Below are 55,457 nucleotides of genomic sequence, written 5' to 3'. Positions count from 1 at the left end.
ACCTGCCGAAGGTGGACCTCGCGAGCCTCGAGGTGCCCGAGTACGCCGCCAAGCCGATCTACGCCTACGTCGGCGCCGCCGACCTGCTCGTCGAGAAGGTCGTCGCCTACGTGATGGGCGTGCAGGGCAAGGCCACCGCCAAGGTCGCCGACGTCCAGAAGTCCGCGAAGGGCTTCGAGGCGCCGACCGCGAAGGACCTCCAGGCCAAGGCCACCGCGTCGCTCGCCGACTCGCGCGCCAAGGCCGAGGCGAAGATCGCCGAGTTCCAGGCGGACGCCAAGGCCTTCCCGGCCAAGGTGCAGACCACCGCGAAGACCCGGTACGACGAGGGCGTGGCGACCGTCAAGGGCCGCTACGACGAGGGCGTCGCGACGGTCAAGACCGCCTACGACGAGAACGTCGCCACCGCCACCTCCACCTACGCCGACCTCGCCAAGCGCGGTGAGGCGATCGTGATCAAGCTCCGCGGCGGTGCCGCGGCGGCTGCGGAGGACGCGGTCGAGGCCGTCGAGGAGGCCGTCGAGACGGCCGAGAAGACCGTCGAGGACGCCGTCAAGAAGGTCGAGCCGACCCCGGCCCAGAAGGGCCAGGCCACCAAGACGCTGAAGAAGGCGCCGGCCAAGAAGGCCCCCGCCAAGAAGGCGCCCGCGAAGAAGGCCACCACCGCCAAGAAGGCGCCCGCGAAGAAGGCGCCGGCCAAGAAGGCGACCCCGCCGACCGACGAGTCCTGAGCGACTCGGACCGGCCGACGTACCGAAACTGCGGCCCCCGGACGGACGTCCGGGGGCCGCAGTGACTCTCCCCGGATAGGATCGACGCACCATGGATGGGTTCGTGCCGGCAATCGCCCCCGTAGAGGCGTGGATCAACCTCGGGATCTCCTTCGTCCTGCTGGTGGTGAAGATCTTCGCGTTCGCCAACTCGCTGATCTACTCGGCCGAGTCCTACGACGCCGCCGGCAAGCTCAACAAGACCACCTGGTGCCTGCTGCTCGGCTTCTCGGTGCTGCTGCACCTGCTGCCGATCCCGATCACCATCATCAACCTGGCCATGACCATCGTCGCGTTGGTCTACCTGGCCGACGTGCGGCCGGCGCTGGCCGGGTTGAAACGGCGCTAGGTTTCGAGGCTCGCTCCGCTCGCACCTCAACCAGCGGTCATTCGTCCGACAGGTAGGCCTTCAGCGCCTCGGTCGCGTCCGTCGGGACGAAGCCGGTCGCACGGATCCTGTCCAGCGACAGCACGCTGAAGCGCGGCCGCGGGGCGATCCCCGTCCTGCCCGCCTCGTACTCCTCGGTCGTCACCGGGGTCACGTCGGCGGCGTCCCGCCCGCTGAGCTCGAAGACCTCGGCTGCGACGTCCGCCCACGACTGGTGATCTCCGGCATTGGTCACGTTGTAGACGCCGTACGGAGCCTTCGCGGCGAGCAGGTGCCGGGTGGCCCGGGCCAGCTCCGTGGTGAACGTGAGGCGGCCGACCTGGTCGCACACCACGCTCGGCGAGACGCCATCGGCGGCGAGGCGCCGCATCGTGCGGACGAAGTTGTTGCCCTCGCCGATCACCCACGAGGTGCGCAGCACGTAGTGGCGGTCCGCGCCGGTCACGGCGAGGTCGCCGGCGGCCTTGGCCTGCCCGTAGACGCCGAGCGGCGCCATCGGGTCGTCCTCGGTGTGGCCGCCGGGCGTCTCGGTGCCGTCGAAGACGTAGTCGGTCGAGTAGTGCACGAGGGTGATGCCGTGCCGGTCGGCGATCCGCGCGAGCGCCGCCGGTACGCCGGCGTTGGCGGCCCAGCAGTCGCGGCGACCCTCCGGGGTCTCCGCGCGGTCGACCGCGGTGTAGGCCGCGGCGTTGAGGATGACGTCGTACCCGTGCCAGGGCCATTTCGCCAGCGCGTCCGGATCCGTCAGGTCCAGGTGCGCGTGGTCGATCACCTCGGCGTCGGGGAAGACGCGGGAGAGCTCGCGGCCGAGCTGGCCGTGGCCGCCGAGCACGAGCGTGCGTCGCGGCGGCACCGGCTCGACCTCGGCGAGGCGTGGGTTGGTGCGGTCCTTCTCCGACACCTCCACCCCGGCGGAGTCCAGCGGGATCGGCCAGGCGATCGCGGCCGTCTCGTCGGCGAGGTGGACCGCCGTGTAGGGCAGGCCGGGGCGCCAGTGGTCGTTGACGAGGTAGGAGTAGAGCGTCCCGTCCTCGAGGGCCTGGTAGGCGTTGCCGACCCCGCGCGGCACGAACACCGCGGTCTCCGGGCCGAGCTCGACGCTGAACGTCGCGCCGAAGGTCGCCCCCTCGCGCAGGTCGACCCACGCCGCGAACACGCGCCCCGTGGCCACCGAGACGAACTTGTCCCACGGCTCGGCGTGGATGCCGCGCGTCGCGCCGCGGCGCGCGTTGAACGACATGTTGTTCTGCACCGGGCCGAAGTCCGGCAGCCCAAGGGCGACCATCTTCTCCCGCTGCCAGTTCTCCTTGAACCAGCCCCGGTCGTCACGGTGGACCGGGAGCGTGACGACGAGCAGGCCCGGGATCGGCGTCGGCTCCACGGACAGGCCCGTCATCGTCACTGTCCCTTGGCGGCGTAGGCGGACTCGACGGCCTCCTTGGCGGGACGCCACCAGGTCTCGTGGTCCCGGTACCACTCCACGGTCCGCGCCATCCCCGCCTCGAAGTCGTCGAACATCGGCTCCCAGCCGAGCTCCTTGCGCAGCTTGGTGGAGTCGATGGCGTAGCGCAGGTCGTGGCCCGGGCGGTCGGTGACGTGCTCGAAGTCGTCCTCGGCGCGCCCCAGCACCCGCAGGATCAGCCGGACGACCTCGAGGTTTGACCTCTCGCCGTCGGCGCCGATGAGGTAGGTCTCGCCGATGCGTCCCGCCTCGAGGATGCGCAGCACGGCGGAGCTGTGGTCCTCGGTGTGGATCCAGTCCCGGACGTTCGCGCCGGCGCCGTACAGCTTCGGCCGGCCGCCGGCCAGCACGTTGGTGATCTGGCGCGGGATGAACTTCTCGATGTGCTGCCAGGGGCCGTAGTTGTTCGAGCAGTTGGAGATGGTGGCGCGGACGCCGAAGCTGCGGACCCAGGCGCGGACCAGGTGGTCCGAGCCCGCCTTGGACGCCGAGTACGGGCTGCTCGGCCGGTAGGCGGTCTCCTCGGTGAAGCGCTCGGGGTCGTCGAGCTCGAGGTCGCCGTACACCTCGTCGGTGGAGACGTGGTGTAGCCGGCAGCCCGTGCGGCGCACGGCCTCCAGGAGGGTGAAGGTGCCGACCAGGTTGGTGCGGATGAACGGCGACGGGTCCGACAGCGAGTTGTCGTTGTGGGACTCGGCCGCATAGTGGACGACGGTGTCGTGCGCGGCGACCAGCGGATCGACCGTCGCGGCGTCGGCGACGTCGCCGACGACCACCGTGACCCGGTCCTCGGGCAGGCCCGCGAGCGCGTCCCGGCTGGCCGCGTAGGTCATCTTGTCCAGCACCGTGAGCCGCGCGTCGGTGTGGCTGACCGCGTGGTGGACGAAGTTCGAGCCGATGAAGCCGGCTCCGCCGGTGACCAGGATGCGCTGCACGTCGTTCACGGTATCCGCGCGAAGTCGCCGCTGCGGATGCAACAGTGGTCGCCCTCTTGCGTTTTCCCCGGAAGTGAGGAAACCCGATGCGCGGGATCATTCTCGCCGGCGGCACCGGAAGCCGACTGCACCCGATCACCCACGCGATCAGCAAGCAGCTGATGCCGATCTACGACAAGCCGATGATCTACTACCCGCTGTCGACGCTGATGCTGGCGGGCATCCGGGACGTCCTGGTGATCACCACCCCGCACGAGGCCGACCAGTTCCGCCGGCTGCTCGGGGACGGCTCGCAGTTCGGGATCTCGATCACCTACGCGGTGCAGCCCTCGCCCGACGGGCTCGCCCAGGCGTTCCTGATCGGCGAGGCGCACCTCGCCGGGGGGCCGGCCGGGCTCGTGCTCGGCGACAACATCTTCTACGGCGCGGGCCTGGGCACCCAGCTGGCCCGGTTCCACCACCTCGACGGCGCCGCCGTGTTCGGCTACCGGGTCGCCGACCCGACGGCGTACGGCGTCGTCGAGTTCGACGACGACGGCCGGGCGCTCTCGCTGGAGGAGAAGCCCGAGAAGCCGCGCAGCCCCTACGCCGTCCCGGGCCTCTACTTCTACGGCGGCGACGTCACCGAGCGCGCGAAGGCGCTCGAGCCCTCGGCCCGTGGCGAGCTCGAGATCACCGACCTCAACCGGACGTACCTGGAGGAGGGTCGCCTGCAGGTGGAGATCCTGCCCCGCGGCACGGCCTGGCTCGACACGGGGACGTTCGACGACCTCAACGACGCCGGCAACTTCGTCCGCGCGCTGGAGAAGCGGCAGGGGATGAAGGTGGGCGCGCCGGAGGAGGTCGCCTGGCGGATGGGCTTCATCGACGATGAGCGACTAGCGGAGATCGCCCAGGGGCTCGCCAAGAGCGGGTACGGGCGGTACCTGCTCGACCTGCTGGACGAGTGACGACCGGGCGTCGCCGTCAGTAGGCGCCGGAGGAGCCGAAGACAGCGCCGACGGTGCGGAAGAGGATCCCGAGGTCCTTCATCATCGACCAGTTGTCGACGTAGAAGATGTCGAGGCGCTGGGCCTCGGCGATGCTGAGGTCGTTGCGGCCCGAGACCTGCCACAGGCCGGTCATGCCAGGGCGGACCAGGAGGCGGCGCTCCATGCCGTCCTCGTACAGGTCGACCTCGGCCTGCACCTGGGGGCGGGGGCCGACCAGGCTCATGTCGCCCTTGAGCACGTTGAACAGCTGGGGCAGCTCGTCGACGGAGTAGCGGCGCAGCCACTTGCCGGGTCGGGTGATCCGGGGGTCGTCCTTCATCTTGAAGAACATCGCGCTCTGGCCGGTCTGCTCCTGCAGGTCGGCGATCATCGCGTCGGCGTCGACCACCATCGTGCGGAACTTGTAGCAGCCGAACGACTCGCCGTCCCGGCCGATGCGGTTGTGGCTGAACAGGATCGGGCCCCGGTCCGCGAGCCAGATCCGGGCCGCCACGAAGAGGAACATCGGCGCGAGCGCCAGGATCAGCGCCAGCGAGCCGACGATGTCGAAGCTGCGCTTGCCCCACCTCGACGCGTCGGCCCAGGTGGGGTGGCTGACGTGGATCAGCGGCAGCCCGTCGATCGGGTGCACCGAGACCCGCTCCTGGGCGATGTCGGTGAGGCTGGGGGCGACGACGACGCCGACGCCCTCGCCCTCGAGCTCCCAGATCAGCTCGCGCAGTTCGCGGCCCGTGGTGCAGCCGCCCGTCACGAAGATCAGGTCCGCCTCGGCCGCGAGGGCTAGGTCGGCGACGTCGCCGGCGTCGCCGAGGACCGGTACGCCGCCCGGTGTCTCCGGGCTGCGGTCGGCCGCGTCCTCGGGGACCGCGGCGCCGACCACGGAGTAGCCCAGCCAGGGGCGGTCGCGGAGCACGGCGCCGATCTCGTCGACCTGCTGCGGGCTGCCGCACATCACCACCCGCACCTGCAGGTGGTGGCGCCGGCGGGCCGAGTGCAGGCCCTGGCGCAGCGCCGCCCGGCCCAGCAGCAGCGCCGGGATGCCGATCGCGAACGCCAGCAGGAAGTAGCCGCGCGACAGCGGGAACTTGAGCAGGTAACAGGTGATCCCCGCTGCCGCGGCGGTGATGAACGAGGCGCGGAGGACCCGCTTGTACTCGTCGGAACCGCTTCCGAACACGATCCGGTCGTAGCCGTCCGCCAGGCCGATCATCGCGATCCAGCCGACCGCGATGAACACCGCGGCGACGCCCAGCTCGGACTGGCTCGTGTAGGGGTTCGGAAAGATCTCCAACCGTTCCCGGAAGAGATCCGCGAGCCCCGCGGCCGACGCGATCACCAGCACGTCGGTGACCAGCGCCGCGGCCGGCATGAAGCGCACCGGACGCAGGTGGTGGTGGGCGCGCGTCCCCATGCGCGCGCGCTCGGACAACACAGTCACGGCAGATTCCCCCAGAATCCTGTCGGACGACACTGATCCCGCATGGAACGACGGCACTGGCGTGCGGCGGGATACGGACGGGAGTGTGTTGACCGGGGTCGTCCGCGCGCGCTTTATACGATTCAGGGTTCATCACTATTGGTCACGGCAACTAACAAGTGGTCCAGGCCGGTGGGGCGGGGTGGTGGCGGGTTAGGGTCCGGGGTCATGAAGGTTCTCGTGACCGGCGGCGCCGGCTACCTCGGCTCGATCACCTGCAAGGCGCTGGAGGAGGCCGGGCACACCCCGGTCGTGCTCGACTCCCTGCTCGTCGGCCCCCGCCAGTACGTCGGCGACCGGATCTTCTACGAGGGCGACATCGCCGACCGGAACCTGGTCCGCAAGGTCGCGGCCGAGCACCCCGACATCGAGGCCACCATCCACATGGCGGCGCGGATCGTCGTACCGGAGTCGGTGGAGCTGCCGTACGAGTACTACCGCGACAACGTCGCCAAGTCGCTCGAGCTCTTCGACGAGCTGGTCGCGCTCGGCAAGCCGCGGATCCTCTTCTCCTCCACCGCGTCGCTCTACGCGCTCAAGGACGACTTCGAGGTCCGCGAGGACGACGGGCTCTCCACCAGCTCCCCGTACGCGCGCACCAAGCGGATGATGGAGCAGGTGCTGGAGGACATGGCACTGGCCACCGACCTGCGCGCCGTGATCCTGCGCTACTTCAACCCGATCGGGGCCGACCCGGACCTGGAGACCGGCTACCACCTCAAGGACGCCACCCACGTGGTCCCGCTGATGGCGCAGACCGCGCTCGGCCAGCGCGACGTCTTCACCATCACCGGCACCGACCTGCCGACCCGCGACGGCACCGGCATCCGCGACTACATCCACGCCTGGGACCTGGCCAAGGCCCACGTGCGGGCGATCGAGAAGTTCGACTCGGTGCTGGAGGCGGTCGGCACGCCGTCGACGGTGATCAACATCGGCGGCGGCGACGGCGTCACCGTCCGCGAGCTGCTCGCCGCGGTCGAGCGGGTCGTCGGCCGCCCGGTGCCGGTCCGCGAGGCGCCCTCGCGTCCCGGCGACGCCGTCGGCGCCTTCGCCAACGCCGACAAGGCCTACGAGCTGCTCGGCTGGAAGACCGAGCTCTCCCTCGACGACGCGATCGCCTCGGCCCTGGCCTGGGGCGAGAAGCGGAAGTCGATCCTCGGCTACGACTGATCCCGGCTGATCCGTGTTCGGCCGCGTCGAGGGGGTCGTGCTGGCCGCGATGCTGCTGGTCGCGGCGGTGGTCGGCGGCGCCATGTGGTGGGTCTCCGGGCCGGGGGCGCCGACGCCCGAGGTGGCCGAGTCGGCACTAACTGACGCGCCCGACGGCTTGGCCGGACTGTCAGTTTCTGCCGACTCGGCGTCGGGTGACCGGGCCCGCGCCCGCACGCCCTCGCCGGAGCGGCGGGCGGCGCTGGAGCCCGCGCCGTCGCCGACGGTGTCCCCGTCGGAGCCGGCGCTGCCGCTGGCGGGCCGCGTCGTCGTACTGGATCCCGGCCACCAGCTCGGGAACTCCCGCTTCCCCGCCGAGGTCAACGCGACCGTGGACGCCGGGGGGTTCACCAAGGCGTGCAACACGACCGGTACGGCGACGGCGGGCGGCTACCCGGAGGCGACCTTCACCTGGGAGGTCGCCGTCGAGCTGCGGGCGCTGCTGGAGTCGGCCGGCGCGCAGGTCGTGATGACGCGCTCGTCGAACAGCGCCGACCGGTGGGGCCCGTGCATCGACGAGCGGGGGCGGATCGGGAACCCCGGGGGGCCGGGGCCGGCCGCAGACCTGGAGCTCAGCCTCCACGGCGACGGCAACCTGGCCGCCGGGGCGCACGGCTTCCACGTGATCGCCCCCGAGTCGCGTGCGGGGTGGACCGACGACATCGCGGCGCCGTCGCTGGCCTTGGCGCAGTCCTTGCGCGACGGGCTGGTGGGGGTCGGGGTGGCCGTGTCGACCTACCTGGGCGTGGACGGGATCGACGTGCGGGGCGACCTGGGCACGCTCAACCTCGCCGACAAGCCGACCGTGATGGTCGAGCTCGGCAACATGCGCGACCCGGGCGACGCGGCGCTGATGACGTCCGCGTCGGGCCGGCGGACGTATGCGGAGGGGCTGCTGGCGGGGGTCACCGCCTGGCTGGGGTAGCCGGCTCGCCGAAGAAGAGGCTCCACGCCAGCGCGACGAGCAGGCAGCCGCCGATCAGCGACGCGGCGCCGGTCGGCTGGGAGAGGTAGACGAGCACGTAGCCGCCGCGGGGGACCGACGCGATCACCTCGCCGACGACCTCGCCGGGGGCGACGGTGCCGGCGTCCGGCCGGCGGTTGGCGTCGCCCTTCATGGTGAGCGCGCCGCTGCGGTCGACGTCGACGACGCGGTGGGTGACGACGGCGTCGGGCCCCTGGGCGCGCGCGACGGTGACGACGTCGCCGCGCTCGAACGGCCCGGTCGGCGGCGCGTCGACGAGCAGGGTGCCGCTGGGCAGGCCCGGGCTCATGGAGCCGGTGCGGACGGCGTACAGGCGGTAGCCCTCGTGGTGGGCGCACGCGCCGACCGCGAGCGCGCCGAGCAGCGCCGCCGCCATCGCCCCCAGCAGGGCCCGCGCGATCCAGTGGGCCCCGTGGGGGCGGGAGGCCCGAGCCTCCCGCCCGTCACGCATCAGGCGTAGTCGCCCGCGGCGTCCGGGGCGACACCCGGCTGGGTGGCGACCAGCTGGTAGCCGATGCCCTGCGGGCCGCCGTAGATCGGCGCGCCCTGGTCGCCGTTCCCGGTCTTGGAGGCGGACTTGTAGGAGAAGTTGAAGTCACCCCACTGGCCGGGCGAGAGGCCGTCGGCGACCTTGATCCACTCCACCAGCGGGTTGCAGACGTGGGCGTTGCCGCTGACGTCCTGGACCAGCGAGGCCGGCGCCGTGCAGTGGCCGGGCGTGAAGTCGTCGTTGAGGTTGTCGGAGGCGAAGACGGTGGTGCCGCCGTTGCCCTTGATGACGATCTCGACGTAGCGGCCGCCGTCGTTGACCTTGCGGGTGTCGGTGCTGGCGAGGCCGTCGCCGAGGTCGTCCGGGTCGAAGTGGATCCAGACGTCCTGGGCGTTGTCCCCGGTGTTGGAGTACTGGATCGTCGCGTCCCTGGTCTCGCCGGGGAGGATGTCCTGGAAGACCGGGTTGAGGTCGCCCTGTCCCTCGATCTGGATCGACCCCATCGTGCCGGAGATGGTGGCGTCGGCGGTGCTGTCCTGGAAGTACGCACCGGTGCCCTCGACCGCGGCGCCGATGAGGGCCGCGGTGAGCCCCAGGGTCCCGATGAACCCGATGACCTTCGTGTGCTTGCGCATGCTGCTCGACTCACTTCCTTGTGGCGTGCTGACTGGGCCGCCCGGCGGGCGCCGTGCGGCCGCGCGACAGCCGTCGTGGCAGGCACGTACGCGGAGGGACAGCGCCGCGTTCGATACCGCCGGAGCACCCGCCAGGGCCCGATCCCCGCCTTGGCTTGTGACGACGGTCACACACCATGCATGCAAGTGAAGGTCGGGACGAAAGTCCCGGGTTTCGGGTTTCTTTACCTTTCCCCAGCGGTCGTCGCCGCGACAACTACCCAGATCTCGGTAGGTGGGGCGCGCCGGTAGGGTCGCGGCATGTCCGTCGTCCGCACAGCCCACTGGGACGACTGGACCATCGAGGAGCTGCGCGCGGCCAAGGGCGAGCGGCGGGTCAGCCTCGTCGTACCCGCCCGCAACGAGGCCGCCACCGTCGGGTCCGTGGTCGGGCGCGTCCGCGAGGCGCTGATGGAGACCGTCGACCTGCTCGACGAGATCGTGGTCATCGACAGCGACTCCACCGACGCCACGTACTCGGTCGCCGAGGCGGCCGGCGCGCGCGTGCACCGCGCCGCCGAGATCCGCCCCGACCTCGGCGCCCGCCCCGGCAAGGGCGAGGCGATGTGGAAGTCGCTCTTCGTCACCACCGGCGAGCTGATCGTCTTCATGGACGCCGACCTCGTCGACTGGGACACCCACTTCGTGCCCGGCCTGCTCGGCCCGCTGCTCGAGCCCGACTCGCCCGTCGCCCTGGTCAAGGGCTTCTACGAGCGCCCCGGGCTGGACGGGCCGCTGGAGGGCGGCCGGGTCACCGAGCTCGTCGCCCGCCCCCTCATCGCGCTGCTCTTCCCCGAGCTCGCCGGGCTCGTCCAGCCGCTGGCCGGGGAGTGGGCCGTGCGGCGGTCGGTCCTCGCCCGGCTGGCGGTCCCGACCGGGTACGCCGTGGAGCTGGCCGCGCTCGTCGACACCGTCGCGCTGCTCGGCCCCGAGGCGCTGGCGCAGGTGGACCTCGGCGTACGCGCCCACCAGCACCAGGCGCTGCGCGACCTCGGCGGCATGGCCACCCAGATCCTGGCGGCGGCGCTGCGGCGCGCGGGGGTCGGGGCGGGTGTCGGCGCAGGGGCCGGTGCGGGGGCGGCGGACGTGCTGCTGCGACAGTTCGTGGCCGACGGCGGCCCGCACCCGGTCGACCGGGCCGTCGCGATCGACGAGCGACCACCCGCGGAGGAGTACCTGTGAGCGAGATGCGGTTCGGCCGCCACCGGTTCGGGGACGACGCCAGCCTGATGATGGCGATCGTCAACCGGACCCCCGACTCCTTCTTCGACCAGGGCGCCACCTGGGCCGAGGACGCGGCCTTCGCCCGCGTGGCCGAGGTGGTCGCCCAGGGCGCCGAGATCGTCGACATCGGCGGCATCAAGGCCGCGCCCGGCGTCGAGATCGGCCCGGCCGAGGAGAAGGCCCGGGTCGTCGACTTCGTCGCCCGCGTCCGCGAGCACTTCCCGGAGGTCGTCATCTCCGTCGACACCTGGCGGGCCGAGGTCGGCGCCGCGGTCTGCGAGGCCGGGGCCGACCTGCTCAACGACGCCTGGGGCGGCGCCGACCCCGAGCTCGTCGACGTCGCGGCGTCGTACGACGTCGGGATCGTGTGCACCCACACCGGCGGCGCCACGCCCCGGACCCGGCCCTACCGGGTCGAGTACGACGACGTGATGGCCTCGGTGCTGCGCGACACCGTCGGCTACGCCGAGCGGGCGCTGGCCGCCGGGGTGGCGCGCGAGTCGATCCTGATCGACCCCGCCCACGACTTCGGCAAGAACACCTTCCACTCCCTGGAGGTCACCCGCCGGCTGGGGGAGATGGTGGAGACCGGGTGGCCGGTGCTGGTCTCGCTCTCCAACAAGGACTTCGTCGGGGAGTCGCTGGGCCTGCCGGTCGGGCAGCGGCTGACCGGCACGCTCGCCGCGACGTCGGTCTGCGCGCTCGCCGGAGCGCGGGTCTACCGGGTGCACCAGGTGGTGGAGACCCGGGAGACCGTCGACATGGTCGCCTCCATCGCCGGGCGGCGGGCGCCGCTGCGGGCGATCCGGGGGATCCAGTGAGCGCGGGTTCTGCCGTGGGGTTGCCGGTGGGTGTGCCGGTGGCGCTGGTGCCGGGGGTGCTGGCGCTGCTGCCGGAGTACGCCTCGATCGAGGACCCGGTGGCCGAGCTGCGCGCCGCCGCGCTGTCGGCGGTCGGCGGGCTGGGGCCGCGGGTGCTGGTGGTGGCCTCCGAGGCGACCGGCGGCTCCGGCCGGCGGGTCGGCGAGGCGCTGGTGGCGGCGGTCGGGGCGGCTGTCGTGGCAGGGGCCGGGGCGGGGTCGTGTGCCCCAGACCCCGCTATGCCGGGGTCTCAGGCACACGACCCGGCCCAGGGCGCGACGGGCGTGCTGGTGATCGGCAACGGCTCGGCCACGCGCACCGAGAAGGCGCCCGGCCACCTCGACGAGCGCGCCGAGTCGTTCGACGACGCCGTCCGGGCCGCGCTGGCGTCGCTCGACTTCACGGGCGTCGACGCCTCGCTCGCGGCCGAGCTGTGGGCCGACGTGGAGGCGATGCGGGTGCTGCCCGAGGTTGTGTCGGGCCCCGGTGAGATCTGTTATCGGGACGCCCCGTTCGGCGTGGCCTACTGTGTGGCCCGCTGGGCAGCGGGCGACGGCGCCGACCGGTCGCTGACCGAGCGCCCGGCCGACGGGTAGCGCCGGCCCGACAGGGACGGGCGGGCGCGGGGAGAGGAGGGCCGGATGGGCCTGATGGCACTCGGCGCGTTCCTCACCGTCGTCGGCGCCTGCGACCTGCTGCGCGCCGACCGCGACGCCGTCTCCCGGCGGCGGCTGGCCGCGATCCTGGCCGCCGGCGCCGCGCTGCTGGTCGTCTTCGTGGCCTGGGCCGCGGAGTCCGTGCTGGCCGCGGTCGTGCTCTTTGCCGGCCTGTACGCCGGCTTCGCGCTGTGGGTCGTCGCCTCCTCGGCCGCGCTGACCGTCGGCCGGGCGCACACGCGCCGGTGGCGGACCGCGGCGTTCTCCGGGCTCGCGCTGGGCGTGGTCGCCTCGCTGCTGCTCGCCGACGCCGTGCAGGACTGGGTGGACTGGCCGGAGGGGATGCGCGCGACGGTCTTCTACCACTGGCCGACGTCCGACGTCACCGCCTCCGCCGGGGCCGTGCTGCTCCAGCTGGCCACCGGCAACCTGATCGTGCGGCTGGTGCTCGACGCGGTCGGCGTGCCGGCGGTGACGAACGAGAAGAAGCTCCGCGGCGGGCGGCTGCTCGGCCCGATGGAGCGGATCTTCATCGTCGGCCTCGGCCACATCGGCGAGGTCACCGCCGCCGCGATCGTGGTCGCCGCCAAGGGCCTGCTCCGCTTCCCCGAGCTCCAGGCCGGGGCGAAGGAGGGGCCGAGCGACGTGACCGAGTACTTCCTGATCGGCAGCTTCGCCAGCTGGCTGATCGGCATGGCCGGCGTGGCGCTGATCTACCTCGCCTGACCGGCCCCCTTCCCCGTGGGTGGGGTCAGGCCGTGTTGACGATGTAGACGTCGCAGTTCGCGTGGTGCGCGACCCCCGCCGGGACGCTGCCCAGCACGCGCGCCATCCCCTGCATCCGCCGGTTGCCGACCACGATCAGCGAGGCGTCCAGCCGCTCGGCCTCCTGCAGCAGCGCGTCCGCCGGCCGGGCCTGGACCACCGCGCTGGTCACCGACGGGACCACCTCGGCCAGCCGCTCCGCCGTACGCTCGGCGATGTAGGCGCTCTCGTCGGCGACGGAGCTCTCGAGCACCCGCTCGCCGACGTCCACCTCCGATGGTTGGTCGCGCACGTAGGCGCAGACCACGTGCACCGCGGCGCCCGTCGCGACCGCCAGCCTCGCCGCCGTGTCCGCCGCTCGATCCGCGCGCGCGTTGCCGTCGACGCCGACCACGATGATGTCCGCCATGACCCGTTCCTCCTGGGACGGGCGGGCCTCGGTGCCCGCCGGGGACCACGGTATTCATCGTGAACCGGGGCGCAAGGCCCCCGGCTCGCGCCGTACCCTCTGGCGGGTGAGTGCCGACACCCCCTCCGATGCCCCTGCCGAGGACCTGCTGATCCACCGCGACCGGATCGGGCCGGGGGTGCTGGAGGTGACGTTCAACCGGCCGAAGCGCCGCAACGCCTTCACCACCGCGATGTACCAGCAGATGCGCGACCTGTGGGGCGCGGTCGCCGCCGACCGCTCGGTGCGGGTGGTGGTGCTGCGCGGCGCGGGCGGCCAGGCGTTCGCCGCCGGCAACGAGATCTCCGACTTCCTCGAGGCCGACGCGGTCGACTACGAGAACTGGATCCGCGAGATGTTCGACCGGCTCTGGTCCCTGCCGCAGGTGACCATCGCCGCGGTCGACGGCGTCTGCGTCGGCGGCGGGCTCGCGGTCGCGACCCACTGCGACCTGCGGGTGGCGACGGTGGGGTCGCGGTTCGGGTATCCGATCGCGCGGACCCTCGGCAACGCCCTCTCCGGCACCGTCCTCTACCGGTGCCAGGCGATCTTCGGGGAGTCGCTGACCCGGGAGATGCTGCTCGCCTCCCGGCTGGTCTCCGCCGACCGGGCGTACGCCGCCGGCGCGCTGCTCGCGGAGGTGCCGGACGTCGAGGCGCTCGAGGCCGAGGTCGCCGCGCTCGCCCACGGGATCCTGCAGGCCTCGCCGGTGACGATCGAGACCACCAAGCGCCAGCTGCAGTCCCGGGCGCGGGAGCTGGAGGGGTCGATGCCGGGCGAGGAGGACCTGCTGCGCGAGGTCTACGGCGGCCCCGACTTCGCCGAGGGCGTGCGGGCGTTCCTGGCGAAGGAGAAGCCGGCGTTCGGCGGCTGATCCCCCCAGTTCTGGAGGGCGTACGTACGCCTTGAGGGTGTCGGACGTACGCCGTACCGTTGAGGCATGTCCGAGGCCGTCACCCCGTCGCAGCTGCGCGCCGACATCTATCGGCTGATCGACCGCGTCCTGGAGACCGGCGAGCCGCTCGAGATCGAGCGGAAGGGGCGGCGCCTGCGGCTGGTGCCGGACGTGCCGAAGGGCAAGCTGTCGAGGCTCACGCCCCAGCCGGGTCTGATCATCGGTGACCCCGACGACCTCGTGGAGATGGACTGGTCGGATGTCATCGGGTGGGACCCGGACCGAGCGCTCAATCCGTGATCCATCTCGACACCCACGTCGCACTCTGGCTCTGGGACGCCGACCTCGGTCGGCTGCCGCGTTCGCTGCAGCAGCGGCTCGACGACGAGGAGGAGCTCGCGGTATCGCCGATGGTGCGCCTCGAGCTCGCCTACCTGAACGAGATCGGGCGCATCGGGCAGGGTGCCGATCAGGTGTTGGGCGGCCTCCTCGGGCGGATCGGTGTTGCGGAGGACCCGACCCCATTCGTCGAGGTGACTGCGGTCGCTCAATCGTTCGCGTGGACCCGGGACGTGTTCGACCGCGTCATCGCCGCCCAGGCGGTCGCGGCGGGAGCGCTGCTCGCCACCCGTGATCGGCGGATCCGGGCGGCCCTGCCGGAGCACACGCTCTGGGACTGAGCGCCGGCGGCGAGGCGGACCCCACTAGGGTCGAGCCATGCTGATCCTCGCCATCATCCTGCTGGGCATGGTCGCCGGCGGCCTCGCCCAGCTGGTCCTCGGCCGTTCCTGGAGCAACATCGACTGGACCACCGCGATCGTGGCGGGCCTGATCGGGTCGTTCGTCGGCGGCCTGCTGCTCAGCCTGCTGTTCGGCCACGGGCTGGACCTCCACCCGACCGGGCTGATCGGGTCGTTCCTCGGTGCGATCGTGGTGACGTTCGTGTGGGGGCTGTTCCGCAAGGCTGACTGAGCTGCCTGCTGGCTGCCGTTCGTGCGTCGTCACAACCCGATTGGCCCCAGAATCGCGTGAAAAGGGGCCAATTTGGATGTGACGACGCCCAACCGGCCGGCCACGGGTCAGCCGCTGCCGACCCGGGCGAGTGCCGCCGACAGCGCCGCCACCTGCTCGGCCGGCGGCTCGTACCCGGGGAAGTAGCAGCAGACCCGCTCGGCCACGTCCCCGAAGCGCCGGCCGATCTCGGCCGCGCACTCCTCGGGCGTCCCGACGACCCCGATCGTGGCCACCATCTCGTCGCTGACCAGCGCGAACATCGACGCGAGGTCGCCGGCCTTGGAGAGCCGGTTGAGCTCGGGCTGCACCTCGGCCCAGCCCTCCACCTCCAGCACGGGCCGGTACGCCGGGGTGGAGGCGTAGAACGCGATCAGCCCGCGCACCCCCGCGACCGCCGCGGAGCGCTCCGCCTCGGTGCGGTACATCGCCGTGATGGCGGCCGGCAGGATCGCGCACTCCGACGCCGACCGCCCCGACAGCTCCAGCCCCGAGCGGTAGGCCGGCAGCGTCCGCTCCCGGAAGTGGCGGGCGGAGTGGAACGGCATCACGAGCAGCCCGTCGGCGACCTCGGCCGCCGTCCTGGTCATCAGCGGGCCCAGCGCGCCGAGCAGCACCGGCGGCGGGCCGTAGGGGTTGGGGCCCGGCACGAACGTCGGCGGCATCAGCGTGTGGGTGGTGTGCTCGCCGCGGAACTCCAGCCGCTCGCCGGTCTCCCACGACGACAGGATCGCCTTGGTCGCGCCGACGATCTCGCGCATCCGTGCCGCCGGCGAGGACCACCGCGCGCCGTACCGCTTCTCGATGTGGACCTTGATCTGCGAGCCCAGCCCCAGCCGGAACCTGCCCTTCGACATCAGCTGCAGGTCCCAGGCGGCGTGCGCCAGGTGCATCGGGCTGCGCGGCATCGCGATCGCCACGTTGGTCATCAGGTCCGCGTCGACCACGCCCGCCACCGCGGCGAGCGGCAGGAAGACGTCGTGCGGGCCCTCGAAGGTGAAGAGCCCGGCGGCGCCCGCCTCCGTCAGCTCCCGCGCGCGGCGCCGCGCCTCGTCGGGGCGGGCGGCGAGCTGGAGGTCGAGAAGCACCGCCTCAGTCCCCGGCCGCCAGGTCCGCGTGGGCGTCGCGCAGCTGCCGCTTGAGGATCTTGCCGCTCGGGTTCTTCGGCAGCGCCTCGGCGATGACGACGTACTTGGGTGCCTTGTAGTGCGCCAGCACCTCCCGGGCGTGCGCGAGCACGTCGGACGACGTCAGCGACGCGCCCTCCTTCGGCACCACCACGGCGGCCACCGCCTCCACCCACCGCGGGTGGCTGACCCCGAAGACCGCGACCTCCGCGACGCCGGGATGCGTGTAGATCGCCTCCTCGACCTCGCGGCTGGCCACGTTCTCGCCGCCGGTCTTGATCATGTCCTTCTTGCGGTCCACCACGTAGAGGTGGCCGGTGTCGTCGACGTAGCCGAGGTCGCCGGAGTGGAACCAGCCGTTGCGGAACGCCTCCGCGGTCTTCGCCTCGTCGCGGTAGTAGCCCAGCGTCGCGTGGGGGCTGCGGTGCACGATCTCGCCCACCGTCCCCGTCGGCACCGGCTCGTCGCGGTCGTCGACGATCCGGGTCTCCACGTTGATCGAGGCGCGGCCCGCGGAGCCGGCGTACTCGACCTGCTCGTCGGGCCCGAGGATCGTGGCCAGCGGCGCCATCTCGGTCTGCCCGTAGAAGTTCCAGAACCGCACGTCGGGCAGGCGCTCCTGCAGCTCGTGCAGCACCTCCACCGGCATCGGCGACGCGCCGTAGTAGCCCTTGCGCAGGCTCGACAGGTCGGTGGTGTCGAGGTCGGGGTGGCGCAGCAGGCCGATCCACACCGTCGGCGGCGCGAAGTACTTCGTCACGCCGTGCTCCGCGATCGCCCGCAGCACGGTCGCCGGGTCGGGGCCGGGCAGGATGATGCTGGTCGCGCCCACGTAGACGTCGACGCCGAGGAAGCAGTCCAGCTGCGCGCAGTGGTAGAGCGGCAGTGTGTGCAGCTCGACGTCGTCGGCGGCCATCTCGCCGTCGATGACGCACGAGACGTACTGCCACATCAGCGCCCGGCTGCTCAGCAGCGCGCCCTTCGGCCGCGACTCCGTGCCCGAGGTGAACATCATCCGGACGGGGTCGTCGTCCGCCATCGGTACGTCGACGGGCCCGCCGTCCCGCGTCAGGTCGTGCTCGAGCCACCCGGTGAGGTCGTCCCAGCCCTCCGAGGTCGGGTTCTCCGCGCCGGGGAACGTGATCACCCGCCGCGCGTGGACCCGCCCGTGGTGCTCGGCCGCCGCGAGCGCCGCCTCGGCGGTCGGCACCAGCCCGTCCTCGACGACGAAGCCGGACGCGCCGGAGTGGTCGAGGATGAACGCGATCTCGTGGGCGCCGAGCATGAAGTTGATCGGCACCAGCACCACGCCGGCCCGGGCCGCGGCGAAGTCCAGCACCGCGAACTGCCAGCAGTTGTGGCTCAGCAGGGCCAGCCGGTCGCCCTTGCCCAGCCCGGCCGCGGCGATCGCGGCGGCGGTGCGCTCGACGTACTCCTCCAGCTCGGCGAACGTGAGGCGCTGGTCGCCGTCGACGACGGCGAGCTTGTCCGGCACCCGCTGGGCCGTGCGGCGGGGGATGTCGCCGAGGGCGTGCTGGCGGGCGGTGCTGACGGGGCTGACGGTGCTGGCGGTGACGGCGGCGTCGGTCATGCCCGCAGGCTAGTGACCCGCGCCACGTTCCTGCAGCCTCGTGCCGACGACCGCCGCCAGCGCCGCCGCCAGGCAGAGGGCGGCGAGCGTGACCAGGGCCGCCTCGAACGCGGCCTCGGTGCCGCCGTACAGGTGCAGCAGCGCCACGCTCAGCGCCGAGCCGAACGAGAAGCCGAGGTAGCGCAGCAGCTGGTTGAAGCCCAGCGCGCTCCCGGTCTCGTCGGCCGGGACGTGGGGGACGATCAGCATCGGCAGCGAGGAGAAGGTGAAGCCGCTGCCCAGCCCGCCCAGGGCCATCGCCGCCAGCGCCTGCCACAGGTGGTCGTGCCACACCGCCAGCAGGATCATCGAGGCGGCGAACGAGGACGAGCCGACCGGGAGCAGCAGGTGCGCCCCGTACCGGTGCGCGATCGCCCGGGCCAGGCGGCTGCCGGCGACGCTGAGGAGGGAGTACGGCACGAGGACCAGGCCGGCCGCGGTGACGCCGGCGCCGAGCCCGAAGCCGCCGCCGGGGTCGCCGTCGACCAGCAGCACGACCAGGGTGAGCAGGCCGTACATCGCCGTCGCGATGCAGATGGTGACCGTGTTCGGCCCGAGCAGCGACGGGCGGGTGGCCAGGTGCAGGTCGACCAGCGGCGGGCGGTCCTCCGGGCGCGGGCGGACCGACCAGGCCACCCAGCACGGCAGCAGCACGACCCCGGCCGCGGCGAGCGCGAGGGTCGCGGGGGCGTCCCAGCCCCAGACGTCGCCGCGGCTGATCACGAGCAGCATGCTGACGGTCGCGGAGGAGAGCAGGACCAGGCCGACCAGGTCGACGCGCTGCGGGTCACCGGCGGCGCGGCGGGGGAGGACCCGCACGGCCGCCCAGAGCGTGGCCGCGACCAGCGCCGCGCCGACCCAGTACGCGCCGGCGACGCCGAGGTGCTCCGCCGTGAACGCGGTGAGCGGGTAGCCCAGCCCCGCGCCCGCGACGACCGTCACCGACAGCCAGGAGAGCCGGCGCACCAGCACCGCCCCGGACCACTCGTCCCGGGCGACGGCGAGCGTGAGCGGCACCAGCGCCAGGCCGACGCCCTGCAGCGCCCGCCCGGCGACCAGCGCGCCGATGCCGAGCCCGCCCACCTCCAGCGACAGCGCCGAGAGCACCGCGCCCGCCAGGACCACGACGAGGCCGCCGACGAGGACCGGCCGGCGCAGCCGCCCGCTCGCCCAGCGGCCGATCGCGGGGGTGGTCACCGCGGCGACGAGCAGCGTCGCCGTCAGCGCCCACTGCGCGGTCGCGACCGGTACGTCGTAGGCGGCCGCGATCGCGGGCACCAGGGGCGCGCCGAGGCTGCTGACCACGGCCGTCACCGTGGTGGTCGCGGCGAGGGTGGCGAAGAGCGCCCGCCCCGGTGCCGCGTCTCCTCTCACGGGCTCCATGGTCGTGCAGTCGTGCGGCCGGTCGTGCGGCGGGGCCCGCCGGTGGGCGCGAGTCGGCAGAAACTGACGAGCCGCGCCCGCCGAGTCGGCAGAAACTAACCTCCCCCGCTTCGCTCCTCCGGTCAGTTTCTGCCGACTCGGCACGCGGTCTCGGTCGCTTCGCTCCCTCGCCCGCCCGCAGGCATACGTCGCGCGTCGGGTATCAGGCGGAGTCGCGACGGACGACGGCCGGCGGGAAGATCACGCGGATCCCCCGCGGGGCGTGCGGGTCGTCGATCTGCTCCAGCAGCATCCGCGCGGCCTGCTCTGCCATCGCGCCGATCGGGTTGCGGACGGTGGTCAGCGGCGGGGTGGTGCGGGCGGCGACGCCCAGGTCGTCGTACCCGACCACCGCCACGTCCTCGGGCACCCGCAGCCCGGCGCCGGTGAGCACGCCCATCGCGCCGGCCGCCATCAGGTCCGAGGCGACGACGAGCCCGTCGAGGTCGGGGCACCGCTCCAGCAGCGCGGCGGCCGCGGCGGCGCCGCCGGCCTCGGTGAAGTCGCCGAGCTCGACCAGGTCGTCCTCCAGGCCCGCCTCCCGCATCGCCGCGCGCCACCCGGCGAGCCGGTCGAAGCCGGCGGCCATGTCGGTGGGGCCGGCGATGTTGGCGATCCGCCGGCAGCCGCGCTCGACCAGCAGCTCGGTCGCCGCCCGGCCGCCGCCGAGGTTGTCGGTGTCGACGTAGGCGACCTGGTCGGCGCTGGTCCACGGCCGGCCCACGAAGACGCACGGCAGGCCGAGCGCGGGCAGGTGGTCGGCGAGCTGGTCGCTGCGGTGGTGGGAGACCACGATCGCGCCGTCGATGTGGCTGCGGCCGAGGTAGCGCAGCATCCGCCGCTCCTCCTCGCCCGGCTGCGCCAGCAGCAGCACCAGCTGCAGGTCCCGGGTGGCCAGCACCCGGTTGACCGAGCGCAGCGTGTTGAGGAAGAACGGGTCGGAGAAGACGAGCTCGTCGGGCTCGGGCACGACCAGGGCGACCGAGTCGGTACGCCGGGTGACCAGGCTCCGCGCGGCCGGGTTCGGGATGTAGCCCAGCGAGGCCACGGCGGCGTCGACCTTGGCCTGCGCCGCCGGGGAGACCCGGTTGCCGCCGTTGATCGCCCGGGACGCGGTCGCCCGCGAGACGCCGGCGACCCTCGCGACCTCGTCGAGCGTCGGCGTACCGCCGCCGCGCCCGGGCGGCTCGACGGATCCGTTGACCGGTCCGTTCGCCTGGCCGCCGTCGGGGTCCTCGGGCGACGACTTGCTCATCCTGGGCACGTTAGCCGACCTCGGTCAGGCGGCCCTCACCGATCACCCCGGCGAGCCACCGCGCGCTCAGCTTCGGCGTCCGTTCGAGGGTCTCGTAGTCGACGCGGACGATGCCGAAGCGCTGCCCGTAGCCGTAGGCCCACTCGAAGTTGTCGAGCAGCGACCACGCGAAGTAGCCGCGCACGTCGACCCCGTCGGCGATCGCGTCCAGGACGGCCTTCAGGTGCTCGGCGAAGAACCACCGCCGGTCGGTGTCCTGCACGACGCCGTCGACGATCTCGGTGTCGGGGTAGGCGGCGCCGTTCTCGGTGATGTAGATCGGCGGCACCGGGTACTCGTCGCGCAGCCGCCGGAGCAGCCGGGTCAGCGCCTCGGGCTGCACCTCCCAGTCCTGGCCGGTGGTCGGCAGGCCGCGGCGCGGGAACGAGATCCGCTCCCCGCCCGGGTACGGAGACAGGGTCGGCCGCTCGGGCGCCGGCGCCGCCGAGCCGAGGATCTCCTCGGGCGGGTGCACCCGGGTCGAGGCGCCGTCGCCGTGGTAGTAGTTCACGCCCAGGAAGTCCAGCGGCGCGGCGATCACGTCGAGGTCGCCGTCCTGGACGAACTCCTGCCAGGCGCGGCCCTGCCAGGTCATCCCGGCGGTGCGCTCGGAGAGCCGGTCCTCGTACTTCCCGAGCAGGATCGGGTCGAGGAACATCCGGTTCCACATCGTGTCCACGTCGGCGGCGGCCTCGATGTCGTCGGGGTCGCCGGCCAGGAACGGCTCGGGCACGGTCAGGTTGAGCGTGATCCCGAGCTCCTGGCCGGGGGCCTGCCGCTCGCGGAGCGCGGTGACCGCCTTGCCGTGGGCGAGCATCAGGTGGTGCGCGGCGACGATGCCGGCCACGCCCTCCTGCCGGCCGGGGGCGTGCTGGCCGCCGGTGTAGCCGAGGAACGCCGAGCACCACGGCTCGTTGAGCGTGGTCCACCGGTGGACGCGGTCGCCCAGGGCGTCGTACACGCTGAGGGCGTAGTCGACGAAGCGGTCGGTGGTGTCGCGGTTCAGCCAGCCGCCGGCGTCCTCCAGGGCCTGCGGCAGGTCCCAGTGGTAGAGCGTCAGCCAGGGCTCGATGCCGGCCTCGAGCAGGCCGTCGACGAGGCGGGAGTAGAAGTCCAGGCCGCGCTGGTTGGCCGGCCCGCCGTCGGGGCGCACCCGCGGCCAGGCGACCGAGAACCGGTAGGCGCCGAACCCGAGGTCCTTGATGATCGCGACGTCCTCGGGCCAGCGGTGGTAGTGGTCGCAGGCCACGTCGCCGTTGTCGGCGTCGATCACGGCGCCCGGGACCCGGCAGAACGTGTCCCAGATGGAGGGGGTCCGGCCGTCCTCGGCCGCCGCGCCCTCGATCTGGTACGACGCGGTGGCGGCGCCCCAGACGAAGCCGGCGGGGAAGGTGGTGCTGGTGGTCGGGGAGGTGGGGGAGGTGGGGGTCATCCCTTGACCGCTCCTTGCATGATGCCGGAGACCAGCTGGCGTCCGGCGAAGATGAACAGCAGCAGCAGCGGGATGGTCGACATCCCGGCTCCGCAGAGGACGAGCGCGTAGTCGGTGGTCTGCCCCTGGCCGGTCAGCGCCAGCCGGTCCAGGGCGATCTGCAGGGTCTCGGTCTTCTGCAGCGCCACGAGCGGCCACATGTAGTCGGTCCACACCATCATGAAGGTGAAGAGGAACAGGATCGCTGCCGCGGGGCGGGCGGCCGGCATGGCGACCGTCCAGAACGTGCGGATCATGGTGCAGCCGTCCATCCGGGCGGCCTCGATCAGCTCGTCGGGGACGGCGTCGACCAGGAACTGGCGCATGAAGAAGACGCCGAACGCGGTGACCATCGTCGGCAGCGCGACGGCGACCAGCGTGTCCAGCAGCCCGTAGTCGCGCATCAGGATGAACAGGGGCACCATCGCGAGCTGGGTCGGCACCGCCATCGTCATCACGACGAACGCCATCAGTACGTTGCTGCCGCGGAACTTCAGCTTGGCGAACGCGTAGCCGGCGAGGGTGGAGAAGAAGACCACGGAGACCGCGCAGGCGGTGGAGACGATGACCGAGTTGAGCATCGCCTGCCAGAAGTCGACCGTGTTGAGCACCCGGCGCGCGTTCTCGAGGAAGTGCCCGCCCGGCAGGAACGGCGGCGGGAAGTCGTTGGCCTGGCCCTTGGTGTGGGAGCCGATCACGAACGACCAGTACAGGGGCAGCGCGGAGCCGATCACGAACGCCGCGAGCAGCCCGTAGACCAGGAAGCCGGGGCGGTCGCCGGAGCGTTTCGTGGACACGCGGCCCTTGGCGGCGTTGCCCGCTCGCAGCTGCATGCTCATGAGGTGTGCCTCCGCGTGAGGTAGCGGGTGATCACGAAGTTCAGGACCGCGATCGAGACGATGATCAGGAACAGCACCCAGGCCGCCGCCGAGGCGCGGCCGTAGAACTGGTCCTCGATGCCCCGGGCGTAGATGTAGAGGGTCGAGGTCATGTACTGGTGGTCCGGCCCGCCCTCGCGGCTGACGGTGTCGTCGAACAGCCGGGGCTCCGTGAAGATCTGCAGGCCGCCGATCGTGCTGGTGACGATGACGAAGATCATCGTGGGCCGGATCAGCGGCAGGGTGACCGAGACGAACTGCCGGATCTTGCCCGCGCCGTCCAGCGCGGCGGACTCGTACAGCTCGCGTGGCACGGCCTGCATCGCGGCCAGCAGGATCAGCGCGTTGTAGCCGGTCCAGCGCCAGTTGACCATGCTCGCGATCGCGACGTGGCTCCACAGCCGGTCCACGTGCCAGGCGATCTTGTCGATGCCGATGCTCGCCAGGAACTGGTTGATCAGCCCGTACTGGTCGGCGAAGAGGCTGCCGAAGATCAGCACCGCCGCCGTCGGGGCGACCACGAACGGGAGCAGCACGCTCATCCGCCAGAAGGTCGCCGCGCGCAGGCTGCGGTCGAGCAGTGCGGCGATCGCGAGGGCCAGCAGGATCTGAGGCACCGAGGAGAGCAGGAAGATGGAGAACGTGTTGACCAGCGACTTGAGGAACGTCGGGTCGGTGAGCACGAACTTGTAGTTGTCCAGGCCGATGAAGTCGCCCCGGATGTAGTACGCCCGGTTCCAGTCGAAGAACGACAGGTACGCGGTGTAGAGCAGCGGGTAGAGCCCGACCAGTGCGAAGAGCAGGAAGAAGGGCGAGATGTAGAGGTACGGGCTCAGCTTGAGGTCCCAGCGGGACCGGCGCTGACGGCGTACCAGACGGCGCCGGTCGGGGTCGTCCGATCCGGAGGTACGCCGACCGGCGCCGTGGGGAGCGGGCGACCCGCCCGCCGGGTCGGTCGCGGTGGCGACGTCCCCGGCGGGCCGGTCGGATGAGGTGCTCATGGGTGGGGGTCAGTCCTCACTGGAGAGCCTGGACGTCGGACAGGAAGGTGTCCCACGACTTCTGCGGGTCGGTGCCCTGGTCGACGCGGTTGATGGCGTCCTGGAACTTCTGGAGGATGTCGGAGTACAGCGGGCCCTTGTAGGGCTGGACCTCGATCGCCGAGGCGCGGCTGGAGAAGATCTCACCGACCGGCGCGTCGTTGAAGTACTCGTCGGTCGACGACAGCAGGCCCGGGTCCTCCAGCGCCTCGATCGCCGAGGGGAAGTTGCCGTAGCCCTCGAAGATCTTCAGCTGCTGCTCCGGGGCGGTCAGCCAGGCCGCGACCTCCATGGCCTCGTCCTGGTGGGTCGAGGACTTCGGCACGGACAGGTAGGACCCGCCCCAGTTGCCGCCGCCGCCCGGGAACACGTCGGCGACGTCCCAGACCGCGCCCTTCGGGGCGGGGTCACCGGTGTTGTCCTTGATCACGCTGCGCATCCAGCCGGGGCACGGCATGGTCGCGAAGCCGTCCTTCTTGAACCCGGCGCTCCAGTCGTCGCTCCACTGGGCGGCCTTGGTGGAGAGGGTGTTCACGTTGCTGGTGACGGTCTCGTAGACGGCCTCGAGCTCGGGGTTCTCGACGTCGACGGTGTCGTCCTCGGTCTGGAACGGGTACTCGACCTGGTTCAGCATCGCCTGCGCGATCGAGCCGGAGGCGTCGTACCAGGCGGTGCCGGGCATCTTCTTCACGAACTCGTCGCCCATGGCGTAGTAGTCGTCCCAGGTGCCGAGCGCGGCGGCGACCTCCTCGCGGTCCGAGGGCAGGCCGGCCTTCTCGAGCAGGTCGGCGCGGTAGCAGATCGCCTCGGGGCCGGCGTCGGTCGCGTAGCCGAGCAGCTCGCCGTCGGAGGTGGTCGCGCCGTCGACCTTGAACTCCAGCCAGCGGCCGTCGAGGTCGTCGGAGGAGAGGTCGACCCAGCGGTCCGGTGCGGCGATCAGCGCGGGCATGAAGTCGCCCTCGATCGCGGCGATGTCGGGCATCCCGGAGTTGGCCTGGAGATTGGTGTTCATCTCGGCCTTCCAGTCGTCCCACTGGGAGATCTTGGTCTGCTCGACCTGGACGTCCGGGTTGGCGGCGTTCCACTCATCGATCAGCTCGTCGTAGCCGAACTCGCCGAAGGTGGTGATGGTGAGGACCTCGCCCTCGCCGAGCGACTCCTGCTCGGCGGACTCGGTCGGGTCGTCGCTGCCGCCGCAGGCGCTGGTCACGCCCAGGACGAGGGAGGTGACGGCGGCGGCCGCGAGGAAGCGGTTGCGCCGGCGGGTGCCGGGGCGGGTGGGTCCTGAGAGGGCCCGTTGGGTGGTGGTGCGCACGGGATGAACTCCTGACTGCGAGTACGACGATGGACTGGCGCCTCGATGGAACCATCTCGGGCGGATCCGTGAGAGCGCTTCCACTATTTGAGGTGCTGTCACCATGACATGCGTCACAACGGGCGTCAATAGGCCGCTTGGCCCGGCCTGAAAGGACTTGTGGAACACATGGGAGCGCTTCCACTAGACGGGGCGCCCAAGGCGTCGTACGGTGATGACCATCACGGCGACCGACCGGCGCCGTCCTCACCCCCGGAAGGGATTGGTCCATGGCGCAGGTGCGGTACGAGAACGCCTCGCACGTCTATCCCGGCGCCGATCGCGCGGCCGTCAGCGGGTTCGACCTGGACGTCGCCGACGGCGAGTTCGTGGTCCTGGTCGGCCCGTCGGGCTGCGGCAAGTCGACGGCGCTGCGGATGCTCGCCGGGCTGGAGGACGTCACCGACGGCGCGGTCTACATCGGCGACCAGGACGTCACCGGGGTCGCCCCGAAGGATCGCGACATCGCGATGGTCTTCCAGAACTACGCGCTCTACCCCCACCTGTCGGTGGCCGACAACATGGCCTTCGCGCTGAAGGTCGCCGGGGTGTCCAAGGCCGAGCGCCGCCTGCGCGTCGAGGAGGCGGCCAAGCTGCTCGACCTCGGAGCCGTGCTCGACCGCAAGCCCAAGGCGCTCTCGGGCGGCCAGCGGCAGCGGGTCGCGATGGGGCGCGCGATCGTGCGCCAGCCCCAGGTCTTCCTGATGGACGAGCCGCTCTCCAACCTCGACGCCAAGCTGCGCGTCTCCACCCGCACCCAGATCGCCGCTCTCCAGCGCCGGCTCGGCGTGACCACGCTCTACGTCACCCACGACCAGATCGAGGCGATGACGATGGGCGACCGGGTCGCGGTGATGAAGGACGGCGAGCTGCAGCAGGTCGACACGCCGCTGGCCCTCTACGACCGGCCGGCGAACGCCTTCGTGGCCGGCTTCATCGGCTCGCCGGCGATGAACCTGCTCAGCGCGACCACCGCCGGCGACGGCGTCGCGCTCGTCGACGGCTTCAAGTTCCCGATCCCGCGCGACGTCGCCGCGGCCTCCTCCGGCGAGCTGATCCTCGGCGTGCGCCCCGAGGCGTGGCGGATCGCCGGCGACGGTGAGGACGGCTACCCCGTCACCGTGCTGGTGCTCGAGGAGCTCGGCGCGGACGGCTACCTGTACGCCGCCCCCTCGGGCCACGCGGGCGCCCTCGTCGACGGCAGCCACCCGGCCGCGGACGGGGAGGTGCCGCACGTGGTCGTGCGCCTCGAGGGACGCCCGGACCTGCGGGCCGGACAGGAGGTCCGGCTGGTCGCCGACCCCGACGAGCTGCACATCTTCGACGCCGCCACCGGGGGTCGCCTGGGGGACTGAGCCTGGGGCCGGGGCCGAGCCCGGGCCCGGGGCGACCGGTGTTGGCGGGGCATCCGTGTGGGGGCTCCGCCGGCACCGGTTTCGCGTGTGCGCTCCGTCACACCGTGGTTGTCTGGGACACTGACCCGGGCCGGATCGGTGGTCGGATCCGGTCGGCGGGGTGACTCAGGAGGACGGGTGGCGCACGAGGTGACGCAACGGGTGGCGCAGGGCAAGCAGGTCCGCAGCGGGCGAGGCCCGCTGGTCAGCTCGGCGGTCCGCAACTTCACCGAGCGGGGCTACCACGGCACCTCGATGCGGGACATCGCCTCCGGCGCCGGCGTCACCGTGGCCAGCATCTACCACCACTTCGCCTCCAAGCAGGAGGTGCTCGTGCACATCATGGCCGGCACCCTGACCGACCTGCTGTCGGTCACCGTCGCCGCCGACGAGGCCGCCGACCGCACCGCCCGCGCCCGGCTGGAGGCCGTCGTCGACGCGTGGGTGCTGTTCCACACCGAGCGGCAGTCCGAGGCGCTGATCGGCGCCTCCGAGATCCGCAGCCTCGAGGGGCCCGGCCGGGACACCGTGGTCGGGCTGCGGGACGAGCAGGAGGCGCTGTTCCGCAGCATCGTCACCGCCGGCGTCGAGTCCGGCGAGTTCGCCACCGCCTACCCGCGCGAGGCCGCCCGAGCGATCCTGAACATGGGGTCGATGGTCTCCTCCTGGTACCGGCCCGGTGGGGAGCTGAGCCCCGAGGAGATGTCCGAGCGGTACCGGGATTTTGCGTTGGGGACGGTGCGGGCGGTTGGTGCGTGAATCACCGGTCGGCCGGTGATTCCGCCGCTTGACAGGCGTTGCAGCGCCCGTCAAGCAACTGAACTGCCTGTCCGGTGTGGCGCATGAGGCGCCCGGTACGACGCACGCCCGACGTCAGCGCAGCTGCGCCAACCCCGCCTCGAGCAGCGGCGCCACGGCGTCCCCCGCGGTGTCGAACCCCTCCCCGTGGGTGGCGCCGGCCCGGTAGCGGTGGTCGATGCCGGCCGCGATCACGGCCAGCTTGAAGTAGCCCAGCGCCAGGTGGCGGTCGAAGTCGTGGAGGCCGACCCCGCCCTCCGACTCGTACGCCGCGGCGAGCGCCTCGACCGACGGCAGCCGGTCGCTCGTCCAGGCGGCCTCGCTGCCGATCACGAGGTCGAACGCGGGGTCGCGGTAGACGCACATCATCGCCACGTCGGCGACCGGGTCGCCGATCGTCGACAGCTCCCAGTCGACGACCGCCGCGACCTCCACCTCCCCGACCTCGCCGGCCTCGTCGGCCTCGCCCCCGATCCGGAGCAGCGTGTTGTCGATGCGGTAGTCACCGTGCACGATCCCGGTCGCGCGCTGCTCGGGCAGCCGCTCGCCGAGGCCGTCGGCCAGGCGGTGGGCCAGCGCGTGCGAGGCCGCGCCCTGGTGCTCGCCGACGATCTGCCACTGGCCGCCCCAGCGGCGCAGCTGGCGGGCGGCGTACCCGTCCGGGCGGCCGAAGGTCTCCAGCCCGACCGCGACGTGGTCGACGCGGTGCAGCGCGGCGAGGGTGCGGCACAGCCCGGTGACCGCGGCGGCGACCTGGTCGTCGCCGAGCCGGGCCAGCTGCTCGCGGGACTGCACGGTGCTGCCGTCGACGTACTCGCAGATCGCGAACGCGCCGCCGATCAGGTCCTCGTCGGGGTAGGCCACCACGGCCGGGGGGACCGGGACGTCGGTCGGGCCCAGGGCCGCGACCACCCGGAACTCGCGGACCACGTCGTGCGCCGACGGGGTGCGCCCGGCGCGCGGCGGGGTGCGCATCACCCAGACCCGCTCGCCGTCGGTCAGGCGCAGGGTCAGGTTCGACTTGCCGCCCGAGATCAGGCGGCTGGTGAGGGGCCCGGCGGGCGTCGTCCGGGCGGCGGCCATGACCGAGGCGACGGCGTCGAGCTCGGCCCGGGTCAGTACGTCGGTGGCCGACCCGCTCGTACCACTCACCGGGTGATCTCCCGCACCGCGCGGCGCGCGAGCGACCAGCGGTGCACCTCCGAGGGGCCGTCGTAGATCCGGAACGGCCGGATCTCGCGGGCGATCTTGGCCACCGGCAGGTCGTGGGTGGTGCCCAGGCCGCCGCACATCTGCACCGAGCGGTCGGCGATCCGGTGCAGCGCCTCGCCCGCGAAGGTCTTCGCGATCGAGGTCTCCTTGCTGGCGCGGCCGCCCTCGTCGAGGGCCCGGCACGCCTCCATCAGCAGGGCGCGGGTGGCGGCGAGGTCGATCTCGTTGTCGGCGACCATCTGCTGGATCATCCCGAGGTCGGCGAGCTTGGTACCGAAGGCGTCCCGCCCGGCGACGTGGGCGACGGCGACCTCGTGGGCGCGGCGGGCCGCGCCCAGCCAGCGCATCACGTGCGTCATCCGGGCCGGCCCGAGCCGGATCTGGGCGCCGGCGAAGCCGCGCCCGACCTCGCCCAGCACGTCCTCGTCGGGGACGAACGCGTCGGTGAAGGAGACCTCGCAGTGGCCGCCGATCATCGAGGTGTCCAGGCTCTTCATGTGCCGCCCGACCTTGAGGCCGTCGCGGTCGGCGGGGGCCAGGAGCATGGTGGCGTCCTCGCCGGTCCGGGCCATGATGATGAAGAAGTGGGCGCCGTCGGCGCCGGTGATGAAGTGCTTCTCGCCGTTGACCAGCCAGCCGCCGTCGACCTTCGTGGCGGTCGTGGCCAGCGCGGACGGGTCCGATCCCGCGCCGGGTGCGGGCTCGGTCATCGCGAACGCGCTGCGCTGCTCGCCGCGGGCCAGTGGCGCCAGGTACCGCTCCCGCTGCGCCGGCGTGGCCAGGTGGTCCAGCAGGTGCACGTTGCCCTCGTCCGGGGCGGCGATGTTGAGCGCCAGCGGCCCGAAGAGGGAGTAGCCCGCCTCCTCGAAGACCGGCGCGCGATCCACCATCCCGAGGCCGAGCCCGCCCAGGTCGGTCGGCGCGTGCGGGGCGAAGATGCCCGCCTGCCTCGCGGCGGACTGGAGCGCGACCCGTACGGCGTCGGCGCCCGCCGCGGCGATGTTGCCGTCGTGGGCGTCGTCGAGGGGGAGCACGGACTCCCGGATGAAGGAGCGGGTGCGGGCGACGAGGTCGTCGACGTACTCGGAGGGCATCGTTGTCCTTCCAAACTAAACGCTTGTTCGGATAAGGATGGGGGATGCGGTCCGAATAGGCAACCGATCGCGAGAACCTTGTTCCGTGGGACCGGGGCCCGCCCGTCAGGAGTCGTACTCGAGCCCGTCCCAGGGGGCGTTGTAGGCGATGAAGTCGCCGGGCTCGATGGTGATGAACCACGCGCCGTCGTCGTAGCGGTCGACCTTCCAGCCGAACGTCACCCCGTCGATCTCCTCGGTGAACGGCGCGACGACGATGGGCTCGATGACGTAGGCGCCGAGGCTCGCCAACCGCTCCTCGACCGCTTGCCGGACCGCGGCGGGCCCGCGCACCTCCTCGACCAGCGCCTCGTCGAACGTGCCGTCGGCGTGCCACAGGAAGAGCCCGACGTACGACGACGCGCCGGGCACGAACAGGTCGCCCCCGAGGAAGAAGCGGCGCCCGTCGCCGGCGGTTCCCGCGTACGGCACCCCGTAGTCGTCGGGGAGGATCGTGAACCGCTCGGGGCGCCCGTCCGGCCCGGTGCTCGCCGGGACCGCCCGGTCCGGCGTCGGCTCGCCGGACGCCGGACGCCCGACCGCCGGAGCGGCTCGCCGGGCGATCGCGCCCGCCGCCGCGGCGCCGGCGGCGAGCGCGAACGCGCCCAGCACCGCCGCGCGGCGGCGGCCTGCGGAGGTCATCCGGGGCGGGGGCATGGGCGGGAACCTAGCCGGTTCCCGGCGGTCGCGCTGCCCGGCGGAAGGGGTTGCCGAGCAGGAGTAACTCAGTGTTGCGAAAGGGGTCCAAAGTGGCTGGATCCGTGGCCGGGAACGGCAGGACCCCCGGGTCGCCTGAGCGACTCCGGCGGTCCTGAACCGGGGTTCTACTTGTTGGCCTTGCGGGCTCGCGAGGCCATCTGCGGCTCCTTCGTCGCCGCGATTGCTCGCCTCGCAGAAGACAAACAAGCAACCCCGCCCAACTGGACGGGGTTGCCTGAATGTGTGCGCAGGGCGGGGTTACTTGTTTGCCTTACGCGCTCGGCTCGCCATCTTTGCGCGCTCGTTCGCGTCGAGGTTGACCTTGCGGATCCGCACCGTCTCCGGGGTGATCTCCACGCACTCGTCCTCGCGGCAGAACTCCAGGCACTGCTCGAGCGAGAGCTTCTTCGGCGGGATGAGCTTCTCGAAGTTGTCGGAGGTGGCGGACCGGATGTTGGTCTGCTGCTTCTCCTTGGTGATGTTGACGTCCATGTCGTCGGCGCGGGAGTTCTCGCCGACGACCATGCCCTCGTAGACCTCGGTGGCCGGGTCCACGAACATCACGCCACGCTCCTGCAGCGACGTCATCGCGTACGCCGTCGCCGCACCCGAGCGGTCCGCGACCAGCGAGCCGGAGGCGCGCGAGCGGATCTCGCCGGCCCACGGGAAGTAGCCCTCCGAGATGTGGTGGGCGATGCCGGTGCCGCGGGTCTCGGTGAGGAAGTCGGTGCGGAAGCCGATCAGGCCGCGGGCCGGGACCACGAACTCCATCCGGACCCAGCCGGTGCCGTGGTTGGTCATGCCCTCCATCCGGCCCTTGCGGTTGGCGAGCAGCTCGGTGATGGTGCCGAGGAACTCCTCCGGGGCGTCGATGGTCAGGCGCTCGAACGGCTCGTGGACCTTGCCGTCGACCTCCCGGGTGACCACCTGCGGCTTGCCGACGGTCAGCTCGTAGCCCTCGCGCCGCATCTGCTCGACCAGGATCGCCAGCGCCAGCTCGCCGCGGCCCTGCACCTCCCAGGCGTCGGGGCGCTCGGTCGGCAGGACGCGCAGCGACACGTTGCCGATCAGCTCGGAGTCGAGGCGGTCCTTGACCAGGCGGGCGGTGACCTTGTGGCCCTTCACCTTGCCGACCAGCGGCGAGGTGTTGGTGCCGATGGTCATCGAGATCGCCGGCTCGTCGACGTGGATCAGCGGCAGCGCGACCGGGTTCTCCGGGTCGGCCAGCGTCTCGCCGATGGTGATGTCCGGGATGCCCGCGACGGCGACGATGTCGCCGGGGCCGGCCTGCTCGCCCGGCTTGCGCTCCAGGCCCTCGGTGATCAGCAGCTCGGTGATCTTGACGTTCTTGACGGCGCCGTCGCGCTGCATCCACGCGACCTGCTGGCCCTTGCGCAGGTTGCCCTGCTTGATCCGGAGGAGCGCGAGGCGGCCGAGGAACGGCGAGGCGTCGAGGTTGGTGACGTGGGCCTGCAGCGGCGCGCCCTCGTCGTACTCCGGGGCCGGGATGGTCTCCAGGATGGTGCGGAACAGCGGCTCCAGGTCGTCGCTCGGCGGCAGGGCGCCGTTCTCCGGCTTCTCCAGGGAGGCGACGCCGGCCTTGCCGGAGGCGAAGACGACCGGGAAGTCCAGGGCGTCCTGGCTGTGGGAGTCGTCGAGCAGGTCCATGAACAGCTCGTAGGTCTCGTCCACGACCTCGTCGATCCGGGCGTCGGCGCGGTCGGTCTTGTTGACCACGAGGATCACCGGCATGTCGGCGTTGAGCGCCTTGCGCAGCACGAAGCGGGTCTGCGGCAGCGGGCCCTCGGAGGCGTCGACGAGCAGCACGATGCCGTCGACCATCGACAGGCCGCGCTCGACCTCGCCACCGAAGTCGGCGTGGCCGGGGGTGTCGATGATGTTGATGACCATGTCGCCGTCGGCCAGCTCCTGCGCCGAGGGACCGCGGTAGTGCACCGCGGTGTTCTTGGCGAGGATGGTGATGCCCTTCTCGCGCTCCAGGTCGCCGGAGTCCATGACCCGCTCGGCAACGCCCTCGGCCTGGTGGGCGGTGAACGCGCCGGCCTGGTGCAGCATGGCGTCGACCAGGGTGGTCTTGCCGTGGTCGACGTGCGCCACGATGGCGACGTTCCGCAGGTCCTTGCGTCGGGTCCTGGTCTCAGACATGGGTGTACGGCGTCCGCTCTCGTGAGGGGAATGGGTCGGTGCGGCCGCGGGGGAGCGCCGCCGGTGCGCGTCCGGGACCGGTGGGGTCGCGGGCGCCGGAGGCGATCGGCACGTGGGCCGCCGACCAGACTATCGGCGGGAGGCCCTTGCGGTCGCATCGGCGCTTCGTCGGGTAAGGGTGCCCTCATCTACAGTCGCGGCGTCCCCGGCCCGTGCCGCCCGACGGCGTACCGGCCCCTCGCCCCGATGAGGAGACCCCGATGACCGCCGCCGCGGCCGCCGACCGACCGCTGACCGCGCTGTGGCAGCGCTACCGCCGCTTCCGCGGCCGCTTCGTGCTGGCCCTCGTGATGACCACGGTCAACAAGGTCGCCGACGTGATGCCCGAGCTGCTCATCGGCGCCGCCGTCGACGTCGTGGTGCGCGGCGCGGACTCCTTCGTCGCCGACCTGCTCGGCGTCGAGTCCCGGTACTCCCAGCTGGCGTGGCTGGCGGCGATCAACGTGGTGGTCTGGGTGGTCGAGTCGGCGAGCGAGTACGTCGCCGCGCTGCTGTGGCGCGGCCTCGCCCAGGGTGTCGAGCACGCCCTGCGGGTCGAGGCCTACGACCACGCGCAGCACCTCGACCTCGGCTGGCACGAGTCGCGCCCGGCCGGCTCGACGCTGGCGACCCTCAACGACGACGTCAACCAGCTCGAGCGGTTCCTCGACGTGGGCGCCTCCGCGATCCTGCAGACCGCGCTCAACGTCGTCCTGGTCGGCGCGATCTTCGCCGTCGCCTCCTGGCAGCTGCTGCTCTTCGCGTTCCTGCCGATCCCGCTGATCATCGCGGGCTCGCTGGTCTTCCAGCGGCGGCTGGAGCCGCTCTACCAGCGGGTGCGCGCCACCGTCGCGGACCTCTCCGGGGTGCTGTCGGCGAACCTCGGCGGTATCGCGACCATCAAGGCGTTCACCGCCGAGGAGCGCGAGCGGCGGCGCGTCGAGGGGGCCTCCGCGGCCTACCGGGACGCCAACGTCGCCGCGATCCGGTCCTCCGCCGCGTTCGTGCCGCTGGTGCGGATGGCGATCCTCGCCGGCTTCACCTGCACGCTCCTGCTCGGCGGCTGGGCGACCCTCGACGGCGAGCTCGAGGTCGGCCTCTACTCGGTGCTGGTCTTCATGACCCAGCGGCTGCTGTGGCCGCTGACCGACGTCGCCACCGTGCTCGACCTCTACCAGCGCGGCCGCGCCTCGGCCGGCCGCATCCTCGCGCTCCTCGAGGAGCCGGTGGCCACGCCCGCCGGCTCGGTGTCGCTGGGACGGTCGGCCGCCGGCCGGATCGAGCTGGTCGGGGTGCGCGCCGGGTACGCCGACGGGCCGGACGTGCTGCATGGCATCGACCTCGTCGTACCGGCCGGGGAGACCCACGCGATCGTCGGCTCCACCGGCGCCGGCAAGTCCTCGCTGCTGCGGCTGGTGCTGCGGTTCGCCGACCCGCGGGAGGGCGCGGTGCTGCTCGACGGGACCGACGTGCGCGAGCTCGACTGGGACTCGCTGCGCGGCTCGATGGGCTACGTCTCCCAGGACGTGTACCTCTTCGCCGGCACGGTCGCGGAGAACATCGCCTACGGTCGCCCATCCGCCTCGGCGGAGGAGATCCGGGCGGCCGCCGAGGCGGCGGCGATCGGGTCGTTCGTGGACGGGCTGCCGGACGGCTACGAGACCTGGGTCGGAGAGCGGGGCGTCACCCTGTCCGGCGGCCAGCGGCAGCGGATCGCGCTGGCCCGCGCGCTGCTGCGCGACCCCGCGATCCTGGTGCTCGACGAGGCCACCAGCGCCGTCGACAACGAGACCGAGGCCGCCATCCAGACGTCGCTGCGCCGGGCCGGCGAGCGGTGCACCACGATCGTCGTCGCCCACCGCCTCTCCACCGTGCGGCACGCGCACCGGATCCACGTCCTCGACGCCGGCCGGGTGATCGAGGCCGGCACGCACGAGGAGCTGGTCGCGCTCGGCGGCGCCTACGCGGCGCTGTGGGGCGTGCAGACCGGCGAGGCCGCGGCGACCGTCTGAGGGTGCGCGGGCTGACGTCGTACGGCTGGTGGGCGCGTCACTTGTCCGCCGGCCGGGGGCGGGGGAGACTGCGCGCATGCAGACGATCGGCCTCATCGGCGGGATGTCCTGGGAGAGCAGCGCGGCCTACTACGAGCTGCTCAACCGCGGAGTCGAGCGGCGGTTGGGAGGGCTGCACTCGGCGCGCACGATGATGGCGTCGGTGGAGTTCGCCGAGGTCACCGCGCTGCAGGAGGCGGAGGACTGGGACGCGGTCGCCGCGATCCTGGCCGAGGCGGGCCGCTCGGTCGAGCGCGCCGGTGCCGACTTCCTGATGCTCTGCACCACGACGTTCCACCGCGTCGCCGACCAGGTCCAGGACGCCGTCGACATCCCGCTGCTGCACCTGGCCGACGTGGTCGCCGAGTCCGCCGTGGCCGAGGGGGTGGAGTCGGTGGCCCTGCTCGGCACGAGGTTCGCGATGTCCCGGTCGTTCTTCACCGACCGCATCGCCTCCCACGGGCTCGCCGTGCAGGTGCCGGGCACGCAGCACCACGACGAGCTGAACCGGATCATCTACGACGAGCTCGTGCACGGGAAGGTGCTCGACGACTCCCGCCGCGCGGTGGTCTCGATGATCTCCGAGCTGTGGGACGCCGGCGCCGGTGGCGTCATCCTCGGCTGCTCGGAGCTGGAGCTGCTGGTCAAGCAGGCCGACTCCGAGATCCCCGTCTTCGGGTGCACGACGCTGCACGTCGAGGCGGCGCTGGATCGCGCGCTGGGGTGAGTCGCGGGTGGTGCATGAATCACCGGTCGACCGGTGATTCATGCACTTGACGGGCAATGCAACGCCTGACAAGTGACCGAAGTGCCTGTCCGCGGTGACGCAAGTGAAGCCTGAGACACACGACCCGCCACCCCCCACGGGCTGCCACGTCACTCCGCAACCCCCAATGTGTGCAACCCGACAGTTTGTTTCGTGCTGACCGGGAATGATCCGGCGAGGCCCGGTCGTTTAACCCCGAGGCCCGCAGCACCGATGCCGACGCGCGGGAGGACAGGAGTGTGATGACGGTGAGGACGCTGGTCGCCGACCGACCGATCCGGCGACTGGCGATGATCTGCCTGCACACCTCGCCGCTGGACCAGCCCGGAACGGGCGACGCCGGCGGCATGAACGTGTACGTCGTCGAGGTGGCCCGCCGCCTGGCCCGCCGCGGCATCGAGGTCGACGTCTTCACCCGCGCCACCCGCTCCTCCCTGCCGCCCACCGTGCCGCTGCTCGACCCGCGCACCGGCCGCGTCGAGGACGGCGTCACCGTGCACAACGTCCACGCCGGCCCGTTCGAGGGGCTGACCAAGGACGAGCTGCCCGGCCAGCTCTGCGTCTTCGCTCGCGAGGTCCTGCGCGCCGAGGCCGCGCAGCCGCTGGGCCACTACGACCTGGTGCACTCCCACTACTGGCTCTCCGGCCAGGTCGGCGCGCTGGCCAGCGACCGCTGGGGCGTGCCGCTCGTGCACTCGATGCACACCATGGCGAAGGTCAAGAACCTCGCGCTCGCCGAGGGCGACACCCCCGAGCCGGCCGCGCGCGTGATCGGCGAGGAGCAGGTCGTCGAGGCATCCGACGTGCTGATCGCCAACACCGACCTCGAGGCCGCCCAGCTCACCGGCCTCTACGACGCTGCGCCGGACCGCGTCGAGGTGGTCCACCCGGGCGTCGACGTCACCGTCTTCCGGCCGTACGAGCAGCGCGCCGTGCGCGCCGAGCGCGGCATCCCCGAGGACGCGCTGGTGGTCCTCTTCGCCGGCCGCATCCAGCCGCTCAAGGCCCCCGACGTGCTGCTCAAGGCCGTCGCCGACCTGGTACGCCGTCGCCCCGACCTGCGCTCCCGGCTCATCGTGCCGATCGTCGGCGGCCCCTCCGGCTCCGGCCTGGAGCGGCCCACCGAGCTGGCGGACCTGGCCGCGCGGCTGGACATCACGGACGTGGTGCGGTTCGTGCCGCCGGTGGCGCAGACCGAGCTCGCGGGGTGGTTCGCCGCCGCGAGCGTGGTGGCCGTGCCGTCGTACAACGAGTCGTTCGGGCTGGTCGCCGCCGAGGCCCAGGCCTGCGGTGCGCCCGTCGTGGCCGCCGCCGTCGGCGGTCTGACCACCGTCGTCGACCACGGCCGCAGCGGCCTGCTCGTCGACGGTCACGAGACCCGCGACTGGTCGGCCGCCCTGGAGCGGGTCCTGGCCGACCCGGCGCTGCGGGACCGGCTCGCCGCCGGCGCGCTCGCGCAGGCCGAGTCGTTCACCTGGGACGCCACCGCGGACCAGACCCTGAGCATCTACGCCCGCGCCGCGGCGGCCACCCGCGCGGAGGTCGTCGCGTGAGCGAGGAGGCCGCCCGCGCCGTCCGCGAGCACCTGACCGAGGCGGGGATCGACTTCGACGAGGTCGAGCCGCACCTGTTCTCGTTCTCGCTGCCCGGTGAGCGCAAGCTGCAGACCCCGGTCCGGATCGACGTCGGCCCGCACTCGCTGGCCGTGCACGCCTTCGTCTGTCGCCGCCCCGACGAGGAGCACGAACGGGTCTACCGCTGGCTGCTCGAGCGGAACCTCAAGATGTTCGGCGTCGCGTTCGCGATCGACCACCACGGCGACATCTACCTCGACGGCCGGCTGCCGCTCTCCGCCGCCAACCCCGAGGACCTCGACCGGCTGCTCGGCTCGGTGCTGACCTCGGCCGACGAGTCCTTCAACACCATCCTCGAGCTCGGCTTCGAGTCCTCCATCCGCAAGGAGTGGGAGTGGCGCCAGCTGCGCGGGGAGTCCACGAAGAACCTCGAGGCGTTCCGCGGCTGGCTCGAGCCCGAACCCGACTGACGCCGAACAGGCACTCAGGCCACGCCGAACAGGGGCTTGGGCCGCGCCGAACAGGGGCTCGGGCCACGCCGAACAGGCACTCAGGCCACGCCGAACAGGGGCTTGGGCCGCGCCGAACAGGTACATAGGCCACGGCGCTGCCTCGACCCCCGGTTCGCCCCGCCCTGACCCCCGGTTCGGCCTGCCCCGAGCCCCGGTTCGGCCTGCCCTGACCCCCGGTTCGGGCTGCCCTGAGCCCCTGTTCGCGCTAGGAGAGGCCGACGAGGGTCAGGTACGCCGACGCGATCTGGTCGCCCGCGAAGACGGCCAGCGCGGCGCCGGCGAGCATGAAGGGGCCGTAGGGGATGCGGGTGCCGCGGCGGGCGCGGCCGGTCGCCATCAGTGCCACGCCGACCAGGGCGCCGAGGATGAAGCCCGCGGCGAGGCCGACCAGCGCGGGTCCCGCGCCGAGGGCGCCGAGGACCGCGCCGAGCAGCGGCGCCAGCGCCACGTCGCCCAGGCCCATCCCGCGGCCGCGGGTGAGGATCCGCAGGCCGCCGTACACGGCGACCCAGATCGCCGCGGAGGCGACCACCACGACGGGCTCGACGCCGTCGCCGCCCCACCAGCCCAGCGCGAGCGCGAGCACGGCCAGCACGGCGGCCACGCCGGTGATCGAGAACGGCAGCCGACCGTGCTCGAGGTCGATCAGCGCCAGCGCCACCCCGGCCGCGGCGACCACGAGGCACGCGGCCAGCGCGGAGAGCTCCCCGGTGGCCTCGAGCCGCAGCGAGACCAACACGAAGAGGAGGCCGGTGCCGGCCTCGACGAGCGGGTACCGGACCGGGATCGGGGTGCGGCAGTCGCGGCACCGTCCGCGCAGCGCCAGCCAGGAGAGCACCGGCACGTTGTCACGGCCGCGTACGGCGTGCCCGCAGCTCGGGCACGCGGAGCCGGGGCTGACCACCGACAGCCCGGCCGGCACCCGGTGCACCACCACATTGAGGAACGACCCGATCAGGGTGCCCGCGACGCCGACCAGGCCGACCCAGAGGGCCACGGGCACCGTGCCGCTCATCGGGCCACGCTCACGAGGCGGCGAGCGGGACGAAGGCGACCTCGAGCGCGTCGAGCTCGTGCGGCTCGGCGATGCCGCGCAGCGCGGCGCGGACCCGGTCCACCGCGGCGTCCAGCGTCTCCACGTCGGCCGCGGTCGCCTCGTCGCTGGTGTCGAGCACCAGCGCGGCGAGGTCCCGGCGCAGGCCGACGGTGACCAGCCCGGTGTCGCCGCAGCGCAGCGCCGACTCCAGCAGCATCGCCTCGAACGACGCCAGGTCAGCGTCCCGGGCGTGCTCGCGGGCGGCCCGCTGGTCGTCGGGCTCGGCCTCGCGGGCGGCGGACATCCGCTCCTCCGCGTGCTCCAGCAGCTCGGTCACGTCGGCCTGGTGGCGCGGCAGCCGGATCGGCTCGCGCACGGGGCCGTCGGCGAGGTGGTCGGCGGGGGCGAACGCGGCTGCGGCCTCCTCGGGGATCATCGACAGCGCGACCCGGCGGGCCTCGCCGACCGCCTCGCGGTGGCTCGACGACGTCGCCATCGTCTGGGCCACGGGCAGCAGCGGCGCCGCCCGGCCCAGCAGCGGGCCGGCGGCGTGCAGGTCGGCGGCCCACTGGGCCAGCGCGGCCTCGCGCGGGCGGCCCTGCTCGGCGTACCGCAGCGAGAGGTCGCCGTAGCCCACCGACGCCACGGCCTCGGTCGGGGCGTCCTCCGTCGCCGGCGGCTCCTCCTGGGCCACGTCCGGGTCGGCGTCGAGGTCGGCGTCGAGGGCGATCACCGGTCCGGCGTCCAGGCGCAGCGAGCTGAGGTCGTCCGGTACGGCGACGCGGTGCTCCTCCGCGCCGACCCCCGCCCAGTCCCGGTACGCGTGCTCGGGCTCGGGGTCGGGCTCGGGCTCGGGCTCCGCCACGTCCACCTCGGCCACGGGCTCCGCCACGTCGACCCCTGCCACGGGCTCCGCCGCATCGTCTGCGGCGTCGACCCCTGCGCTCGCCTCGTCCTCCGTCACCGACGCGGGCGGGGTGACCGACAGCGCCTCCAGCCAGGCCAGGGTGGCGGCGGGCGTGATCACCTCCTCCTCGGGTGCTTCGGCCGCGGCCGCGCGGGACAGGTCGCGGCCACCGGACGCGGCTCGCCGCGGCGCGGGCGTCTCGTCCAGGTGGACCTCCCGCTGCCGGGCGCGGGCGGCGAGCAGCAGCCCCACCGAGATCAGGGCGAGGACGCCGAGGACGGCGCCGACCACGACGGTGGTGGTGCTGAGGGGGAGTGCGTCGAGAGACATGGGGAGCTCCTGTCGGTGGTCTCACCCTGCTTGTCGGCACCGTGGTGCCGTCACCTGAGCAGCCGCGACCCGGCGACGGGTCCGACGGTGGGATCGACTACTGGGTCGACTGCGGGTCCGGCGCCGTCGCGGGCGGGTCGTAGCGCAGCCGGGTCGCCACGTAGGTGTTGCCGAGCAGGGTCACAGTGACCTCGCCGGCGCCGGTCTCGTCGCCGCCCTCCAGCCCCACCGAGGTGACCAGGAACGCGCGCTCCATCGTCTCGAGGTTGGCGAGGAACCGCTGGACCTGGTCGTAGCGTCCCTGCACGCTCACCGAGACCTCCTGCTCGCCCACCTCGGCGGTGGGCGCCTCGGCGTCGGTCGCGGTCGCGTCGACGGCGAGCACCCGGCCGTCGGCGGCGAGCAGCTCGGGCGCCGAGGGGTTGAGGGCGGTGACCTGGTCGGCGGGGATGCCGGCCTTGCGGGCCGCCTCGTGCACCGCGGCGAAGTAGCGCGGCTGCTCCGCCGTGGGCGGGAACAGGGCGGCCATCTGGTCGGCGACGGCGCGGTAGCGGGGCAGCTCGTCCTGCTGCGCCTTGAGCGTCGCCACCTGCGCCCGCAGGACGTCGTTGCGGTCCCGGGCCAGGTCGATCGACTCGCGGGTGTCGGAGGTCTGGCCGAGGACCGGCCCGATCGCCAGGAACCAGCTCGCCGCGAGGAAGAGCAGGAGGGCGCCGAGGCCGACCGCGAGGGTCCCGGGGACTGTGCGAAGGTTCACTGCTCCGCTCCCTTCGTCAGCTCGTCGCCCAGCGAGTCGTAGCGCCGGCTGAAGGCCTTCGGGGAGAGCCCGAAGGAGCCGGAGAAGTCGACCTGTACGGCGTCGCCGGTGGTCGTCGTGTCGATGAAGGGGTCCACGAACAGGCCGCTCTCGTCGAGCGCGACCACGAGGTCGCTCACCACCTCCCGGGAGGTGGCCGTGCCCTGCACGGTGACGCAGGCGATCGCCGTGGTGGTCGCGAACGGGTCGGGCCCGGGGCACCCGGTGGCGATGAGGCCGTGCGCCGGGTCCTCGGGGTCGTCCACCCACACGGCGCCGTCGGCGCCCTCGACGGTGACCAGGTCGACGGTGAGCGAGGTGACCGCCGCGCCGGGCGGCAGAGCCGCGCCGAGACCGTCGAGCATCGTGGAGAACGCCACGTCGTCCTGGGTCGCGAGCCGGCCGGTGGCGACGCGGCGCTGCACGCCGTCGACGTAGAGGCGGACCGGGGCGAGCGTGCTGGCCTGCTGGGTCAACCCGCGGCCGACGGCCTCCTCGCCGCGCAGCTGCTCCTCGGCGCGGTGGAGGTTGAACCGCAGCCCGGTCCACACGAGCGCGATCACCGCGACCAGCACCAGCCCTGCGGCCAGGAAGCGGTGGCGCATCTGGTGCACCCGCAGCTGCTCGAAGACCCACGGCGAGAGCAGGTTGACGCCCGAGCCGTTCTGGTGGGTGTCCTTCGCCGCGGACCTCCGTGTGGAGCGCTTCCCGGCCCGGCGTCCCTTCGGGGCGTCGGACCTGGTGGTGGTCCTGGTGGTGGTCCTGGCAGTGGTCTTGGCGCTGTTGGGCGCGCGGCGCACGGTGGGCTCCGCGGGCGCCTCGGTCCCGTGGTTCCCGCCCGCCGGTGTCCCCGCCGATGTCGTGGTGCTCATGCGGTGCCCGCCAGCGCCAGGCCGAGCGGGACCAGCATCCCCGGATCGTCGGCGAGTGGGTCGCGCTCCCCGCGCCGGGAGACCAGGCGGGGGAGTACGTCGGCCGGCACGAAGCGCTGCGTCGGCAGGTCCAGCGCCATGCCGACCAGCTCGTCGAGGCCGATCAGGTCGGCGCCGCCACCGGTCAGCAGCACCCGCTCGGGGGTGTGCTCGGGGTGCGCCGCAGTGTGGAAGTCCAGGGTCGCGCGGACCTCGGCGGCGAGCTGGCGCGCGCCGTCGAGGACGAGCCGACCGACGAGCTCCTCCTGCCCCAGCTGCCGGCCGGCCTGCGGGTCGGGAGCCCCGGCGGGGACCCGGGCCGGGAGCCGGCACGTCCGCTTGAGCTCCTCCGCCTCCGCCCACGGCCGACCGGAGCGGTCGACCAGCGCCTGGGTGAGCAGCGAGCCGCCGACGCCGGCGATGACGCGGACGAAGTGCGGCCGCCCGCCGCTGTGCACGGCGACGGCGATCTTGTCCGCGCCGACGTCGATGATCGCCTCCGGCGTACCGTCGGCGAGCGAGCCGTCGCGGGCGCCCGCCCGGGCGGCGGCCCGCACCAGCGCCAGCGCGGACAGGTCGGCGACGTGGGGCCGCAGGCCCGCGGCCTGCACGGCCCGCACCATCTCGTCGACCGCCCCGCGGGCGGTGGCGACGAGGAGGATCTTGACGAAGCGTCGGGGGGCGCCGAGGTCGTCGTCCATCCGCTCGTACTCGTCGAGCGTGAGGTGATCGATGTTCGCGTCGTCGACCGAGACCGGCAGCAGGTCGGCGACCTGGAAGCGCAGCGCCTTCTTCAGGTCCGCCGGGGGCATCCAGTCCAGCTCGAGCTGGCGGACCAGGACCGAGCCGCTGCCGACGCCGATCCGGACGTCCTTGGTCTTGAGGCGCTGGTCGTGCCAGAGGGTGCGGATGGCCTCGGTGACCTGGCGTGCGCTCTTCACGCTGCCGGCCTCGACGGCTCCGGGCGGTAGTGGCACCTCGCCGCCGCTGACGAGGCTCGGCGCGCGGCCGGTCGACAGCGCGACGGCGCGGACCGCCGAGCTCCCGATGTCGAGTCCCACCATGGTGCGTGCCATCGCCACCCCCACGATCCGTCCGTCCGGGGCCGGTGCGGCCCCGGTCCTCCTGCCGTTGCCTATCGGCGGGTTCGGCACGTCACTTGACCCCGAAGGTGAAGAAATTCCCGCACGCCTCAGGTGCGGGGGGCGTGGGCCGATGTCCCGTCCGTCGGGGCGAGGAGTCCCTGGAGGCGGAGGAGGCCGTATGAGCGCGATCCCGGGTGCGCTGCTGTCGCTGCTCGACGCCGTGGTCCGCAACGGCGCCTCCGACCTGCACCTGCGCCCCGGCGCCACGCCGAAGCTGCGGATCTCCGGCTCGCTGGTGCCCGTCGGCGAGCGGCCCTACGACGCCGCGGAGGTCGAGGGCCTGGTCCGTGCCTCGATGAGCGCGGACACGCTGGCCACCTTCGAGGAGCGGTTCGAGGCCGACTACGCGGTCGCCGTTCCCGGGCTGGGCCGGTTCCGCGTCAACGCCTTCCGCACCATGGGCGAGGCGGGCTGCGTGATGCGGCGGGTCAGCGACGCGCCGACCACGCTCGCCGAGCTCGGGCTGCCGGAGGTGATCTCGGAGCTGGCGCTGCGCCCGCGGGGGCTGGTGCTGGTGACCGGCCCGACCGGCTCGGGCAAGACCACCACGCTGGCCGGCATGATCGACATGGTCAACGAGAGCCGGTCGGTGCACGTGCTGACCCTCGAGGACCCGATCGAGATCCTGCACCGCAACAAGACCGCCACGGTCACCCAGCGCGAGCTCGGCAGCGACACCCTGGACTGGGCCTCCGCGCTGCGCGCGGCGATGCGGCAGGACCCCGACGTGATCCTGATCGGCGAGCTGCGCGACAGCGACACCGTCCGCTCGGCGCTCTCGGCCGCCGAGACCGGGCACGCGGTGTTCGCCTCGATGCACACCACGGACGCGCGCGAGACCGTGCTGCGCCTCGTCGACTTCTTCCCGCCGCACGAGCAGGCGCGCGTGCGGGCGGCGCTCGCGACCACCCTGGAGGGCGTGGTCTGCCAGCGGCTGGTCCGGCGCGCCGACGGCCGCGGCCGGGTCTGCGTGACCGAGGTGGCCGTCAGCGACGCCCGCTTCGCCGACGCCGTGGCCGACCCGGACAAGACCGGCGCGATCCCGGACATCCTCGCCGCCGGCGAGTACTCCGGCATGCACACCTTCGACCAGCACCTCCTCCAGCTCGTCACCTCGGGGGTGGTCGAGGTGCCGGACGCGCTCGCGGCGGCCAGCAACCCGCACGACTTCTCGGTGATGCTGCGCCGCTCCGGGTGGCAGCCGGACGGTGGGAGCCGGCCCAGCCTGCAGGGGGCGTCGTGACCACCGCACAGGTCCGCAGCAACGTCGGCCGCACCGTCCCGATGGAGCCCTCCCCGCACCTGGAGGGGCTCAGCCTCGGCGAGCTCCGCTCCTACCGCGGCTGCCTGCGCAACGAGGAGGAGCGGGTCTCCTACTGGCGCCGGCTCGTGCACGCCCGGATCGACCTGCTGGAGGCCGGCGGCGCGGGTGGCGGGTCGCTCTCGCTGACCGACCTCGCCCGCGCGCTGGGCGACACCGGCACCGGCCAGGCCCGCCGGGCCCTGCACCGGGTCCGCGTCGCGGACCCCCTGCCGGAGCTGCCGGTGCTGGACGAGGTCTGGATGGTCCCGGCCGACGACGCCGGCCGCGACGAGGCGGTACGACGGCTGCGGGGCGCCGAGGGCCAGCTGACGGCGTACCGCTCCGCACTGCACGAGCGGATCGACGAGGCGACAGCGGAGCTGATGGTCCGCTACCGCCGGGACCCGGCCAGCGCACTGACGGTGCTCTCCGCCTGACGGCACCGACCGAACGGGCCGATCGGAGGCGGCCGACCGAACACGGCGCTCAAGTCCGGGTGAGCGCGTGCCGACATGTCCGGTACCGGGAGGAACCCTCCACCGCCGGGAAAGGGGGTGACCATGAGCCAGACCGACCACGCGGCGACCGTCGACGCCCTGCTCGCCCATGGCGAGGTCACGCCCGAGCAGCTCGACCGCGCCCGGCTGACGGCGGAGGTCGAGCAGGTCTCGATCCTCGACGCGCTGCTCGCCGACGGCGTGGTGGACATGCGCACCCTGCTGCGGATGGCCGCGGTCGCCGCCGGGGTGGACTACGTGGACCTGACCGACTACCCGGTCGACGTCACGGCCGCCTCGCTGATCCCCGGCGAGTTCGCGCGCCGCTACAACGCGCTGCCGCTGAGCCGATCGGGCGCCGAGCTGGTGGTCGCGGTGCCGCTGCGGGCGCTCTCGGACCTCGACCTCAAGGACGACGTGGCCCGGCTCTCGGGCCGCCGCGTGCGGTTCGTGCTCGGGAACCGGCTGGAGATCGCGCAGCGGATCAACCAGGTCTACCGGGCCGAGGGCGAGCTGGCCGACCTCACCTCCAACCTGGCGGTGAAGGAGGAGCAGCCCGACCTCGACTCGTTCACCGAGGTCGCCGACGACGCGCCGGTGGTCCGGTTCGTCACCCTGCTGATCTCGCAGGCGATCTCCGACCGCGCCTCCGACATCCACATCGAGCCGACCGAGCACGACGTACGGGTGCGCTACCGCATCGACGGCGTCCTGCAGGATGCCCACCGGGCCCCGCGCAGCATCCACGCCGGCGTCGTCTCCCGGCTCAAGATCATGGCCGAGATGGACATCGCCGAGCGGCGCATCCCCCAGGACGGCCGGCTCACCGTCAACCACCACGGGCAGCCGATCGACCTGCGGATCGCGACGCTGCCGACGGTGTGGGGCGAGAAGATCGTGGCCCGAGTCCTGGACAACACCAACACCCGGCTCGACCTCGGCGACCTCGGGTTCAGCGCGCCCAACCTGGCGCGGTTCGCCGAGTCCTACGACAAGCCGTACGGGATGATCCTGGTCACCGGGCCGACGGGCTCGGGCAAGTCGACCACCCTCTACGCGACGCTGAACGTGCTCAACCAGGCGCACGTCAACGTGATCACCGTCGAGGACCCGGTCGAGTACCGGCTCGCCGGCATCAACCAGGTGCAGACCAACAACAAGGCCGGCCTCACGTTCGCCTCCGCGCTGCGCTCGATCCTGCGCTCGGACCCCGACATCGTGCTCATCGGTGAGATCCGCGACCAGGAGACCGCGACGATCGCGATCGAGGCCTCCCTCACCGGTCACCTGGTGCTCTCCACGCTGCACACCAACGACGCGCCCTCGGCGGTGACCCGGCTGGTGGAGATGGGCATCGAGCCGTTCCTGGTCGGCTCCGCGCTGGACGCGGTGGTGGGCCAGCGGCTCTGCCGGTCGCTGTGCGAGCGGTGCCGCGAGGCCTACCGGCCCAGCGACGAGGAGCTGGTGGCGCTGCGCTTCAAGCTCCGCGACGACGTGGACCACATCTACCGCCCGGTCGGCTGCACCTCGTGCGCCGGCACGGGCTACCGCGGGCGGCTGGCGCTGCACGAGGTGATGTCGATGTCGGAGGACATCGAGCGGCTCACCGTCACCCGCGCCTCCACCGACGAGATCGCGAAGATCGCCCGCCGGCAGGGCATGGCGACGCTGCGCGAGGACGGCTGGCTGAAGGTGGAGCAGGGCAAGACATCGATCGAGGAGGTACTCCGTGTCGTGGGCTGACCCGCAGGCGCATGCCGGCCCGAAGCAGGAGCTCGCGCTGGACGAGCTGCTGCTGAAGGTCAAGGAGCTCGGCGGCTCCGACCTGCACCTCACCGTCGGCGCGCCGCCGACCATCCGCATCCGCGGCGAGATGACCCCGGTGCCCGGCGAGGCGGTGCTCAAGCCCGACCTGCTGCGCGCCGGGCTCTACGCGGTGATGACCGAGCGGCAGCGCAAGGTGTTCGAGGACACCCGCGAGCTCGACTTCGCCTACGCGGTGCCGGGCCAGGCGCGGTTCCGCGTCAACGTGTTCTGGCAGCGCGAGAGCGTCGGCGCGGTGATGCGGCTGATCCCGTGGGACATCAAGCCGCTGGCCGACCTCGGCATGCCGCCGTCGGTGGACTCCTTCGCCCGCCTCAAGCGCGGCATGGTGCTGGTCACCGGGCCCACCGGCTCGGGCAAGTCGACGACGCTGGCCGCGATGCTCGACCTGATCAACCGGACCCGGCGCGGCCACATCATGACGATCGAGGACCCGATCGAGTTCCTGCACTCCCACCGCGGCTGCCTGGTCAACCAGCGCGAGGTCGGCGGCGACACCCACGACTTCCGGCACGCGCTCAAGCACGTGCTGCGCCAGGACCCGGACGTGATCCTGGTCGGCGAGCTCCGCGACCTCGACACCATCTCGGTGGCGCTGACGGCGGCGGAGACCGGCCACCTGGTGCTGGCCACCCTGCACACGCAGTCCGCGCAGGACACCATCAGCCGCGTCGTCGACGTCTTCCCGGCCAACCAGCAGCAGCAGATCCGCACCCAGCTGGCCGCGACCCTCCAGGGCGTCGTCTGCCAGACGCTGGTGCCGACCGTGGACGGTGCCGGGCGGATCCCGGCCGCGGAGATCATGGTCTGCAACCCGGGCATCCGGGCGATGATCCGCGACGACAAGCTGCCGCAGATCCCCGGTGCCCTGCAGTCCGGCGCCCGGGAGGGCATGCAGACGCTCGACGCGCACCTGGCCGCGCACGTGCGGTCGGGCCTGATCACCCGCGAGGCCGGGCTGGAGCACTGCGCCAACCGGGAGGACTTCCTGACGCTCGTCGGCTCGGGCGCGAGCCTCCCCCCGGGGACCGCGTACGCCGGCAAGGCGCCCGGCGTCGCCGCGGCCCACTCGCAGGGCTGGTCCTGACCCGGTGCCGCAGGAGGGGAGCGCCGCATGAGCATCCAGTACGCCTACAAGGTCCGTGACACCGCGGGCCGGTTCCGGCAGGGCAAGGTCAAGGCCGACTCGGAGACCGCGGTCGCCGAGAAGCTGCTCGCGATGGGCTACGTCCCGCTCGAGGTGAAGATCGCCGGGGTCGGCCTCGCGCGGGAGCTCAGCTTCGGCCGCAAGCGGGTCACGATGAAGGACCTCGCGGTCTTCGCGCGCCAGCTGGCCACGATGGTGGACGCCGGCCTGACCCTGATGCGCGGGCTGACGATCCTCGCCGACCAGGTCGAGAACCCGGAGCTGCGGCGCGCCCTGCACGAGGTGAAGAAGTCGGTCGAGGGCGGCCAGAGCCTGTCCGGCGCGTTCGCCGAGGACCGGCGTACCTTCCCGTCGTTCCTGGTGAGCATGACCCGCGCCGGCGAGGTCGGCGGCTTCCTGGACGTGGCGCTCAAGCAGGTCGCGGAGACCTTCGAGGCCGAGGTGAAGCTGCGCTCCAAGATCAAGGCGGCGATGACCTACCCGGTCGTCGTCTTCTGCATGGCGATCATGATGTGCATCGGCATGCTGATCTTCATCGTCCCGATCTTCGAGGACATGTTCCGCGACCTCGGCGGGGCGCTGCCGCTGCCGACCCGGATCCTGGTGACGCTCTCGGGCTTCGTCCGGTTCGGGGCGCCGATCTTCGTCGTCGTGCTGATCGCCTTCACCGCCTGGTGGCGCCGCCACGGCCAGGACGACGGCGTGCGCGAGATCGTCGACCCGCTGAAGCTGAAGGCGCCGGTCTTCGGCGACCTGTTCACCAAGATCGCGCTGACCAGGTTCTCGCGGAACCTCGGCACCCTGCTCTCCTCGGGCGTCCCGATCCTCTCGGCGCTCGACATCGTCTCGTCCACCACCGGCTCGAAGGTCGTCGAGCACGCGGTCTTCGACGTCCGCAAGTCCGTGGCGACCGGTGAGTCGATCGCCGGTCCGCTCTCCGAGCACGAGATCTTCCCGCCGATGGTGGTGCAGATGATCGCCTCCGGCGAGGAGTCCGGCGCGGTGGACCAGATGCTCAAGCGGATCGCGCAGTGGTACGAGGAGGAGGTCGAGGCGACCACCGAGGCGCTGACGGCGCTGATCGAGCCGCTGATGATCGCCTTCCTGGGCGTCATCGTCGGCGGCATGATCATCTGCCTCTACCTGCCGATGTTCTCGATCTTCGACCTGATCAAGTGAGCGTCGGACGATGACCACCAGCGGCGTCGGCCGACGCGACCGGGACCAGCGCGACGGGGGCTTCACCCTGATCGAGGTCGTCGTCGCGTTCGGCCTGTTCGTGGTCCTCGTCGTGGCCAGCATGGTGCTGCTCTCCTGGACCCAGCAGAGCACCCGCGACAACTCCTACCGGACCACCGCGCTCAACCTCGCCGCGCGCGAGCTGGCGATCACCGCCGACACCTTCAACTCGCTGCTGCGCGGGCCCGACCAGGTCGAGATCAACCAGGTGGTCAACCCCGACCAGTTCCCGGGCGGCACCGACGGTGACCCGCTGGTCGTCGACAACGTGCCCTACACCGTCACCCGCACCGCGCAGTGGTCCGCGGTGGGGTCGTCGGCGGCCTCCACCTGCGACGAGGGGACCAGCCAGGAGCTGGCCTACCTGCGGGTGCGGGTGGAGGTCACCTGGCCGGGCGGCGAGGAACGCCCGGTCCGGATGAACACGGTGCTCACCCCGCTCAAGGGGACCTACTCGGTCACCGACGGCCACATCGGGCTGAAGGTGATCGACCGCGACGGCCTGCCCCGCGGCGGGCAGCCGGTGACGATCACCGGCCCGTCCGGCACCCGGACCGGCTCCACCGCCTCCGACGGCTGCGTGCTCTTCGCGTTCCTCACCCCCGGCACCTACACCGTGACGATGGACCGGCCCGGCTACGTCGACCTGAACGGCGACGCCACGTCGGTCCGCACCGTCACCGTCACCGCCGGCCAGCTCTGGCGCGGCAGCGCCTCCTACGACCAGGCGGCGTCGGTCGCGGTCACGTTCACCACCGAGAGCGGCTACGCCCTGCCCGCGACCAACACCATCCCGCTGATGTTCACGACCAGCGCCGGCAGCGTCGAGCGGACCGGCACGGGCAACACCCGCACCGTCGGCGACCTGTGGCCCTACGCGTCTGGCTACGAGGTGTGGGCCGGCCGCTGCCTGGACAACGACCCGGCCAACCTGGGCGAGGCGCGCGAGCCGGTCGTGGCGGCGAACCCCGGCGCGACGACCAGCGTCGACGTGCCGCTGGCCCCGCTGACGGTCGACCGCGGCAGCGGCGCCCGGACGATCACGGCGACCTCGAACCCGAGCATCGACAACCCGCAGAGCCCGTGCTCGAACATCACCGTCACTCTGGGCACCACCGCCGGCGGCGTACTGGCGACGAGCCTGCCCTACGGCCGGTGGACCATCGCGGACGGTACGTCGACCGCGGACGTCACCCTGACCAAGGCGGCCGGGCCGCAGACGGTGAGCCTGCCGTGACGGCGCCGGTGAGCGGGCCCCGCGACGAGGGCATGACGCTGATCGAGCTGATGGTGGCGATGGCGCTGAGCATGCTGCTGGTGGGCGGCGTCGGCTCGTTCGCCGTCGTCGGGATCCGCACGTTCGACGCCGCCGAGGCGCGCACCGACAACATCACCACCGGGCAGGTCGGGATGGCGGCGTCGACCAAGGTGATCCGCACGGCGGTCCTGCCCGACCAGCTCAACGACGCCGGCTGCACGAACTGCGCCGACTCGGCGATCGTCGAGGCCAACAGCAGCCAGATGTCGTTCTACGCCAACCTCAACAACACCGGCGGCGGGCCCAGCCTGGTGACCCTGGAGACGATGGCCGACCCGGCAAAAGCGGGCACCTCGATGCTGCGCCAGACCACCGTGCCGCCCATCATCGCCAGCGACGGCTCCTACAGCTTCTGCAACATCACCGCCTCCGGGTGCACCTTCACCCGCCGGGTGCTGGCCCGCGGGCTGCCGGACCTGACCGTGGGTCCCGTGGTGTTCCGGTACTACGACTTCGACGGGGACGCCCTGCCGACGGGCACGATCTCCGGCGACAACCTGATCAAGGTCGCCAGCATCGACGTGACGCTCACGATCCAGCTGCGGCCCGGCCAGACCCGGCACCCGTCGCAGACGCTGATCCAGCGGGTCACCCTGCCGAACGCGGACGTGAACGTCCTCAACGACTCGGACACGACGTGAGCGCGGCCGTCCGCCCGGTCCGGGACCGGGGCTACGCGATGCTCGTCGTGCTGGCCACGATGAGCATCCTGATCGGCCTGCTCACGGTCACGCTGACCTACGCCACCCGAACGATCCGGACGGTCGCCAGCGCGGGGGACTGGAACCAGGCGCTGCTGGCCGCGGACTCCGGCGTCTCCGACTACCTCGCCCGGCTCAACGCCAACGACAACTACTGGCAGACCGTCGACTGCACCAACCCGGCGCTGCAGGGGCCGAGCGCCGGCACCAACACCTGCGGCTGGGGTGCCACCACGACGGTGGGCTGGGCGAACGTCCCCGGGGGACAGGGCGCGCAGTTCCACTACGACGTCAACACCACCTCGACGCCCTCGAACGGCACCGTGGTGCTGACCGTCAGCGGGCGGATGCGCAACGAGGTGCGCACCATCCAGGTGCGGATGCGGCGCGGCGGCTTCGGCGAGTTCCTCTACTACACCGTCTACGAGACGATCGACCCGGAGAACGAGGCCATCTACGGCTACAAGAACTCCACCGCGATCAGCCGCTGCACGAAGTACTACTACGAGGGCCGCGACACGTCGTACTGCCGCGACATCAACTTCGTCACCGGCGACGTCATCGACGGCCCCCTGCACACCAACGACGCGATGCTGATGTACGGGACCCCCAAGTTCAACGGCATCACCACCACGTCGTGGCCCAGCTGCAACAAGAACAACCCGAGCACCTGCTACCGGCGCAACGGCTCGCCGAACCCGACCTTCACCAAGGGCATCGCCTACCGCGACGAGGTGCAGCTGCCGGAGAGCATCGGCGACCTCAAGCAGTACGTCGACCCGAGCCAGTCCACGTCCGGCTGCCTCTACACGGGTCCGACCCGGATCACGATCAGCAACGGCAGCGGGACCACCCCGTCCACGATGCGGGTGTGGAGCCCGTGGACGACCAGCGTGAAGTCCGGGTGCGGCACCGTGCCGCTCAACGGCTCGACCTCGATCCCGATCCCGAACGACAAGCTGATCTACGTCCAGAACGTGCCGGCCACGCAGACGGCGCCGGTCTCGGGGAAGACGAACCCCGGCACCGGGGCGTGCCCGGGCGGCTGGATCGGCAACAACTACCCGCTCTCGGGCGGCACCACCAGCGGCGACTTCAACCAGACGCTGGACGAGGCGAAGTGCACCTACGGGACCGTCTACGTCGAGGGCACGCTCAAGGGCCGGCTCTCGATCGCGGCCGAGAACAACATCGTGATCACCGGGGACCTCGTCTACAGCGGCGGGCGCACCGGCACGGACGCGCTGGGCCTGATCGCCAACGAGTCGGTGAAGATCTACCACCCCGTCCGGTGCACGAACTACAGCTCGTACCAGAAGGAGTGTCGCGACGGCGACAACATCTCCCGGCCCAACAGCGCGGGGACGTTCAGCGACCCCGAGATCAACGCCGCCATCCTCACGCTGCGGCACAGCTTCACCGTGCAGCAGTACCAGTTCGGCAACCGGCTGGGGGACATCAACCTCTTCGGCACCATCGCCCAGCGGTTCCGGGGCCCGGTCGGCACCACCTCGCCCACCGGGTACCTGAAGAAGTACGTCTACGACACCCGGATGCGCTACGCCCCGCCGCCGTTCTTCCTCGACCCCGTGCGCAGCGCCTGGGGTGTCAAGACGTACGGCGAGCTGGTCCCGCGCTACTGACGCGGGGGTGGCCGGTGACGGCGCGGCCGACATTTTACTTTCCCGGCTCAAGTCGCCCCGGTGGCGGGCCGATCCATCTAGCGGAGCCGAGGTCAACAGCCTGAGCGACTCGGTCCGGCCTCAACGAACTCGGGCACCAGAGCGAGGAGACACCCTCATGGCACGACCCCAGCAGTCCACCACCGAGAAGGACCAGGGCTTCACCCTGATCGAGCTCCTGGTCGTGATCGTGATCGTCGGCATCCTGGCCGCCATCGCGATCCCGGTCTTCCTGAACCAGCGGCAGAAGGCCGTCGACGCCGGCATGAAGTCGGACCTCAAGAGCGCCGCGACCGTCGCCGAGACGATCACGGTCGACAGCCCGACGTCCACCACGGCGTTCACGCAGGCGATCCTCGAGGGCGCGGGCTGGAAGAACGACAGCTCCACCACGTTCACCGTCAGCGGCACCCCGGCCGCCGGCGACTTCTGCATCTCGGCCAACAACAGCGCCGGCACCACCACCGCCACCGAGCAGTGGGTCTACGACGCGGCCGACGGCGGCCTCCAGGCCACGAAGGGCACCTGCTGACGGTCGTCCCACCGTCTGGGGCGGTCGTCCCACCGTCCCCTGCGCGGCGGTCGCCGGTTCCCCGCCGGCGGCCGCCGCCCACCATTTCACCGGTCCGCCTCACGTCGGCCGGTCCCCCTGCCGATCCACACCCTGAGAGACACCAGCCGGACCCCGCCGAGGTCGGTGTCACCGAGCAGCACCGACCCAAGGAGAACAACCATGACGATGGACACCGTGCGGAAGCCCGAGGCCGAACGCGACCAGGGCTTCACGCTGATCGAGCTGCTGGTCGTGATCGTGATCGTCGGCATCCTGGCCGCGATCGCCATCCCGACCTTCCTGAGCCAGCGCCAGAAGGCCGTCGACGCCGGCATCGAGTCCGACCTCAAGGCCCTGGCCACCATCGAGGAGACCGTCTACACCGACGGCGCCGGCTACAGCGCGACCAAGGCCACGCTCGACGCCGCCGGCTTCAAGCCCTCGTCGGGCAACGTCATCCAGATCGCGGTCACCGCCAACGGCTACTGCCTCAAGGGCACCAACACCGGCGGCTCGCAGACCTTCTGGCACGACTCCTCCGCCGGCGGCCTCTCCAGCGGCACCACCGCGCCCACCGGCGGCATCTGCGCCGGCGCGACCCTGGCGACGGTCTATCCCTGATCCTGACCGCCCACGGTGGCGCGTCGCCCGCGGGCGGCGCGCCACCGTGCTTTTTGGGGGCGATTTCCGTCCCGCACCCCTCAAGCCGGCGCCGCCGCCGGCCGATAGGTCACTGGACAGGTGCCTTCCCGACCGCGAGGAGCTGACGAGACATGAGCGACGTCATCTGGGAGCAGGACACTGTCGGTGGTGGCTTCGCCGACCTGCAGCACGACCTGGCCGCACTGACCCGGGTGATGCTCGGCATCCCCGCCGGCAGCGGGACGCGGGTCGCCGCGGCGCCCGCCGTCGAGGAGATCGCCGAGTCCGCTGTCGAGGCGGTCACGGCTGAGCCCGTCGCGGGCGGGTCGCCGATCGACGGGCTGCCGCCGTTCGAGCGGCTGCCCCTGGTGGTGCCCCAGCTGGAGTCGTACGACGAGCTGCCGGCGCCCCGGGTCGACTCCTGGGACCGCCTGGGCGAGGAGCCTGCACCCGTGACCTCGCCCGAGGTCGTCGCCGAGGTGGCCGAGGTCGTCGAGGTCGCCGAGGGCGTCGAGGTCGCCGAGGTCGCCGAGGAGGAGCCCGCGGCCGAGGATCTCGTGGCCGAGCCGCTCCCCGGCGTACCGGCCCGGGAGCCGGTGGTCGAGGTCGAGCCGCTGGTCTCGTTCGCCCCGCTGGAGGAGGTCGAGCCGCTGGTCCCCGTGGAGCCGGTGCTGGACGTGCGCAGTGCCGCGCAGGTCCTCAGCGAGCTGCGCTTCCTCGACGACTGACGCACGCCGCGGCGGACCTGACCGGATCGGGGGAGGACGGGACGGATGGAGCAGACCACGATCGACGGCACCGACGGGGCCGAGGCGGAGCTGTGGGCCGACTATCGGCGTACCGGATCGGCCGAGCTGCGCAACCAGCTGATCCTGCGCTACGCGCCGCTGGTGAAGTACACCGCGGGCCGGGTCCGTGCGGACCTGCCGCCCAACGTCGAGTCCGCGGACCTGGTCTCCGAGGGCGTGCTCGGCCTGGTGGACGCCATCGAGCGGTTCGAGCCGGACCGCGGCCTGGAGTTCCGCACCTACGCCGTCACCCGGATCCGCGGCGCCATCATCGACAGCATCCGCGCCGCCGACTGGGTGCCGCGCTCGGTGCGGGGTCGGCAGCGCGAGATCGACCGCGCGGGGGAGGCCCTGCGCCAGCGCCTGCACCGGACGCCGACCGACGAGGAGGTCGCCGCCGAGGTGGGGATCGCCGTCGCCGAGCTGCGCGCGGCGCGCGCCCGGCCGCGGTCGGTCTCGGCGGCCGCCGACGAGGAGCTGGCCAACCTGGGCGACTTCACGCCGCACCTGGACGAGATGTTCGAGGACGAGGACACCCGGGCCGAGCTGATGGACGCCGTCGCCCGGCTGCCCGAGCGCGACCGGATCGTCATCGCGCTCTACTTCTTCGAGGGGTTCACCCTCGGCGAGATCGGCATGATCCTCGACGTCACCGAGTCGCGGGTCAGCCAGCTGCGCACCCGCGCGATGCTCGCGCTGCGCACCCGGCTGGCCGAGGCGCTCGCGAGCGCCTGACCCGCTCGCGCCCGGTTCAGGCCGGGGTCGCCTCCTGGTCCGGGGCCGGCTCCTCGGGCGCGCCCCGCGCCGGCCTGGTCGGGCGCGTCGGGCGTGGCC

General features: G+C 72.4%; 54 protein-coding genes (1 of these 54 running past the window's edge). 31 read left to right on the top strand and 23 right to left on the bottom strand.

Going from position 1 to position 55,457, the window contains the following annotated elements:
* Both ABLM29_RS08030 and ABLM29_RS08025 read left to right on the top strand, forming a co-directional pair.
* Nucleotides 1-731: the 3' portion of a hypothetical protein gene (locus tag ABLM29_RS08030; RefSeq protein ID WP_349713557.1), read on the top strand. The gene continues 88 nt to the left of window position 1, outside the view; 731 of the gene's 819 nt are visible here — the last part of the coding sequence; its start codon lies off the left edge, out of view; it ends in the stop codon at nt 729-731.
* 91 nt (nt 732-822) lie between these two features.
* Nucleotides 823-1,119, top strand: a complete 297-nt coding sequence (locus tag ABLM29_RS08025) for a DUF2516 family protein (RefSeq protein WP_349713555.1) — start codon at nt 823-825, stop codon at nt 1,117-1,119.
* A gap of 37 nt (nt 1,120-1,156) precedes the next feature.
* Here ABLM29_RS08025 and ABLM29_RS08020 read toward each other — a convergent pair whose 3' ends face one another.
* Nucleotides 1,157-2,554: a sugar nucleotide-binding protein gene (locus tag ABLM29_RS08020; RefSeq protein ID WP_349713554.1), complete on the bottom strand. Its 1,398-nt coding sequence runs from the start codon at nt 2,552-2,554 to the stop codon at nt 1,157-1,159.
* Nucleotides 2,555-2,556: 2 nt separating this feature from the next.
* Complete coding sequence (gene rfbB, locus ABLM29_RS08015) at nt 2,557-3,555, bottom strand: dTDP-glucose 4,6-dehydratase (protein WP_349713553.1); 999 nt, start codon at nt 3,553-3,555, stop codon at nt 2,557-2,559.
* Between the two features lie 86 nt (nt 3,556-3,641).
* Between rfbB and rfbA the strand changes: the two genes are divergently transcribed.
* Nucleotides 3,642-4,505 (top strand): glucose-1-phosphate thymidylyltransferase RfbA, encoded by an 864-nt coding sequence (gene rfbA, locus ABLM29_RS08010; protein ID WP_349713552.1) that lies wholly within the window; start codon nt 3,642-3,644, stop codon nt 4,503-4,505.
* 16 nt (nt 4,506-4,521) lie between these two features.
* On the opposite strand, the gene ABLM29_RS08005 is transcribed toward rfbA, so the two are convergent.
* Nucleotides 4,522-5,985, bottom strand: coding sequence for a sugar transferase (locus ABLM29_RS08005; RefSeq protein WP_349713551.1), 1,464 nt, complete (start codon nt 5,983-5,985; stop codon nt 4,522-4,524).
* Nucleotides 5,986-6,192: 207 nt separating this feature from the next.
* Here ABLM29_RS08005 and galE point away from each other — a divergent pair, with 207 nt between their 5' ends.
* Nucleotides 6,193-7,197, top strand: a complete 1,005-nt coding sequence (gene galE, locus ABLM29_RS08000) for a UDP-glucose 4-epimerase GalE (RefSeq protein ID WP_349713550.1) — start codon at nt 6,193-6,195, stop codon at nt 7,195-7,197.
* A gap of 13 nt (nt 7,198-7,210) precedes the next feature.
* On the top strand, nt 7,211-8,161 hold the full coding sequence (locus tag ABLM29_RS07995; RefSeq protein ID WP_349713549.1) for an N-acetylmuramoyl-L-alanine amidase family protein: 951 nt from the start codon (nt 7,211-7,213) through the stop codon (nt 8,159-8,161).
* Here ABLM29_RS07995 and ABLM29_RS07990 read toward each other — a convergent pair.
* Nucleotides 8,142-8,672 carry a signal peptidase I gene (locus tag ABLM29_RS07990; protein ID WP_349713547.1) on the bottom strand — a complete coding sequence of 177 codons (531 nt, stop codon included), beginning with the start codon at nt 8,670-8,672 and terminating at the stop codon, nt 8,142-8,144. The genes ABLM29_RS07995 and ABLM29_RS07990 overlap by 20 nt on opposite strands.
* On the bottom strand, nt 8,672-9,346 hold the full coding sequence (locus ABLM29_RS07985; protein ID WP_349713545.1) for a hypothetical protein: 675 nt from the start codon (nt 9,344-9,346) through the stop codon (nt 8,672-8,674). Before ABLM29_RS07985 ends, ABLM29_RS07990 begins: the two co-directional genes overlap by 1 nt.
* A gap of 300 nt (nt 9,347-9,646) precedes the next feature.
* On the opposite strand from ABLM29_RS07985, the gene ABLM29_RS07980 reads away from it, so the two are divergent.
* The 4 genes from ABLM29_RS07980 to ABLM29_RS07965 are packed head-to-tail and all read left to right on the top strand — an operon-like array spanning nt 9,647 to nt 12,851.
* Nucleotides 9,647-10,567 (top strand): glucosyl-3-phosphoglycerate synthase, encoded by a 921-nt coding sequence (locus ABLM29_RS07980; RefSeq protein ID WP_349713544.1) that lies wholly within the window; start codon nt 9,647-9,649, stop codon nt 10,565-10,567.
* A 5-nt stretch (nt 10,568-10,572) separates the two neighbouring features.
* Nucleotides 10,573-11,430 carry a dihydropteroate synthase gene (folP, locus tag ABLM29_RS07975; RefSeq protein ID WP_349713609.1) on the top strand — a complete coding sequence of 286 codons (858 nt, stop codon included), beginning with the start codon at nt 10,573-10,575 and terminating at the stop codon, nt 11,428-11,430.
* Between the two features lie 14 nt (nt 11,431-11,444).
* Nucleotides 11,445-12,065, top strand: a complete 621-nt coding sequence (locus ABLM29_RS07970; RefSeq protein WP_349713543.1) for a class III extradiol ring-cleavage dioxygenase family protein — start codon at nt 11,445-11,447, stop codon at nt 12,063-12,065.
* 45 nt (nt 12,066-12,110) lie between these two features.
* Complete coding sequence (locus ABLM29_RS07965) at nt 12,111-12,851, top strand: hypothetical protein (protein WP_349713542.1); 741 nt, start codon at nt 12,111-12,113, stop codon at nt 12,849-12,851.
* 25 nt (nt 12,852-12,876) lie between these two features.
* Here the strand turns inward: ABLM29_RS07965 and ABLM29_RS07960 are convergent, their stop codons facing one another.
* On the bottom strand, nt 12,877-13,299 hold the full coding sequence (locus ABLM29_RS07960) for a universal stress protein (RefSeq protein ID WP_349713540.1): 423 nt from the start codon (nt 13,297-13,299) through the stop codon (nt 12,877-12,879).
* A 106-nt stretch (nt 13,300-13,405) separates the two neighbouring features.
* On the opposite strand from ABLM29_RS07960, the gene ABLM29_RS07955 reads away from it, so the two are divergent.
* From ABLM29_RS07955 to ABLM29_RS07940, 4 genes are all read left to right on the top strand, one after another.
* A complete protein-coding gene (locus ABLM29_RS07955; RefSeq protein WP_349713539.1) occupies nt 13,406-14,212 on the top strand; it encodes an enoyl-CoA hydratase-related protein in 807 nt (268 codons plus the stop codon).
* Between the two features lie 66 nt (nt 14,213-14,278).
* A complete protein-coding gene (locus ABLM29_RS07950) occupies nt 14,279-14,533 on the top strand; it encodes a type II toxin-antitoxin system Phd/YefM family antitoxin (protein WP_349713538.1) in 255 nt (84 codons plus the stop codon).
* Nucleotides 14,530-14,913 carry a PIN domain-containing protein gene (locus tag ABLM29_RS07945; protein WP_349713537.1) on the top strand — a complete coding sequence of 128 codons (384 nt, stop codon included), beginning with the start codon at nt 14,530-14,532 and terminating at the stop codon, nt 14,911-14,913. The genes ABLM29_RS07950 and ABLM29_RS07945 overlap by 4 nt, the downstream gene beginning before the upstream one ends.
* A gap of 37 nt (nt 14,914-14,950) precedes the next feature.
* Nucleotides 14,951-15,205 (top strand): GlsB/YeaQ/YmgE family stress response membrane protein, encoded by a 255-nt coding sequence (locus ABLM29_RS07940; protein ID WP_349713535.1) that lies wholly within the window; start codon nt 14,951-14,953, stop codon nt 15,203-15,205.
* A gap of 107 nt (nt 15,206-15,312) precedes the next feature.
* On the opposite strand, the gene ABLM29_RS07935 is transcribed toward ABLM29_RS07940, so the two are convergent.
* The 8 genes from ABLM29_RS07935 to ABLM29_RS07900 form a co-directional block, all read right to left on the bottom strand.
* A complete protein-coding gene (locus tag ABLM29_RS07935) occupies nt 15,313-16,332 on the bottom strand; it encodes a TIGR03617 family F420-dependent LLM class oxidoreductase (protein WP_349713534.1) in 1,020 nt (339 codons plus the stop codon).
* 4 nt (nt 16,333-16,336) lie between these two features.
* Nucleotides 16,337-17,962: a fatty acyl-CoA synthetase gene (locus tag ABLM29_RS07930; protein WP_349713532.1), complete on the bottom strand. Its 1,626-nt coding sequence runs from the start codon at nt 17,960-17,962 to the stop codon at nt 16,337-16,339.
* Nucleotides 17,963-17,971: 9 nt separating this feature from the next.
* Nucleotides 17,972-19,375 carry an MFS transporter gene (locus tag ABLM29_RS07925; protein ID WP_349713530.1) on the bottom strand — a complete coding sequence of 468 codons (1,404 nt, stop codon included), beginning with the start codon at nt 19,373-19,375 and terminating at the stop codon, nt 17,972-17,974.
* A gap of 211 nt (nt 19,376-19,586) precedes the next feature.
* Nucleotides 19,587-20,678, bottom strand: a complete 1,092-nt coding sequence (locus ABLM29_RS07920) for a LacI family DNA-binding transcriptional regulator (RefSeq protein ID WP_349713528.1) — start codon at nt 20,676-20,678, stop codon at nt 19,587-19,589.
* Between the two features lie 10 nt (nt 20,679-20,688).
* Complete coding sequence (locus ABLM29_RS07915) at nt 20,689-22,149, bottom strand: glycoside hydrolase family 1 protein (RefSeq protein ID WP_349713526.1); 1,461 nt, start codon at nt 22,147-22,149, stop codon at nt 20,689-20,691.
* Entirely contained in the window at nt 22,146-23,027 is an 882-nt protein-coding gene (locus ABLM29_RS07910) for a carbohydrate ABC transporter permease (RefSeq protein WP_349713525.1), read from the bottom strand. Before ABLM29_RS07910 ends, ABLM29_RS07915 begins: the two co-directional genes overlap by 4 nt.
* A complete protein-coding gene (locus tag ABLM29_RS07905; protein WP_349713523.1) occupies nt 23,024-24,067 on the bottom strand; it encodes a carbohydrate ABC transporter permease in 1,044 nt (347 codons plus the stop codon). The genes ABLM29_RS07910 and ABLM29_RS07905 overlap by 4 nt, the downstream gene beginning before the upstream one ends.
* Nucleotides 24,068-24,083: 16 nt before the next feature.
* Nucleotides 24,084-25,421 carry an ABC transporter substrate-binding protein gene (locus tag ABLM29_RS07900; RefSeq protein WP_349713521.1) on the bottom strand — a complete coding sequence of 446 codons (1,338 nt, stop codon included), beginning with the start codon at nt 25,419-25,421 and terminating at the stop codon, nt 24,084-24,086.
* A gap of 269 nt (nt 25,422-25,690) precedes the next feature.
* On the opposite strand from ABLM29_RS07900, the gene ABLM29_RS07895 reads away from it, so the two are divergent.
* The gene (locus ABLM29_RS07895) at nt 25,691-26,815 is read left to right on the top strand and encodes an ABC transporter ATP-binding protein (RefSeq protein WP_349713519.1); all 1,125 of its coding nucleotides are present in this window, start codon (nt 25,691-25,693) and stop codon (nt 26,813-26,815) included.
* 177 nt (nt 26,816-26,992) lie between these two features.
* Nucleotides 26,993-27,613 (top strand): TetR/AcrR family transcriptional regulator, encoded by a 621-nt coding sequence (locus ABLM29_RS07890; RefSeq protein WP_349713517.1) that lies wholly within the window; start codon nt 26,993-26,995, stop codon nt 27,611-27,613.
* A gap of 114 nt (nt 27,614-27,727) precedes the next feature.
* On the opposite strand, the gene ABLM29_RS07885 is transcribed toward ABLM29_RS07890, so the two are convergent.
* The 4 genes from ABLM29_RS07885 to typA all read right to left on the bottom strand — a co-directional run bounded on the left by ABLM29_RS07885 (nt 27,728) and on the right by typA (nt 32,862).
* A complete protein-coding gene (locus ABLM29_RS07885; protein WP_349713515.1) occupies nt 27,728-28,804 on the bottom strand; it encodes a phosphotransferase family protein in 1,077 nt (358 codons plus the stop codon).
* Nucleotides 28,801-29,958: an acyl-CoA dehydrogenase family protein gene (locus ABLM29_RS07880; protein WP_349713514.1), complete on the bottom strand. Its 1,158-nt coding sequence runs from the start codon at nt 29,956-29,958 to the stop codon at nt 28,801-28,803. The genes ABLM29_RS07885 and ABLM29_RS07880 overlap by 4 nt, the downstream gene beginning before the upstream one ends.
* Nucleotides 29,959-30,063: 105 nt before the next feature.
* The gene (locus ABLM29_RS07875; RefSeq protein ID WP_349713513.1) at nt 30,064-30,654 is read right to left on the bottom strand and encodes a hypothetical protein; all 591 of its coding nucleotides are present in this window, start codon (nt 30,652-30,654) and stop codon (nt 30,064-30,066) included.
* Nucleotides 30,655-30,954: 300 nt separating this feature from the next.
* Complete coding sequence (typA, locus tag ABLM29_RS07870; protein ID WP_349713511.1) at nt 30,955-32,862, bottom strand: translational GTPase TypA; 1,908 nt, start codon at nt 32,860-32,862, stop codon at nt 30,955-30,957.
* 260 nt (nt 32,863-33,122) lie between these two features.
* Here typA and ABLM29_RS07865 point away from each other — a divergent pair, with 260 nt between their 5' ends.
* The 4 genes from ABLM29_RS07865 (at nt 33,123) to ABLM29_RS07850 (ending at nt 37,762) form a co-directional block, all read left to right on the top strand.
* Nucleotides 33,123-34,913: an ABC transporter ATP-binding protein gene (locus ABLM29_RS07865; RefSeq protein WP_349713510.1), complete on the top strand. Its 1,791-nt coding sequence runs from the start codon at nt 33,123-33,125 to the stop codon at nt 34,911-34,913.
* A 76-nt stretch (nt 34,914-34,989) separates the two neighbouring features.
* Nucleotides 34,990-35,679, top strand: coding sequence for an aspartate/glutamate racemase family protein (locus tag ABLM29_RS07860; RefSeq protein ID WP_349713508.1), 690 nt, complete (start codon nt 34,990-34,992; stop codon nt 35,677-35,679).
* 281 nt (nt 35,680-35,960) lie between these two features.
* Nucleotides 35,961-37,271, top strand: a complete 1,311-nt coding sequence (gene mshA, locus ABLM29_RS07855) for a D-inositol-3-phosphate glycosyltransferase (RefSeq protein ID WP_349713506.1) — start codon at nt 35,961-35,963, stop codon at nt 37,269-37,271.
* Nucleotides 37,268-37,762 (top strand): type III secretion system chaperone family protein, encoded by a 495-nt coding sequence (locus ABLM29_RS07850; RefSeq protein ID WP_349713505.1) that lies wholly within the window; start codon nt 37,268-37,270, stop codon nt 37,760-37,762. Before mshA ends, ABLM29_RS07850 begins: the two co-directional genes overlap by 4 nt.
* 247 nt (nt 37,763-38,009) lie before the next feature.
* Here ABLM29_RS07850 and ABLM29_RS07845 read toward each other — a convergent pair whose 3' ends face one another.
* The 5 genes from ABLM29_RS07845 to pilM form a co-directional block, all read right to left on the bottom strand.
* Nucleotides 38,010-38,819 (bottom strand): prepilin peptidase, encoded by an 810-nt coding sequence (locus ABLM29_RS07845; protein WP_349713504.1) that lies wholly within the window; start codon nt 38,817-38,819, stop codon nt 38,010-38,012.
* A 10-nt stretch (nt 38,820-38,829) separates the two neighbouring features.
* A complete protein-coding gene (locus ABLM29_RS07840; RefSeq protein WP_349713503.1) occupies nt 38,830-40,077 on the bottom strand; it encodes a hypothetical protein in 1,248 nt (415 codons plus the stop codon).
* A 97-nt stretch (nt 40,078-40,174) separates the two neighbouring features.
* On the bottom strand, nt 40,175-40,834 hold the full coding sequence (locus tag ABLM29_RS07835) for a type 4a pilus biogenesis protein PilO (protein ID WP_349713502.1): 660 nt from the start codon (nt 40,832-40,834) through the stop codon (nt 40,175-40,177).
* Complete coding sequence (locus ABLM29_RS07830; protein WP_349713501.1) at nt 40,831-41,745, bottom strand: PilN family protein; 915 nt, start codon at nt 41,743-41,745, stop codon at nt 40,831-40,833. Before ABLM29_RS07830 ends, ABLM29_RS07835 begins: the two co-directional genes overlap by 4 nt.
* On the bottom strand, nt 41,742-42,860 hold the full coding sequence (gene pilM, locus ABLM29_RS07825; RefSeq protein WP_349713500.1) for a type IV pilus assembly protein PilM: 1,119 nt from the start codon (nt 42,858-42,860) through the stop codon (nt 41,742-41,744). The genes ABLM29_RS07830 and pilM overlap by 4 nt, the downstream gene beginning before the upstream one ends.
* A 187-nt stretch (nt 42,861-43,047) precedes the next feature.
* Here pilM and ABLM29_RS07820 point away from each other — a divergent pair, with 187 nt between their 5' ends.
* The 12 genes from ABLM29_RS07820 (at nt 43,048) to ABLM29_RS07765 (ending at nt 55,358) form a co-directional block, all read left to right on the top strand.
* Nucleotides 43,048-44,172 (top strand): type IV pilus twitching motility protein PilT, encoded by a 1,125-nt coding sequence (locus tag ABLM29_RS07820; RefSeq protein ID WP_349713499.1) that lies wholly within the window; start codon nt 43,048-43,050, stop codon nt 44,170-44,172.
* Nucleotides 44,169-44,669: an RsiG family protein gene (locus ABLM29_RS07815; protein WP_349713498.1), complete on the top strand. Its 501-nt coding sequence runs from the start codon at nt 44,169-44,171 to the stop codon at nt 44,667-44,669. The genes ABLM29_RS07820 and ABLM29_RS07815 overlap by 4 nt, the downstream gene beginning before the upstream one ends.
* Before the next feature lie 123 nt (nt 44,670-44,792).
* The gene (locus ABLM29_RS07810; RefSeq protein WP_349713497.1) at nt 44,793-46,472 is read left to right on the top strand and encodes a GspE/PulE family protein; all 1,680 of its coding nucleotides are present in this window, start codon (nt 44,793-44,795) and stop codon (nt 46,470-46,472) included.
* Nucleotides 46,459-47,640, top strand: a complete 1,182-nt coding sequence (locus ABLM29_RS07805; protein WP_349713496.1) for a type IV pilus twitching motility protein PilT — start codon at nt 46,459-46,461, stop codon at nt 47,638-47,640. The genes ABLM29_RS07810 and ABLM29_RS07805 overlap by 14 nt, the downstream gene beginning before the upstream one ends.
* A gap of 27 nt (nt 47,641-47,667) precedes the next feature.
* Nucleotides 47,668-48,879 carry a type II secretion system F family protein gene (locus ABLM29_RS07800; protein ID WP_349713495.1) on the top strand — a complete coding sequence of 404 codons (1,212 nt, stop codon included), beginning with the start codon at nt 47,668-47,670 and terminating at the stop codon, nt 48,877-48,879.
* Nucleotides 48,880-48,889: 10 nt separating this feature from the next.
* A complete protein-coding gene (locus ABLM29_RS07795) occupies nt 48,890-50,176 on the top strand; it encodes a prepilin-type N-terminal cleavage/methylation domain-containing protein (protein WP_349713494.1) in 1,287 nt (428 codons plus the stop codon).
* 8 nt (nt 50,177-50,184) lie between these two features.
* Nucleotides 50,185-50,898 (top strand): PilW family protein, encoded by a 714-nt coding sequence (locus ABLM29_RS07790; protein WP_349713493.1) that lies wholly within the window; start codon nt 50,185-50,187, stop codon nt 50,896-50,898.
* On the top strand, nt 50,895-52,601 hold the full coding sequence (locus ABLM29_RS07785) for a hypothetical protein (RefSeq protein WP_349713492.1): 1,707 nt from the start codon (nt 50,895-50,897) through the stop codon (nt 52,599-52,601). The genes ABLM29_RS07790 and ABLM29_RS07785 overlap by 4 nt, the downstream gene beginning before the upstream one ends.
* Before the next feature lie 157 nt (nt 52,602-52,758).
* A complete protein-coding gene (locus ABLM29_RS07780) occupies nt 52,759-53,172 on the top strand; it encodes a type IV pilin protein (protein WP_349713491.1) in 414 nt (137 codons plus the stop codon).
* Between the two features lie 201 nt (nt 53,173-53,373).
* On the top strand, nt 53,374-53,814 hold the full coding sequence (locus ABLM29_RS07775; protein WP_349713490.1) for a type IV pilin protein: 441 nt from the start codon (nt 53,374-53,376) through the stop codon (nt 53,812-53,814).
* Between the two features lie 152 nt (nt 53,815-53,966).
* Nucleotides 53,967-54,563, top strand: a complete 597-nt coding sequence (locus ABLM29_RS07770; RefSeq protein WP_349713489.1) for a hypothetical protein — start codon at nt 53,967-53,969, stop codon at nt 54,561-54,563.
* A 45-nt stretch (nt 54,564-54,608) separates the two neighbouring features.
* Entirely contained in the window at nt 54,609-55,358 is a 750-nt protein-coding gene (locus ABLM29_RS07765; RefSeq protein ID WP_349713488.1) for a FliA/WhiG family RNA polymerase sigma factor, read from the top strand.
* The last annotated feature ends 99 nt before the right edge of the window (nt 55,359-55,457 follow it).

It is taken from the genome of Nocardioides sp. YIM 152588, assembly GCF_040191335.1.
In the GTDB taxonomy this organism is placed as follows: domain Bacteria; phylum Actinomycetota; class Actinomycetes; order Propionibacteriales; family Nocardioidaceae; genus Nocardioides.
The sequence above is the reverse complement of the archived record's forward strand: the minus strand, read 5'-3'. Positions and strand labels throughout refer to the sequence as shown.

Excerpts from the sequence above, each read along its gene's own strand:
- galE (WP_349713550.1), top strand. The coding sequence starts at position 6,193 with ATGAAGGTTCTCGTGACCGGCGGCGCCGGCTACCTCGGCTCGATCACC.
- ABLM29_RS08020 (WP_349713554.1), bottom strand. The coding sequence starts at position 2,554 with ATGACGGGCCTGTCCGTGGAGCCGACGCCGATCCCGGGCCTGCTCGTC.
- ABLM29_RS07985 (WP_349713545.1), bottom strand. The coding sequence starts at position 9,346 with ATGCGCAAGCACACGAAGGTCATCGGGTTCATCGGGACCCTGGGGCTC.
- ABLM29_RS07800 (WP_349713495.1), top strand. The coding sequence starts at position 47,668 with ATGAGCATCCAGTACGCCTACAAGGTCCGTGACACCGCGGGCCGGTTC.
- rfbA (WP_349713552.1), top strand. The coding sequence starts at position 3,642 with ATGCGCGGGATCATTCTCGCCGGCGGCACCGGAAGCCGACTGCACCCG.
- ABLM29_RS07950 (WP_349713538.1), top strand. The coding sequence starts at position 14,279 with ATGTCCGAGGCCGTCACCCCGTCGCAGCTGCGCGCCGACATCTATCGG.
- ABLM29_RS07775 (WP_349713490.1), top strand. The coding sequence starts at position 53,374 with ATGACGATGGACACCGTGCGGAAGCCCGAGGCCGAACGCGACCAGGGC.
- ABLM29_RS07965 (WP_349713542.1), top strand. The coding sequence starts at position 12,111 with ATGGGCCTGATGGCACTCGGCGCGTTCCTCACCGTCGTCGGCGCCTGC.
- mshA (WP_349713506.1), top strand. The coding sequence starts at position 35,961 with ATGACGGTGAGGACGCTGGTCGCCGACCGACCGATCCGGCGACTGGCG.
- ABLM29_RS08025 (WP_349713555.1), top strand. The coding sequence starts at position 823 with ATGGATGGGTTCGTGCCGGCAATCGCCCCCGTAGAGGCGTGGATCAAC.
- ABLM29_RS07765 (WP_349713488.1), top strand. The coding sequence starts at position 54,609 with ATGGAGCAGACCACGATCGACGGCACCGACGGGGCCGAGGCGGAGCTG.
- typA (WP_349713511.1), bottom strand. The coding sequence starts at position 32,862 with ATGTCTGAGACCAGGACCCGACGCAAGGACCTGCGGAACGTCGCCATC.
- ABLM29_RS07880 (WP_349713514.1), bottom strand. The coding sequence starts at position 29,958 with ATGCCCTCCGAGTACGTCGACGACCTCGTCGCCCGCACCCGCTCCTTC.
- ABLM29_RS07810 (WP_349713497.1), top strand. The coding sequence starts at position 44,793 with ATGAGCCAGACCGACCACGCGGCGACCGTCGACGCCCTGCTCGCCCAT.
- ABLM29_RS07795 (WP_349713494.1), top strand. The coding sequence starts at position 48,890 with ATGACCACCAGCGGCGTCGGCCGACGCGACCGGGACCAGCGCGACGGG.
- ABLM29_RS07875 (WP_349713513.1), bottom strand. The coding sequence starts at position 30,654 with ATGCCCCCGCCCCGGATGACCTCCGCAGGCCGCCGCCGCGCGGCGGTG.
- ABLM29_RS07940 (WP_349713535.1), top strand. The coding sequence starts at position 14,951 with ATGCTGATCCTCGCCATCATCCTGCTGGGCATGGTCGCCGGCGGCCTC.
- ABLM29_RS07920 (WP_349713528.1), bottom strand. The coding sequence starts at position 20,678 with ATGAGCAAGTCGTCGCCCGAGGACCCCGACGGCGGCCAGGCGAACGGA.
- ABLM29_RS07960 (WP_349713540.1), bottom strand. The coding sequence starts at position 13,299 with ATGGCGGACATCATCGTGGTCGGCGTCGACGGCAACGCGCGCGCGGAT.
- folP (WP_349713609.1), top strand. The coding sequence starts at position 10,573 with ATGCGGTTCGGCCGCCACCGGTTCGGGGACGACGCCAGCCTGATGATG.
- ABLM29_RS07820 (WP_349713499.1), top strand. The coding sequence starts at position 43,048 with ATGAGCGCGATCCCGGGTGCGCTGCTGTCGCTGCTCGACGCCGTGGTC.
- ABLM29_RS07845 (WP_349713504.1), bottom strand. The coding sequence starts at position 38,819 with ATGAGCGGCACGGTGCCCGTGGCCCTCTGGGTCGGCCTGGTCGGCGTC.
- ABLM29_RS07980 (WP_349713544.1), top strand. The coding sequence starts at position 9,647 with ATGTCCGTCGTCCGCACAGCCCACTGGGACGACTGGACCATCGAGGAG.
- ABLM29_RS07840 (WP_349713503.1), bottom strand. The coding sequence starts at position 40,077 with ATGTCTCTCGACGCACTCCCCCTCAGCACCACCACCGTCGTGGTCGGC.
- ABLM29_RS07930 (WP_349713532.1), bottom strand. The coding sequence starts at position 17,962 with ATGACCGACGCCGCCGTCACCGCCAGCACCGTCAGCCCCGTCAGCACC.
- ABLM29_RS07905 (WP_349713523.1), bottom strand. The coding sequence starts at position 24,067 with ATGAGCACCTCATCCGACCGGCCCGCCGGGGACGTCGCCACCGCGACC.
- ABLM29_RS07910 (WP_349713525.1), bottom strand. The coding sequence starts at position 23,027 with ATGAGCATGCAGCTGCGAGCGGGCAACGCCGCCAAGGGCCGCGTGTCC.
- ABLM29_RS07990 (WP_349713547.1), bottom strand. The coding sequence starts at position 8,672 with ATGCGTGACGGGCGGGAGGCTCGGGCCTCCCGCCCCCACGGGGCCCAC.
- ABLM29_RS07915 (WP_349713526.1), bottom strand. The coding sequence starts at position 22,149 with ATGACCCCCACCTCCCCCACCTCCCCGACCACCAGCACCACCTTCCCC.
- ABLM29_RS07770 (WP_349713489.1), top strand. The coding sequence starts at position 53,967 with ATGAGCGACGTCATCTGGGAGCAGGACACTGTCGGTGGTGGCTTCGCC.
- ABLM29_RS07895 (WP_349713519.1), top strand. The coding sequence starts at position 25,691 with ATGGCGCAGGTGCGGTACGAGAACGCCTCGCACGTCTATCCCGGCGCC.
- ABLM29_RS07780 (WP_349713491.1), top strand. The coding sequence starts at position 52,759 with ATGGCACGACCCCAGCAGTCCACCACCGAGAAGGACCAGGGCTTCACC.
- ABLM29_RS07830 (WP_349713501.1), bottom strand. The coding sequence starts at position 41,745 with ATGAGCACCACGACATCGGCGGGGACACCGGCGGGCGGGAACCACGGG.
- ABLM29_RS07865 (WP_349713510.1), top strand. The coding sequence starts at position 33,123 with ATGACCGCCGCCGCGGCCGCCGACCGACCGCTGACCGCGCTGTGGCAG.
- ABLM29_RS07860 (WP_349713508.1), top strand. The coding sequence starts at position 34,990 with ATGCAGACGATCGGCCTCATCGGCGGGATGTCCTGGGAGAGCAGCGCG.
- pilM (WP_349713500.1), bottom strand. The coding sequence starts at position 42,860 with ATGGCACGCACCATGGTGGGACTCGACATCGGGAGCTCGGCGGTCCGC.